Annotated in this window: 43 protein-coding genes and 3 tRNA genes; 20 read left to right on the top strand and 26 right to left on the bottom strand. The window is 64.0% G+C overall.

The window, feature by feature from the left end; all coding sequences use genetic code 11:
* A partial coding sequence (locus tag C2U70_RS09140; RefSeq protein ID WP_186294146.1) for a TonB-dependent receptor plug domain-containing protein occupies positions 1-713 on the bottom strand: 713 nt, incomplete at its 3' end.
* Positions 714-1,190: 477 nt separating this feature from the next.
* Between C2U70_RS09140 and C2U70_RS09135 the strand changes: the two genes are divergently transcribed.
* On the top strand, positions 1,191-1,394 hold the full coding sequence (locus C2U70_RS09135) for a hypothetical protein (protein WP_140977669.1): 204 nt from the start codon (positions 1,191-1,193) through the stop codon (positions 1,392-1,394).
* 94 nt (positions 1,395-1,488) lie between these two features.
* On the opposite strand, the gene C2U70_RS09130 is transcribed toward C2U70_RS09135, so the two are convergent.
* A complete protein-coding gene (locus C2U70_RS09130; RefSeq protein WP_140977668.1) occupies positions 1,489-3,714 on the bottom strand; it encodes a tetratricopeptide repeat protein in 2,226 nt (741 codons plus the stop codon).
* Positions 3,715-3,906: 192 nt separating this feature from the next.
* Here C2U70_RS09130 and C2U70_RS09125 point away from each other — a divergent pair.
* The 8 genes from C2U70_RS09125 (at position 3,907) to C2U70_RS09090 (ending at position 13,049) form a co-directional block, all read left to right on the top strand.
* Positions 3,907-3,983: transfer RNA gene (locus C2U70_RS09125), tRNA-Asp, on the top strand.
* A gap of 197 nt (positions 3,984-4,180) precedes the next feature.
* Positions 4,181-4,480 carry an HU family DNA-binding protein gene (locus C2U70_RS09120; RefSeq protein WP_140977667.1) on the top strand — a complete coding sequence of 100 codons (300 nt, stop codon included), beginning with the start codon at positions 4,181-4,183 and terminating at the stop codon, positions 4,478-4,480.
* 102 nt (positions 4,481-4,582) lie between these two features.
* Positions 4,583-5,833, top strand: coding sequence for a peptidase T (pepT, locus tag C2U70_RS09115; protein ID WP_140977666.1), 1,251 nt, complete (start codon positions 4,583-4,585; stop codon positions 5,831-5,833).
* 345 nt (positions 5,834-6,178) lie between these two features.
* On the top strand, positions 6,179-6,541 hold the full coding sequence (locus C2U70_RS09110; RefSeq protein WP_246666710.1) for a hypothetical protein: 363 nt from the start codon (positions 6,179-6,181) through the stop codon (positions 6,539-6,541).
* Positions 6,542-6,612: 71 nt separating this feature from the next.
* Positions 6,613-7,887, top strand: coding sequence for a divalent metal ion exporter subunit IhpA (ihpA, locus tag C2U70_RS09105; protein ID WP_140977665.1), 1,275 nt, complete (start codon positions 6,613-6,615; stop codon positions 7,885-7,887).
* Positions 7,884-8,861: a divalent metal ion exporter adaptor subunit IhpB gene (ihpB, locus tag C2U70_RS09100; protein ID WP_140977664.1), complete on the top strand. Its 978-nt coding sequence runs from the start codon at positions 7,884-7,886 to the stop codon at positions 8,859-8,861. Before ihpA ends, ihpB begins: the two co-directional genes overlap by 4 nt.
* The gene (locus C2U70_RS09095; protein ID WP_140977663.1) at positions 8,854-12,045 is read left to right on the top strand and encodes an efflux RND transporter permease subunit; all 3,192 of its coding nucleotides are present in this window, start codon (positions 8,854-8,856) and stop codon (positions 12,043-12,045) included. Before ihpB ends, C2U70_RS09095 begins: the two co-directional genes overlap by 8 nt.
* Positions 12,046-12,071: 26 nt before the next feature.
* Complete coding sequence (locus C2U70_RS09090) at positions 12,072-13,049, top strand: cation diffusion facilitator family transporter (RefSeq protein ID WP_186294145.1); 978 nt, start codon at positions 12,072-12,074, stop codon at positions 13,047-13,049.
* 214 nt (positions 13,050-13,263) lie between these two features.
* Here C2U70_RS09090 and C2U70_RS09085 read toward each other — a convergent pair whose 3' ends face one another.
* Positions 13,264-14,124, bottom strand: a complete 861-nt coding sequence (locus C2U70_RS09085) for a class I SAM-dependent methyltransferase (RefSeq protein ID WP_140977662.1) — start codon at positions 14,122-14,124, stop codon at positions 13,264-13,266.
* A gap of 158 nt (positions 14,125-14,282) precedes the next feature.
* Between C2U70_RS09085 and C2U70_RS09080 the strand changes: the two genes are divergently transcribed.
* A tRNA-Val gene (locus tag C2U70_RS09080) sits at positions 14,283-14,359 on the top strand.
* Between the two features lie 94 nt (positions 14,360-14,453).
* On the opposite strand, the gene C2U70_RS09075 is transcribed toward C2U70_RS09080, so the two are convergent.
* The 6 genes from C2U70_RS09075 to C2U70_RS09050 form a co-directional block, all read right to left on the bottom strand.
* A complete protein-coding gene (locus C2U70_RS09075) occupies positions 14,454-14,858 on the bottom strand; it encodes a GFA family protein (protein WP_140977661.1) in 405 nt (134 codons plus the stop codon).
* Between the two features lie 62 nt (positions 14,859-14,920).
* Positions 14,921-17,344, bottom strand: a complete 2,424-nt coding sequence (gene lon / locus C2U70_RS09070; protein ID WP_140977660.1) for an endopeptidase La — start codon at positions 17,342-17,344, stop codon at positions 14,921-14,923.
* Positions 17,345-17,667: 323 nt separating this feature from the next.
* Complete coding sequence (gene clpX, locus C2U70_RS09065) at positions 17,668-18,939, bottom strand: ATP-dependent Clp protease ATP-binding subunit ClpX (RefSeq protein ID WP_140977659.1); 1,272 nt, start codon at positions 18,937-18,939, stop codon at positions 17,668-17,670.
* Positions 18,940-19,388: 449 nt separating this feature from the next.
* Complete coding sequence (locus C2U70_RS09060) at positions 19,389-20,024, bottom strand: ATP-dependent Clp protease proteolytic subunit (protein ID WP_140977658.1); 636 nt, start codon at positions 20,022-20,024, stop codon at positions 19,389-19,391.
* Positions 20,025-20,308: 284 nt separating this feature from the next.
* Positions 20,309-21,670 (bottom strand): trigger factor, encoded by a 1,362-nt coding sequence (tig, locus tag C2U70_RS09055; protein ID WP_140977657.1) that lies wholly within the window; start codon positions 21,668-21,670, stop codon positions 20,309-20,311.
* A gap of 187 nt (positions 21,671-21,857) precedes the next feature.
* Positions 21,858-21,942 (bottom strand) — tRNA-Leu (locus C2U70_RS09050).
* A 155-nt stretch (positions 21,943-22,097) separates the two neighbouring features.
* On the opposite strand from C2U70_RS09050, the gene C2U70_RS09045 reads away from it, so the two are divergent.
* Positions 22,098-23,405, top strand: coding sequence for a multicopper oxidase family protein (locus tag C2U70_RS09045; protein WP_246666709.1), 1,308 nt, complete (start codon positions 22,098-22,100; stop codon positions 23,403-23,405).
* Between the two features lie 4 nt (positions 23,406-23,409).
* On the opposite strand, the gene C2U70_RS09040 is transcribed toward C2U70_RS09045, so the two are convergent.
* A complete protein-coding gene (locus tag C2U70_RS09040) occupies positions 23,410-24,909 on the bottom strand; it encodes an NAD(P)H-hydrate dehydratase (RefSeq protein ID WP_140977655.1) in 1,500 nt (499 codons plus the stop codon).
* A gap of 378 nt (positions 24,910-25,287) precedes the next feature.
* Between C2U70_RS09040 and C2U70_RS09035 the strand changes: the two genes are divergently transcribed.
* Together C2U70_RS09035 and glnA are read left to right on the top strand one after the other, a co-directional pair.
* Entirely contained in the window at positions 25,288-25,626 is a 339-nt protein-coding gene (locus C2U70_RS09035) for a P-II family nitrogen regulator (protein ID WP_007603495.1), read from the top strand.
* A 152-nt stretch (positions 25,627-25,778) separates the two neighbouring features.
* Positions 25,779-27,188, top strand: coding sequence for a type I glutamate--ammonia ligase (gene glnA, locus C2U70_RS09030; RefSeq protein WP_140977654.1), 1,410 nt, complete (start codon positions 25,779-25,781; stop codon positions 27,186-27,188).
* A 65-nt stretch (positions 27,189-27,253) separates the two neighbouring features.
* On the opposite strand, the gene C2U70_RS09025 is transcribed toward glnA, so the two are convergent.
* Genes C2U70_RS09025 through C2U70_RS33790 form a run of 4 tightly spaced genes read right to left on the bottom strand, consistent with a single transcriptional unit; the run spans position 27,254 to position 28,604 of the window.
* Entirely contained in the window at positions 27,254-27,685 is a 432-nt protein-coding gene (locus C2U70_RS09025) for a hypothetical protein (protein ID WP_140977653.1), read from the bottom strand.
* A 28-nt stretch (positions 27,686-27,713) separates the two neighbouring features.
* Complete coding sequence (locus C2U70_RS09020; RefSeq protein WP_140977652.1) at positions 27,714-28,091, bottom strand: helix-turn-helix domain-containing protein; 378 nt, start codon at positions 28,089-28,091, stop codon at positions 27,714-27,716.
* A gap of 10 nt (positions 28,092-28,101) precedes the next feature.
* Positions 28,102-28,404, bottom strand: a complete 303-nt coding sequence (locus C2U70_RS09015; RefSeq protein ID WP_140977651.1) for a type II toxin-antitoxin system HigB family toxin — start codon at positions 28,402-28,404, stop codon at positions 28,102-28,104.
* A gap of 59 nt (positions 28,405-28,463) precedes the next feature.
* Positions 28,464-28,604, bottom strand: a complete 141-nt coding sequence (locus C2U70_RS33790) for a hypothetical protein (protein WP_186294144.1) — start codon at positions 28,602-28,604, stop codon at positions 28,464-28,466.
* A 166-nt stretch (positions 28,605-28,770) separates the two neighbouring features.
* Between C2U70_RS33790 and C2U70_RS09010 the strand changes: the two genes are divergently transcribed.
* Positions 28,771-29,442, top strand: a complete 672-nt coding sequence (locus C2U70_RS09010; RefSeq protein WP_140977650.1) for a transposase — start codon at positions 28,771-28,773, stop codon at positions 29,440-29,442.
* 71 nt (positions 29,443-29,513) lie between these two features.
* Here the strand turns inward: C2U70_RS09010 and C2U70_RS09005 are convergent, their stop codons facing one another.
* Both C2U70_RS09005 and C2U70_RS32905 read right to left on the bottom strand, forming a co-directional pair.
* Positions 29,514-30,296, bottom strand: a complete 783-nt coding sequence (locus tag C2U70_RS09005; protein ID WP_140977671.1) for a sensor histidine kinase — start codon at positions 30,294-30,296, stop codon at positions 29,514-29,516.
* Positions 30,297-30,422: 126 nt separating this feature from the next.
* On the bottom strand, positions 30,423-30,704 hold the full coding sequence (locus C2U70_RS32905) for a hypothetical protein (protein ID WP_186294148.1): 282 nt from the start codon (positions 30,702-30,704) through the stop codon (positions 30,423-30,425).
* Between the two features lie 398 nt (positions 30,705-31,102).
* Here C2U70_RS32905 and C2U70_RS09000 point away from each other — a divergent pair, with 398 nt between their 5' ends.
* A complete protein-coding gene (locus C2U70_RS09000) occupies positions 31,103-31,363 on the top strand; it encodes a DUF1488 domain-containing protein (protein ID WP_140977649.1) in 261 nt (86 codons plus the stop codon).
* Between the two features lie 120 nt (positions 31,364-31,483).
* Here C2U70_RS09000 and C2U70_RS08995 read toward each other — a convergent pair whose 3' ends face one another.
* The 3 genes from C2U70_RS08995 to C2U70_RS08985 form a co-directional block, all read right to left on the bottom strand.
* A complete protein-coding gene (locus C2U70_RS08995) occupies positions 31,484-31,804 on the bottom strand; it encodes a hypothetical protein (protein ID WP_140977648.1) in 321 nt (106 codons plus the stop codon).
* 167 nt (positions 31,805-31,971) lie between these two features.
* Positions 31,972-32,745, bottom strand: coding sequence for a gamma-glutamyl-gamma-aminobutyrate hydrolase family protein (locus tag C2U70_RS08990; protein ID WP_140977647.1), 774 nt, complete (start codon positions 32,743-32,745; stop codon positions 31,972-31,974).
* A gap of 89 nt (positions 32,746-32,834) precedes the next feature.
* A complete protein-coding gene (locus C2U70_RS08985; RefSeq protein WP_140977646.1) occupies positions 32,835-33,536 on the bottom strand; it encodes a hypothetical protein in 702 nt (233 codons plus the stop codon).
* Between the two features lie 134 nt (positions 33,537-33,670).
* On the opposite strand from C2U70_RS08985, the gene C2U70_RS08980 reads away from it, so the two are divergent.
* Entirely contained in the window at positions 33,671-34,783 is a 1,113-nt protein-coding gene (locus C2U70_RS08980) for an AI-2E family transporter (RefSeq protein ID WP_140977645.1), read from the top strand.
* Between the two features lie 4 nt (positions 34,784-34,787).
* On the opposite strand, the gene C2U70_RS08975 is transcribed toward C2U70_RS08980, so the two are convergent.
* From C2U70_RS08975 to C2U70_RS08950, 6 genes are all read right to left on the bottom strand, one after another.
* Positions 34,788-35,084 carry an antibiotic biosynthesis monooxygenase family protein gene (locus C2U70_RS08975; protein ID WP_140977644.1) on the bottom strand — a complete coding sequence of 99 codons (297 nt, stop codon included), beginning with the start codon at positions 35,082-35,084 and terminating at the stop codon, positions 34,788-34,790.
* A gap of 102 nt (positions 35,085-35,186) precedes the next feature.
* Positions 35,187-35,423, bottom strand: a complete 237-nt coding sequence (locus tag C2U70_RS08970; RefSeq protein ID WP_140977643.1) for a hypothetical protein — start codon at positions 35,421-35,423, stop codon at positions 35,187-35,189.
* 108 nt (positions 35,424-35,531) lie between these two features.
* Positions 35,532-36,749 (bottom strand): GGDEF domain-containing protein, encoded by a 1,218-nt coding sequence (locus tag C2U70_RS08965; protein ID WP_140977642.1) that lies wholly within the window; start codon positions 36,747-36,749, stop codon positions 35,532-35,534.
* A gap of 229 nt (positions 36,750-36,978) precedes the next feature.
* Positions 36,979-37,461 carry a 30S ribosomal protein S9 gene (gene rpsI, locus C2U70_RS08960; RefSeq protein WP_140977641.1) on the bottom strand — a complete coding sequence of 161 codons (483 nt, stop codon included), beginning with the start codon at positions 37,459-37,461 and terminating at the stop codon, positions 36,979-36,981.
* Between the two features lies 1 nt (position 37,462).
* On the bottom strand, positions 37,463-37,927 hold the full coding sequence (rplM, locus tag C2U70_RS08955; RefSeq protein WP_140977640.1) for a 50S ribosomal protein L13: 465 nt from the start codon (positions 37,925-37,927) through the stop codon (positions 37,463-37,465).
* A gap of 157 nt (positions 37,928-38,084) precedes the next feature.
* A complete protein-coding gene (locus C2U70_RS08950; protein ID WP_140977639.1) occupies positions 38,085-38,513 on the bottom strand; it encodes a PaaI family thioesterase in 429 nt (142 codons plus the stop codon).
* Positions 38,514-38,598: 85 nt separating this feature from the next.
* Here C2U70_RS08950 and C2U70_RS08945 point away from each other — a divergent pair, with 85 nt between their 5' ends.
* From C2U70_RS08945 to C2U70_RS08930, 4 genes are all read left to right on the top strand, one after another.
* On the top strand, positions 38,599-39,423 hold the full coding sequence (locus C2U70_RS08945; RefSeq protein WP_186294143.1) for an enoyl-CoA hydratase: 825 nt from the start codon (positions 38,599-38,601) through the stop codon (positions 39,421-39,423).
* A gap of 50 nt (positions 39,424-39,473) precedes the next feature.
* On the top strand, positions 39,474-40,073 hold the full coding sequence (locus C2U70_RS08940) for a CoA-binding protein (protein ID WP_140977637.1): 600 nt from the start codon (positions 39,474-39,476) through the stop codon (positions 40,071-40,073).
* A gap of 153 nt (positions 40,074-40,226) precedes the next feature.
* Positions 40,227-41,507: an O-acetylhomoserine aminocarboxypropyltransferase gene (locus C2U70_RS08935; protein ID WP_140977636.1), complete on the top strand. Its 1,281-nt coding sequence runs from the start codon at positions 40,227-40,229 to the stop codon at positions 41,505-41,507.
* A gap of 73 nt (positions 41,508-41,580) precedes the next feature.
* The gene (locus tag C2U70_RS08930; protein ID WP_140977635.1) at positions 41,581-41,931 is read left to right on the top strand and encodes a hypothetical protein; all 351 of its coding nucleotides are present in this window, start codon (positions 41,581-41,583) and stop codon (positions 41,929-41,931) included.
* On the opposite strand, the gene C2U70_RS08925 is transcribed toward C2U70_RS08930, so the two are convergent.
* Positions 41,896-42,962: COX15/CtaA family protein (locus C2U70_RS08925; RefSeq protein WP_246666708.1), on the bottom strand; the 1,067-nt coding region annotated here is incomplete at its 5' end. The genes C2U70_RS08930 and C2U70_RS08925 overlap by 36 nt on opposite strands.

The following is a 42,962-nucleotide window of genomic DNA, read 5'->3' as shown; positions in this document are numbered from 1 at the left end:
CCGCCGACATCGAAACCGACATAGGCGTTGCCAAAGTTGTTCACGCCGGTCTCGAGATAGTGGACCGGCTCGGTCGGAGGCATCTTGCTGATGACGTTGACGATGCCGCTGGGGCTCGAACCGCCATACAGCACCGCAGACGGTCCACGGAGGATCTCGACGCGCTCCATATTGAAGGGCGGCAGCTTCCAGCTCGCATATGACGTGTAGAACAGCTGCATGCCATCGAGGAACAGGCCCACGTCATCCGATTTGAAGCCGCGGATCAGCCACCAGTCGTTGCGGGTGTCGGCGCCAAAGGTTCCGGCGCGGACGCCGGCGGAGTAGCGCAGGACCTCGTCGAGCTTCCCCGGCTTCTGGTCGCGGATTTGCTCGGCGCCCACGACGGAGAGCGATTGCGGCGTCTCCATGATCGGCGTGTTGGTCTTGGTGCCGGAGCCGCTACGCCTTGCAACGTAACCCTGGATCGGACCGCGCGGCGTCTCGACAAATCGCACGTCGCGCTGAGGCTCCGGCTTCCGGCCGCTCGTGGTGAGGACCGGGCGCGCGACACGACGCGGCGCGCTGCTCGCAACAGGGCGCCGTGTCTCGGGCGACGCGACTGACACTGGCGGCAAATTCTGCGCGCCGCCGGGCGACGACGACTGTGCGAACGAAGCCTGCGGCAACAATGCCAATGCGGACGTGGTCGCCAACACGGCCGACCGCAACATTCCCAGAGAATTCAACGCGCCACCCCAAACTGCTTGCTCGTTCCGTCATGCCGGCAGTCCCGTGACGACATGCGATGCAGTGACGCTTATGCGAGTGGATGCGCGAGGCCTAATTGAATGCCTCTTAGAGCGCATCCAAGAATGATTCAAAACAGAGCCGAAGCGCGGCGCGATGCAGGAGGCGAGAGCCGCTCAGGCCGCACTTTCCGGCCTCGCAACAGAACTTGATCTTCGGCCTAAGATGATCGCGGCGCCCGCAGCTTCCAGTGATCGTTGCGGTAACTACAACGCGCCACCACCCGGGGCGGCCACCTGAGCCGGGAACCGGCCCCGGCTGGCCCGTTTCGGGCGGCCGAGGACGAAACCAGGGAATCCGCCGGATGAAACCATTTTGCGGAACCCGCGAAACGATCCGGAAACAGATGGACCTTAGAAAACGAGCCAACAGACGGCGCAAAAGCCCGTCCGGAGGCTCAAATGAACCACTCAATTCACTCTGCTGATCGTGCGACGCACCTGAAAATCGTGGTGGTGGCGCTGGTTGCCGGTACCTTGGTGGCGGGTTTCGGGATCGCGGCGCGGACCAATGTCGATTACAGCCAGACCGCCCAGACCGCCCATGTGATCAAGGCCGGCAAGCCGGTGGTTGTGACGAGCTCGGCGACCTCGGAAATCCGCTAACGTCGAAAAGACCCATTTTGAGACCGAACGGCCGCCCTTGGGCGGCCTTTTGATTTTGTGGCTTAATCTGAGGTCTGGCGCCTAAACTATTGAATCACTTCGCTTGTGACGCACCATAGTCGCGCCAGAACTGGCGATAGCCAGCTTCCACCGCCTGGGTGTAAAGCGCGCCATTTCCAGCCGCGGAAGCCTCAATCCGGGCCGGCAGCTCGCGTCGCAGCGCCGCCAGGCTGTCCGGCGCCCGGGCAAACCGCTCGGCAATCGCGACATAACCCTCGGCATCGTCGGAAACCCAGTCGTCCAGACCAATGCCCTTCAGGATGGCGGCCGCAGCGCGCGACGAGGTGGTGGTTCCGAGCTTGGCGACGACAGGCACGCCCATGTGGAGCGATTCCCAGGTGCTGGCCCCGCCGTTCTGCGGGAACGGGTCGAGCGAGATGTCGATATCCCCGTAGGCGCGCAGATGATCGTCTCGGGCCGTCGAGCCCAGGCAGACGATGCGATCCGCGGCGATGCCCCGCTCGACGAAGCGGCCGATCAGGGCGTCGCGCAGCCCGGAATCGTCGAGCGCACCATGCTTGATCATGATCTTCGATCCGGCCACGGCGTCCAGCAGCTTGACCCAGACCACAAGCACCTCGTCGGAGATCTTGTCGATCCGGTTGAACACGCCGAAGGTGACGTAGCCGTTGCGCAGCATTGGCAGCTCGGGCCGGTGCAGGCCCGGCATCGGCTCCGCCGTCAGCATGCACGGCAGGTCGTAGATCTTCTCGGCGAACAGATGCCGCGCCGATTGCGGAATCGAGATCGGATCGGCCAGCACGTAGTCGATGGTCGGGAGTCCCGTACCGGTCGGATTGCCCCAGGCCGAGACCTGAATGGGCGCAGGCTTGCGCGCAAACACGCGCAGCCGGTTGCCCGCCGAATGACCGGAGAGGTCGACGAGGATATCGACCTTGTCGGCCACGATACGGTCGGCCAGTGCTTCGTCCGTCAGCACCGTCGCGTCCACCCAGCCATCGGCGAGCTTGCGAAACTCGGCCGTCACCTCGTCCTCCCGATTCGAGCACGAATAGCAGATGACCTCGAAGGCGGCGCGATCGTGGTGGCGCAGCACCGGAAGGAAGGTGAAGCCCGCCGAATGCTTCCTGAAGTCTGCGGAGACGTAGCCGACGACGAGCCGCCGCTGCGGATCGAGGTCTCGCGGCGGCAACTCCCGCTGCGCGATCGTCGTTCCGATCGCATCCCACCAATAACGCCGCGCCGCCTGAAGCACGGCGAAATCGGCCGTGGGCAGAAAATCGAGCGTGAAGATCTTGTGCGTAATCGCATCCTCGAAATCCGGCTTGATCTCGATCGCGCGATCGAAGTGCTCGAGAGCCGAGTCGATTTCGCTGAGGCTTGCCAGGCACGCGCCCAAGAGCACGAGCCCGACTTCGGAGCGTGGATTTTCCTCGAGCAGCGTCTTGCACGTCGCCATCGCCGAAGTTGTGTGCTTCAGGTGAAGGCTGACGAGGGCCTTGTTCCGCAGCGCCAGTTCGAGCCTCGGCGACAGTGCGAGCGCCGCATCCAGATCGGCATTGGCCTCGGGCAGCCGATGAAACACGAGGTGCAGCCGTGCGCGCTGCGCAAGCACCCTGGGGGAGTTCGGCCTGAGCGCGAGCGCCTGGTTGAACGCGGCCTCCGCGACCTCGAAGTTGCAGAGTTCGAGGTTTGCGATGCCCCGGCCAGCGATCGCCTCCAGATGTCGGGGCTGTAGCGACAGCGCGCGTTCAAAACTCTGTGCGGCTTTCTCGTGTTGCGCGAGCCGCAGCTCGGCCATCCCGCGATTGCAGTAGGCGTCGGCATAGTCGGGCTTTAGGCGGATGGCGCGGTCATGGAGCTCGATGGCGTCCTTCGCGAGCCCGAGATGCATCACCGTATTGCCGAGATTGGTGAGGGCCATCGGGAATTTTGGATCGAGCGCGACGGCCCTCTCCTGGCAGACCCTCGCGTCCTCGTAGCGCTTGAGCTCGAACAGCACGGTGCCGAGGTCGCAATGGACGTTGGCCGAGCGCGGGTTGACGGTCAGCGCGGCGCGGAGCAACTGCTCGGCCTCATCCAGCCTCTTCGCGTCGCTCAGGCAGACCCCAAGCAGATGCAGCGCGTCGAAATGATCGGGAAGGACCTGCAGGATCCGGCGACAGTTCGCCTCGACCTCGGCCCGGCGGCCATTGCCGAAAGCGGCGTAGGCCGCCGCCAGCAGGGCCTCCGCCTCCTTCTTGAATTTCTTCTGAAGCCTTGCGTTCTGGAACGCACGCGAGCCGATATTGCTTTGCAAGCCGCTTCTCATCCCGTGGATTACCCGGCGGCACGTCTAGCACGATTGCTTGATTCGGAGCCGGCAGGCACCTCGTCGGCGCGCCGATCGGGCGCCTCGGCACGGACCATCTACCCCGTCACGTAACGTCCTTGACTTCACCCTACCGCGCCTTTAAGTCCCCCCTCGTTCCGCGCGGACATATCGCGTCACGCGGGAGTAGCTCAGTTGGTTAGAGCGCCGGCCTGTCACGCCGGAGGTCGCGGGTTCGAGCCCCGTCTCTCGCGCCATTTTTGGCAATCCCCTCATAAACTTAGCCTGAAGAGCGAGCTGCCGCGCCATCTGCGCGGGGCGCAAGGTTCCTTCCCGGCCGATGGGCCGCATAGGCACGCTCGCCTCGAATCGTCTAGGTCTGCCCGATACTTGGCAGATTCTTGGCCCGAATTCTGGGAGTTCCCGGGCCATTTTCGCGATGAGGAGGCCCGACATGGCGAAGAAGGCAGCGGCTCCGGCCACCGTTACGCTCAGGCACCTCGCCGCCGACGTCGCGGAGACCCAGGACCTGTCCAAGAAGCAGGCCGAGGCCATCCTCACCGAGACGATCGACCTGATCGCCAAGCACTTGAAGAAGGGCGACCGCGTCCGGATCGTCGGCCTCGGCATCCTCCAGGTGCGCAAGCGCGCCGCCCGCATGGGCCGGATCCCCTCGACCGGCGAGGCCATCCACATCAAGGCTAAGAAGAAGGTCACCTTCCGCCCGGCCAAGGAACTCGCCGAAGCGATCTGACGGGACGCGCCCGAACGCCGCCGCGGTCCTGTTACGGTCCCCGGAATGGCGCTTTCCTGTTATACCGACAAAGCTCACCTGATCCGGCGGTTTGAAACTGAAATGTCCTCCCTCACCTTCACGCATACCGTGACCGAACGCTTCCTGCGCTACGTCACCATCGACACACAATCTGATCCCGAGTCGCCATCTTCGCCTTCGACCGAGAAGCAAAAGGATCTCGGCCGCGTGCTCGTCACCGAGTTGAAGGCGATCGGCGTCACCGATGCCCATCTCGACGACTACGGCTACGTCTACGCAACGATCCCGGCCAACACCGACAAGAAAGTGCCGGTGATCTGTTTCTGCTCGCACATGGACACCTCGCCCGACGTCACCGGCAAGGATGTCAAGCCGCAGATCGTGAAGAACTATCGCGGCGGCGACATCACCCTGACGGCCGATCCGACCCAGGTGATCCGCTTTGCCGAGCATCCCGCGCTGAAGCACCAGATCGGCAACGACATCATCACCACGGACGGCACGACGTTGCTCGGCGCCGACAACAAGGCCGGCGTCGCCGAGATCATGGATGCCGCAAACTTCTTCATCAACAATCCCCAGGTGAAGCACGGCACCATCAAGATCCTGTTCACGCCGGATGAAGAGATCGGCCGCGGCGTCGACAATGTCGACATCAAGAAACTCGGCGCCGATTTCGGCTATACCATGGACGGCGAGAGCGCCGGCTGCGTCGAGGACGAGACCTTTTCCGCCGACGGCGCCACCATCACCATCCACGGCGTCAGCGCCCATCCCGGCTATGCCAAGGGCAAGATGGAGCACGCGATCAAGATCGCAGCCGCCATCGTCGACCGCCTGCCGAAGGAAGGCTGCTCACCGGAGACGACCTCCGGCAAGCAGGGCTTTTTGCATCCGATCGGCATCTCCGGCGCGCTGGAGCAGGCGACGCTGTCCTTCATCGTGCGCGACTTCACCGAAGAGGGCCTGAAGGAGAAGGAGGCCCTGCTCGAGGGCATCGTCAAGGACGTGATGAAGAACTATCCGCGCTCGACCTACAAGTTCGAGGTCAGGGAGCAGTACCGCAACATGAAGCAGGTGATCGATCGTCACCCGCACGTCCTCGAATACGCCATCGAGGCGATCCGCCGCGCCGGCCTGCGCCCGATGCGCACCGCGATCCGCGGCGGCACCGACGGCTCGCGCCTCTCCTTCATGGGCCTGCCCTGCCCCAACATCTTTGCCGGCGAACATGCGTTTCACTCGCGGCTGGAATGGGTGAGCCGCCAGGACATGGAGAAGGCCGTGCAGACCATCGTGCATCTCGCGATGATCTGGGAGGAGCGGGCTTAGGTTCCGTCCTGGAGGGGCCCCCAAATAAGAACCGAAAACAACCCCATGCACAGTAGCCGGGGGCGGTCAACCGATGACTTCGCTTTTTACGAAATTTGCTTTACGCGTCGGGCAAATCAGGTGTATGTTGGCATCATCGGCCAGACGCGGACCTGGCGCCGGGTTTGGTCAGAAGCCAGGCAATTTCTGCAAAAACGCGCTCGCCGGGGCGGTCTCTTGCAGTTTGACCGCAGTTTCGCGCACCGGCTGCCCGCGACAACGAGTTCCCCACACGTACACGATTGCACGTCGACACTCTTCCTGCCGCCGTGCTAGGCCGACCGACAACGCAACGAGAGTGACGACGTGTTCGCCATCCGCCGGCCCAAAGGATTTATCCACCTGCGCAATTGGCGCGGGCTTTTGGCTGCGTTCGTTGCGACCCTGTATCTGCTGACGGGCACGCTGCACGGCGTCTACGAATTCGATGCGACGGCCTCATCGAACAGGTCAGAGATGGTCACCCTGCTCGGCGCCGCCTCCGGGCACGCCGATCACAAGGCCATCGCCGGCGATCACTGCCATGGCTGCTTCTCGGTTGCCATCGCCCAAGCCGTATTGCCGGTCACAAGGGCTGAACGCGTGAGCCTTCCGGCCTCGCCGCGTCTGCCGACACTTGCGGGCATCGTCCCCGACACGGACTCCCCGCCCCCCAAATCTCTGACCTGAACGGATCAGCCGGGCGCCGCGTGCGCCCATGACTCTTCCTCGATAAGGCTTAGTCCTTCACAGGTCGTTCCATGTTTTGCAGGCGAACTGCCGCGCGCCTGGCGTGCGCGACGGCGTTTCTCATCGGCGGGCTCCAGAGCGAATCCGCGCACGCCCAGACCCTGACCATGCGCACGGCGCTGACGCGCGCGCTCAACGCGAGCCCGCGCCTCACCGCGGCAGAGCGCGACGTCGGCATCGCCACGGGCCAGCGCATCCAGGCCGGCGCGTTGCTCAATCCGGAACTCTCCTATGAGCAGGACAATTCCTTCGGCTCCGGCAAGTACCGCGGCACGCGCTCGGCCGAGACCACGCTGCAGATCAGCCAGGGGTTTGAGCTGTTCGGCAAGCGCGAGGCGCGGATCGCCGCGGGCGAAGCCGGCATCGACGTCGCCACCATCCAGCGCAAGGCGATCAGGCTAGAGGTGCTGTCGGAGACCGCGATTGCGTTTCTCAGCGTGCTCGGCGCTCAGCGCCGCATCCAGATCCTAGATGAGCAGGTCACCGCGATCGATCGCCTGACGCCGCTATTGCGTCGGCGCGTCGAGGCCGGTGCCTCCTCGCCGGCCGAGACCGGCCGCGCCGAGGTCGCCTCCGCGCTGGTCAAAGCCGATCGCGAGCGCTTCAAGGCGGCCCTGGCGAGCGCCCGGCGCGAGCTCGCGGTGCTGATGGGCGACGCCAATGCGAAATACGGCGAGGTGTCCGGACGGCTCGAGACCATCGGCCGGCCGCCCTCGTTCCAATCGGTCGTCGCGGCCATCGACGCCAATCCTCAACTGGTGCGCTGGACCGCCGTTTTCGCGCAGCGCAATGCCGAACTGCTGCTGGCACGCCTGAAACCCTATCCGGACGTGCGGATCGCTGCAGGCTGGCGCCACTTCAATGAAACCAATGACGACGCCGTGCGGCTCACGCTGTCGGTACCGATCCCCGTATTCGACCAGAACCAGGGCAACATCCTCTCCGCGCAGGAGAGCCTCGCCAAGACCAGGGCCGAGCGCGAAGCCAACCGCAACACGCTGATCGTGATCGCCGGCCGCGCCTACGACTCGCTCCAAGGCTCGTTGCGCGAGCTTGCCGTGCTGCGCGAGGTCGCCATCCCTAAGGCGCAGGAAGCAGCCGAGGCGATCTCGCAGGGCTACGGCCAGGGCCGCTTCACCCTGCTGGAGGTGCTGGACGCACAGGCCAGCGTCACCCAGGCACGGCTGCGCGAACAGGAAGCCCTGCAAAATTTCCACGCCGCCATCGCCACCATCGAAGGCCTGGTCGGCAATCCCTTTACGCTGGCGCGGGAGAGCGCGCGATGAAGACCTCCTCCACCATCATCGCCGCGCTGGTCGCGGCCGGGCTCGGCGCCTATGGCTACGCGATGCTCGCACCGGCGAGGGTCGAGAGCACCGTGCAAGCAGAGAAGAAGCCGGAGAAGCCCGCAAAGGAGCATGTCGAGCAGGATGAGCACGGCGCCGACCGCATCCGGATCAGCGACGTCAAGCTCGCAGCAGCCGGCGTCACGCTCGCGGAGGCCGCGGGCGCCACGCTGACCGATACGCTGTCCTTCAACGGCATGCTGCGCGCCAACCAGGAAGCCGTGGTGCAGGTGACGCCGCGCTTCCCCGGCATCGCAAAATCGATCCTGAAGCGGATCGGCGACAAGGTCGCCAAGGACGATCTGCTCGCCTCGATCGAGAGCAATCAGAGCCTGACGGTCTACGATCTCAAGGCGCCGATCGGCGGCACCATCATCGAGCGCCAGATCTCGCTCGGCGAGTACGCCTCCGAGCAGAAGCCGGCCTTCGTGGTCGCCGATCTCTCCAGCATCTGGGTCGACCTGTCGATCTACCGGCAGGATTTGCGGCGCGTGCGATTGGGTGACGAGGTGCTGATCGATCCCGACGACTTCAGCGGCGAGATCAAGGGCACGATCTCCTATCTCGCGCCGGTCGGCAGTAGCGAGACCCAGACCGCGCTGGCGCGTGTCGTGCTGACCAACACGAACGGGCGGCTGCGCCCCGGCCTGTTCGTCACGGCGCGGCTGATCCTTGCGGCGCGCAACGTGGCAGTGGCCGTCCGCAAGAGCGCGATCCAGACGCTGGAAGGCAAGACCATCGTCTTCGTCCGCGAGGAGGGCGACAAGATCGAGGCGCGTCCCGTCGAGCTTGGCGAGTCCGATCCCCGTTACGTCGAGATCAGGGCCGGTCTGTCCGCCGGCGAGCGCTACGTTGCCGAGAACAGCTTTGTGGTGAAGGCGGAGATGGGCAAGGGAGACGGCGACCATGATTGATGCCCTCCTCGCCTTCTCGATCCGCCAGCGCTGGCTGGTCATCATCGTCACGCTTGGGACGGCCGCGTACGGCGCCTGGAATTTCACGCGGCTTCCGATCGACGCCGTGCCCGACATCACCAACGTTCAGGTCCAGATCAACACGCGGGCGCCCGGCCTGTCGCCGCTCGAAGCCGAGCAGCGCATCACCTTCCCGATCGAGACCGCGATGGGTGGCCTGCCAAAACTCGAATATACGCGCTCGATCTCGCGCTACGGTCTCAGCCAGGTCACCGTCGTATTCCAGGACGGCACCGACATCTATTTCGCTCGCCAGCTCGTCAACGAACGCATCCAGCAGGCCCGCGAGCAATTGCCAGGGGGCGTCGAGGTCGCGATGGGGCCGATCTCGACCGGGCTCGGCGAAATCTATGTCTACTCCGTGGAAGCAAAGCCGGGCGCGAAATCACCGACCGGCAACGATTTTACGCCGACTGAGCTGCGAACCATCCAGGACTGGATCATCAAGCCGCAGCTCCGCACCGTCCCCGGCGTCATCGAGGTCAATTCGATCGGCGGCTATGAGCGTCAGTTCCACGTGCTGCCGATCCCCGGCCGCCTGATGGCCTACCGGCTCGGCTTCCGCGATATCATGACCGCGCTCGCGGCCAACAACATCAATGTCGGCGCGGGCTATATCGAGCGCAACGGCGAGCAATATCTGGTCCGTGCGCCCGGTCAGGTCGCCGATATCGGAGAGATCAGGGACATCGTCATCGGCTCGCGCGGCGGCGTGCCGGTGCGCGTGCGCGACGTCGCCGACGTCCGCGAGGGCCAGGACCTGCGCACCGGCGCGGCCTCGGCCGACGGCAAGGAAACCGTGCTCGGCACCGCCATGCTCCTGATCGGCGAGAACAGCCGCTCGGTGGCGCAGCGCGTGGCGGCCCGACTCAGGGACGTCGCCAAATCGCTGCCCGAGGGCGTGGTGGCGAAGGCTGTCTACGACCGGACCCATCTCGTCGAAGCCACGATCGAAACCGTGGAGAAGAATCTGCTCGAAGGTGCGGCGCTGGTGATCGCGGTGCTGTTCCTCATCCTCGGCAATATCCGCGCCGCCCTGATCACCGCCTGCGTCATCCCGCTCTCGATGCTGCTGACGATATCAGGCATGGTCGGCAGCAAGGTCAGCGCCAACCTGATGAGTCTTGGCGCGATCGACTTCGGCATCATCGTCGATGGCGCCGTCATCATCGTGGAGAACTGCCTGCGGCTGTTGGCCGAACAGCAGCACAGGCGCGGACGCCTGCTCTCGCTGGAGGAGCGAATGCAGACCGTGCACGCCGGCGCCCGCGAGGTCATCCAGCCCAGCCTGTTCGGCACGCTCATCATCGCCGTGGTCTACCTGCCCGTCCTGACCCTGACCGGCACCGAGGGCAAGATGTTCACACCGATGGCGCTGACCGTGGTGATGGCCCTGACCGGCGCGGCCCTGCTCTCCGTCACCTTCGTGCCGGCCGCGATCGCGATCCTCGTCAGCGGCAAGGTGTCCGAGCAGGAAAACATCTTCATGCGCATGGCGAAGCGGCTCTACGTGCCGCTGCTCGATCGTGCCGTCCGTCACCGCGGCGCCGTCGTGCTCGGCGCCGTGCTGATCGTCGCGGGCAGCGTGGTCGCGGCCGCGCGCATGGGCGGCGAGTTCATCCCGAGCCTCGACGAGGGCGATATCACCATCGAGGCCATCCGGATTCCCGGAACCAGCCTGACGCAAAGTGTCGACCTGCAGATCCGGCTGGAGAACGCGGTCAAGCAGGTGCCGGAAGTGGCGACCATCTTCTCCAAGGTCGGCACGGCTGAGATCGCCAACGACCCGATGCCGCCCAACGCCGCCGACACCTACGTCACGCTGAGGCCACGCGACCAATGGCCGGATCCCGACAAGCCCAAGGACGAGGTCGTCGCAGACATCGAACGGATGGCCAACACCCTGCCCGGCACCGCCTACGGCATGACCCAGCCGATCCAGATGCGCTTCAACGAGCTGATCGCGGGCATCCGCAGCGATGTCGGCGTCAAGATCTTTGGCGACGACCTCGACGTGCTTGCGGGTGTCGCGCAGCAGGTCAACGGCGTCATGCGCGGCATCGCGGGTGCCGCCGACGTCAAGACCGAGCAGATCGCGGGCCTGCCGATCCTGACCGTGAAGCTCGACCGCCAGGCGCTGTCGCGTTACGGGCTCAGCCTCAGCGAGGTGCAAAACCTCGTCGAGATCGCCATTGGCGGCAAGCCGGTGGGAAAGCTGTTCGAAGGCGATCGCCGCTTCGACATCGTGGTGCGCCTGCCGGAAAACCTGCGCGCCGACCCCGATGCGATCAAATCATTGCCGATCCCGCTGCCGCCCGGCGAGGAGCCTGCCGCCGTGACCAAGACGGCGTTCCCGGGTTCGCCGGGCGCGGCGCTACGCTATGTGCCGCTGTCCTCCGTCGCGACCGTCGAGGTCGCGCCCGGTCCCAATCAGATCAGCCGCGAGAACGGCAAGCGCCGCGTCGTCGTGACGGCAAATGTCCGCGGCCGCGACCTGCGCTCCTTTGTCACCGAGGCCCAGGACGCCGTCGCGCAAAAGGTCAAGCTGCCGCCGGGTTACTGGATCGGCTGGGGCGGACAGTTCGAGCAACTCGTCTCCGCCACCAAGCGGCTGACCATCGTGGTGCCGGTCGCGTTGCTGCTGGTGTTCCTGCTGCTCTTCATGAGCATGGGATCGGCGGCCGATGCGGCACTGGTGTTCTCCGGCGTGCCGCTTGCGCTGACCGGCGGCGTCGCGGCGCTGTTGTTGCGCGGGATTCCGCTGTCGATCAGCGCCGGGGTCGGATTCATCGCGCTGTCAGGCGTCGCCGTTCTCAACGGCCTCGTCATCATCGCCTTCATCGAGCGCCTGCGCAGCGAGGGGCGCCCGGTCATCGACGCCGTCCGCGAGGGCGCGCTGACGCGGCTCCGCCCGGTGCTGATGACGGCGCTGGTTGCCTCCCTCGGATTCGTGCCGATGGCAATCGCCACCGGGGCCGGTGCCGAGGTGCAGCGACCGCTGGCAACCGTCGTCATCGGCGGCATTATCTCCTCGACCATGCTGACACTGCTGGTGCTTCCGGCGCTCTACGTGCTGTTCCGGAAAGATAAGGCCGTGACGGCGGCGGCAGAGCGCCTACAATGACGCGGTGATTTGCAGGAGCGGTCGACGTGGGCAGCCACGACCATCACGGACATCACCATCATCATGACCATGCCGGTCACGATCATGACCATGGTCACGACCACAGCCACGGCCCCGGGCATGTGCACGCGCCCGCAAATTTTGGCAAGGCGTTCGCGATCGGCATCACGCTCAACACCGCGCTCGTGATCGCGCAAGCGATCTACGGCTATCTCAGCAACTCGACTGCACTCCTTGCCGATGCCGGCCATAACCTCAGCGACGTGCTCGGCCTGGTCCTGGCCTGGGGCGCCTCGGTCGCTTCAAAGCGCGCGCCGAGCGGCCGCTTCACCTACGGTTTCCGTGCCTCGACGATCCTGGCCGCGCTCGCCAATGCCGTGTTCCTGCTGGTCGCGATCGGCGCGATCGGCTGGGAGGCGATTCTGCGCCTGCGCGAGCCGGAGCCGGTGGCCGGCGTCACCGTGATGGTGGTCGCCGGCGTCGGCATCCTCATCAACGGCTTCACCGCGCTACTGTTCGCGCGCGGACGCAAGGACGACATCAACATCGAAGGCGCCTATCTGCACATGGCCGCGGATGCCGTGGTCTCGCTCGGCGTCGTGGTCTCGGCGGCGCTGATCATCTGGACCGGCTGGCTCTGGCTCGACCCGGTCACGAGCCTCGTCATCTGCGCCACCATCCTCTGGAGCACGACCCGTCTCCTACGCAGCTCCGTCGACATGTCGATGGCCGCGGCACCCAAGGGCACCGACCTCGCCGCCATCAAGAATTTTCTGATGGAGCGGCCCGGCGTCTCCGCAATTCACGACCTCCATGTCTGGCCAATCAGCACGACCGAGACGGCGCTGACCTGTCACCTCGTCATGCCCGCAGGCGCCGGCGACGATTTTCTGATGGAGACCGCGGACAGGCTGAAGGCAAGTTTTCGCATCGGTCACACCACGTTGCAGGTGGAGACGCATCCCGACAATGGTTGCGCGCTTGCGCCTGACGATGTGGTGTGATTGGGAGTTGCGCGGTCGCCCAAACTTCCGACGTCGTCCCGGACAAGCGCGCCCCAAGCGCGCGCCGATCCGGGACCCATAGCCACAGGGAGGAGTTTGGCGAAGACTCGTGGTAACCAGCGTCGCACCACAACCACTCCCTGTGGTTATGGGTCCCGGATCTGCGCGCCGCTCCGCGCGCTTGTCCGGGACGACACTGAATGTGTGGCGGCGCCTACGACGCCCTCGCCGTCACCACCCACACCGCGCCCGGCAGCGGCACCGACTGCCCCTTCACATAAGGCGTCAGCATCTCGCGGATCGAGGCCTTGGCGGCCTCGCGCACCTCGGGCGGATGTCCCTCCAGCGCGCGGGTGGCGGGGCCGATCTGCAACGCGCCGTCGACGGCCGCATCGAGCCCGCCTCCGATCGCGATGTCCATCGCCAGATTGTGCGGCTGCATCGCGACATCGGTGAAGCCGGCGCCCTTCAGGATGCGGGTCACCCTCTCCTCGGAAGCGAAGGCGAACGGGCCGGGATCATCAGGTCCGACCGGCGGCATTTTTGGCACGTGCTTGTAGACCGCCATCAGCGGCGCCATCATCCAGGGGTTTTCCTTCGGCTCACGCCAACAGATGAAGGCAAGCCGCCCCGACGGTTTCAGCGCGCGGCGCAGATTGCTAAAGGACGCGATCGGATCGGCAAAGAACATCACCCCGAAGCGCGAGACCAGGAGATCGTAGCTTGCGGGATCGAACGGATAGACCGTCGCATCCGCCAGCACGAAATCGAGCGGCAGACCCTTTGGCGCAATTTTCCGCGCCTGCTCCAGCATCGGGCCGGAGACGTCGAGGCCGAGCGCAAAGCCGTCAGGCGCGACAGCCTTCGCAAACGCGATCGTCGAGCCGCCGGAGCCGCAACCGACATCCAAGACGCGCTCGCCCGGTTTCGGCTTCGCATGCGCGATCAGGAGATCGGCGATAGGTCCGAGCAAGATCTCCTGCGCCGCCTGGCGATCGGCCCAACGCTGGCCACCGGGCCCGTTCCAATAAGCGATCTGGTCGGCGTTCTCTGCGTGTCCGCTTGGCAATTCCATTGGGCCCTCTGTCGTTGGGTCGGCGCGATTGCTGGAGCCGTTGTTGGCGGGCCAGCGATACCACGCCGAAATGGCCGATCCACTCACAAATTCGGGCCCGGTTGCGGCGTCTTCGGCCCTTGCCCATTCACCTGTGGCGGGGCTAAAGAGGCGGCGTGGGGCGGTTAGCTCAGCTGGTTAGAGCATCTCGTTTACACCGAGAGGGTCCGCGGTTCGAATCCGTGACCGCCCACCAGCCTGCGCTCGCGCAGCGACGGCAGGCTGCCGCGCTGAAGCCCAATGGGCGAAGGCGGGCTTTTTGGCCGCGAGCTTCGGCTCGGCGAGCCGACCTAATCCCTCGGCCTGCCCGGCAGCCCCGGAACGGCGTCGATCCAGAGCGCGGCGGACTGGCACCAGATCTGCCGGACCGGCCTGAGCTTGTCGCGCTGGCGGATCGAGCCCCAGCGGATGCCCCAATCGTCGGCCTGATCGCCCTCGCCGCTGGTGAACAGCGGGGAACCGCAATCGCCGCAAAAATGCTGGAAACGCGTTTGGCCGTTGTCACCCTGCTTGCCGTAGACCTTTGGCGCCGCGCCGCTCATCCTGATCGACTGCCCGGAGCAAAGCACGGTCACCCGGAACGGCGAGCCCGTCAGCGCCTGGCAATCCGTGCAATGGCAGACCGACACGGCCTCGGGGTCGATCTCCGCCTCATAGGTCACGCGGCCGCAATGGCATTGCCCGTCGATCTGCACGCGTCATCTCCCAAAACAAAAACGGCGCCCGAAGGCGCCGTTTTATCATCTTTCATTCGAGATCAGTGGGCGGTCAGGCCGCCGGCGGCTTCGTCGCCGTCCGGCTTCACCGTCACCTTGGTGTCCTCTTCCCAGACGATCGGCACCGGCTTCTTCACCAGCGCGCGGGCGACGACGTCGTCCAGACGCGAGACCGGAATGATCTCCATGCCGCCCTTGATCGCATCGGAAATCTCCGTGAGATCCTTGGCGTTGTCCTCAGGGATCAGCACCGTCTTGATGCCGCCGCGGGCAGCAGCGAGCAGCTTCTCCTTGAGACCGCCGATCGGCAGCACCCGGCCGCGCAGCGTGATTTCGCCGGTCATCGCGACATCGTGGCGGACCGGAATGCCGGTCATGACCGAGATGATCGCGGTGGCCATCGCGACGCCTGCAGACGGACCGTCCTTCGGCGTCGCGCCCTCCGGCACGTGCACGTGGATGTCGCGCTTGTCGAACATCGGCGGCTCGATGCCGTAGACGATCGCGCGCGAGCGGACGTAGGACGCCGCCGCCGAGATCGACTCCTTCATCACGTCACGCAGATTGCCCGTGACCGTCATCTTGCCCTTACCGGGCATCATGACGCCTTCGATCGTCAGCAGTTCGCCGCCGACATCGGTCCAGGCCAGGCCCGTGACGATACCAACCTGCGGCTCGCTCTCGATCTCGCCGAAGCGGTACTTCGGCACGCCCAGAAACTCTTCCAGAGTCTTCTCGGTGACCTTGACCGACTTCTTCTTGGAGATCATCAGCTCCTTCACCGCCTTGCGGGCGAGTGTCGAAAGCTCACGCTCCAGATTACGCACGCCCGCTTCGCGGGTGTAGCGGCGGATCATCAGCAGGAGCGCGTCGTCGTCGATCGACCATTCCTTGGAATCGAGGCCGTGCTTGGCGACCGCGTTCGGGATCAGGTGCTTGCGCGCGATCTCGACCTTCTCGTTCTCGGTGTAGCCGGCGATCCGGATGATCTCCATGCGGTCCATCAGCGGGCCCGGAATATTGAGCGTATTCGCGGTCGTGATGAACATGACGTTGGAGAGATCGTAGTCGACCTCGAGGTAGTGATCGTTGAAGGTCGAGTTCTGCTCGGGGTCGAGGACCTCGAGCAGCGCCGAAGACGGATCGCCGCGGAAATCGGCGCCCATCTTGTCGATCTCGTCCAGCAGGAACAGCGGATTGGACGACTTCGCCTTCCGCATCGACTGGATGATCTTGCCGGGCATAGAGCCGATATAGGTGCGGCGGTGACCACGGATCTCGGCCTCGTCACGCACGCCGCCGAGCGACACGCGCACGAACTCGCGACCCGTCGCCTTCGCGATCGACTTGCCGAGCGAGGTCTTGCCGACGCCGGGAGGCCCGACGAGGCACAGGATCGGTCCGGTCAGCTTGTTGGCGCGGGACTGGACGGCGAGATACTCGACGATGCGGTCCTTGACCTTCTCCAGCCCGTAGTGATCCGCATCCAGAACCGCCTGGGCGGCTTCCAGATCCTTCTTCACCTTGGACTTCTTGTTCCACGGGATCGACAGCAGCCAATCCAGATAGTTGCGCACGACGGTCGCTTCCGCGGACATCGGCGACATCTGGCGCAGCTTCTTCAGCTCGTGCTGCGCCTTCTCGCGCGCTTCCTTGGAGAGCTTGGTCTTGGCGATCTTCTCTTCGAGATCGGCGAGCTCGTCGCGACCATCGTCGTCGCCGAGTTCCTTCTGGATCGCCTTCATCTGCTCGTTGAGATAGTACTCGCGCTGGGTCTTCTCCATCTGGCGCTTGACGCGCGAGCGGATGCGCTTCTCGACCTGCAGCACCGAGATCTCGCTCTCCATCAGCCCAAGCACCTTCTCCAGGCGCTGGGTGACCGACAGCGTCTCCAGGATGCCCTGGCGATCGGCGATCTTGACGGCGAGATGCGAGGCAACGGTGTCGGCGAGCTTGGCGAAATCGGTGATCGCCTGTACGACGCCGACCACCTCGGCCGAGATCTTCTTGTTGAGCTTCACATAGCTCTCGAAGTCGGACACGACCGAGCGCGCCAGCGCTTCCGCCTCGACCGACTTCGCATCGGTGTCGGCAAGCGCAATCGCAGTCGCTTCATAGTACTCCGAACGGTCGGTGTATTTCTCGACGCGCGCGCGCTCGAGCCCTTCGACCAGCACCTTCACGGTGCCGTCGGGAAGCTTCAGGAGCTGCAGCACGCTGGCGAGCGTACCCGTCTCGTAAATCGCGTCGGGCGCCGGATCATCGTCGGACGCATTCTTCTGCGTCGCGAGCATGATCAGCGCGTCGTTCTTCATCACCTCTTCGAGCGCGCGGATCGACTTCTCGCGGCCGACGAAGAGCGGCACGATCATATGCGGGAAGACGACGATGTCGCGCAGCGGCAGCACCGGATAGGCGTGGGTTTCGCCGTGAACGATGGTTGGCCGGGGCTTTGGAGTTGTCATGGCCTGTTCCTTTTGTTTTGCCCCCTTGCACGCAGCCCGCTGAACCCAGCGCAACCGCCACAAGGTGCCGAAATGACCCGGTTTCTTCGTCCGGTCCGAAGCTTCGGACCAGCTCTGCCGGATCGAAAAAGAGGCGAATCTTGAAGGGAATTCTCGCTCGCCGTTGACATTAGGTGGCTATCGACCCGGGGGGTGTCAAGTCACTGAAAAACGCACGCCATTCAGCGCTTTACGCGAACTGAACAGCCACGCAACACCGGCTGCGGAACCACTCTCCGCAAGCCGCCTTGTCAGACGAAACGAAAGTGCTGCACCAGCGCGTTTTACGCGCTGGCGTTCTCGACCGCACGGTCGGAGCGATCCGCGTAGATGTACAGCGGACGTGCCGTGCCTTCCACGACTTCGCGGGAGATCACGACCTCTTCCACACCTTCCAGGCCCGGCAGGTCGAACATGGTCTCGAGCAGGATCGCCTCGAGGATCGACCGCAGGCCGCGCGCGCCGGTCTTGCGCTCGATCGCCTTGCGGGCGACCGCGCCAAGCGCCTCGTCGGCGAAGGTGAGCTCGATGTTCTCCATCTCGAACAGGCGCTGGTACTGTTTCACCAGCGCGTTCTTCGGCTCGACCAGGATCTTCTTCAGCGAGGTCTCGTCGAGGTCCTCGAGCGTCGCCACGACCGGCAGACGGCCGACGAATTCGGGGATGAGGCCGTACTTCAGGAGATCCTCAGGCTCGACGTGACGGAAGATCTCACCGGTACGGCGATCTTCCGGCGCGAGCACGGATGCGGCGAAGCCGATCGAGGTCGAACGTCCGCGGGCGGAGATGATCTTCTCGAGGCCGGAGAAGGCGCCGCCGCAGATGAACAGGATGTTGGTGGTATCCACCTGCAGGAACTCCTGCTGCGGATGCTTGCGGCCGCCCTGCGGCGGAACGGAAGCCACCGTGCCTTCCATGATCTTCAGCAGCGCCTGCTGCACGCCCTCGCCCGACACGTCGCGGGTGATCGAGGGATTGTCGGATTTGCGACTGATCTTGTCGATTTCGTCGATATAGACGATGCCGCGCTGGGCGCGCTCGACATTGTAGTCGGCGGCCTGCAGCAGCTTCAGGATGATGTTCTCGACGTCCTCACCGACATAGCCGGCTTCGGTCAGCGTCGTCGCGTCGGCCATCGTGAAGGGCACGTCCAGGATGCGGGCGAGCGTCTGCGCGAGCAGCGTCTTGCCCGAGCCGGTCGGACCGATCAGCAGGATGTTCGACTTCGCGAGCTCGACGTCGTTGTGCTTGGTCTGGTGGTTGAGGCGCTTGTAGTGATTGTGGACCGCGACCGACAGGACCTTCTTGGCGTGGCTCTGGCCGATCACGTAATCGTCCAGCACCTTGCAGATTTCCTTCGGCGTCGGGATGCCGTCGCGCGACTTCACCAGCGAGGACTTGTTCTCCTCACGGATGATGTCCATGCAGAGTTCGACGCATTCGTCGCAGATGAAGACGGTGGGACCCGCGATCAGTTTGCGGACTTCGTGCTGGCTCTTGCCGCAGAACGAGCAATACAGCGTGTTCTTGGAGTCGCTCGTGCCGACCTTACTCATTCCTGTCTCCGTCCGCGGTTCGATCCGTCCGCCCGATCGCTCCATTCTGGCATTTCGGCCGTCATGAAGCTGAAATAGAGCAAATTCCGTACCAAAAAAAAGACCCTACGCGTTACATCCCGTGCGAATCACGGTCACTCGATTCTCCCGCGATCATAGCCGATCAGTCGTAGCCAACCATGCTGTCACCCGACTATCAAGAATTCGCTAATCGGGGGCTTCCGGCTACCCGTGACAATACCGTGATTTCACGTCTTGGCACGGGAGAAGTGACCGAAATCACCCCGGCGTTGCTGGATTGCCACGAAAAACAAGCACGAAAGCGGAACTTTCTGCCTGTCGCGGGGCGCAGACCACGTTTTTCGCGCCGCAGGGAACGCGCCATTAACGTGAACGTCGCCTTGGCGGTCCCGGGTCGCTCGCGCGATCCCGGGGGCGCCTTGTTGCCCTTACGAAGTTTTCGCCGGCGCCGGCTCCTCGGCGCGCTTGTCGATCACCTTGTCGACGAGGCCAAACTCCTTGGCGTCGGTGGCGGTGAGGAACTTGTCGCGCTCCAGCGCGTCCTCGATCGCCTTGTAGGTCTGGCCGGTGTGCTTGACGTAGATCTCGTTGAGCCGCTTCTTCAGGTTCAGGATTTCCTGGGCGTGCAGCATGATGTCGGTGGCCTGGCCCTGGAAGCCGCCGGAGGGCTGGTGGACCATGATGCGCGAGTTCGGCAGCGTGAAGCGCATGTCCTTCTCGCCGGCGCAGAGCAGCAGCGAGCCCATCGATGCGGCCTGCCCCGTGCACAGCGTCGAGACCGGCGGGCGGATGAACTGCATGGTGTCGTAGATCGCGAGGCCCGACGTCACCACGCCGCCCGGCGAGTTGATGTACATCGAGATTTCCTTCTTCGGATTTTCCGCCTCGAGGAACAGGAGCTGCGCGACGATCAGCGTCGACATGCCGTCCTCGACCGGTCCGGTCACGAAGATGATGCGCTCTTTCAACAGGCGCGAGAAAATGTCGTAGGCGCGCTCGCCACGGTTGGTCTGCTCGACCACCATGGGTACGAGGTTCATGTAGGTTTCGACCGGATCGCGCATGAGTCACCTAAAGTTGGCGGAGCGGACATCGCTTTCGGCAAGGCAGTTCTTAGCTGGGATTGCCGGACGTGATGCACGTCCCGTGATGCAGGACTTGAAAGACGGTTTCACAGATATATGCCAATTCACCGGAGACAAGACCGGAACGAATTAAGGCTTAATCCCAGAAGCAGTTGAAGCTGATTCGCGCAAACAGGCCCAGCCAGCCACCTGGCTAGCTGGGCCCTTGCGCGGATCATCCTTAATAGATGGCTGCGACGCCTTCATGAGGCGACGGACTCGCATCAGGCGGCGGGCTTGTCCGCCTCGTCATCCTTGTAGAGCTCCTCGCGCGCAACCTTCTTCTCGGTCACGTTGGCGAGCTCCAGGATGAAGTCGACCACCTTGTCTTCATAGATCGGTGCACGAAGCTGGGCCAGCGCGTTGGCATTGTTGCGATAAAAGTCCCAGACTTCCTTCTCGCGGCCCGGCATCGAGCGCGCACGCTCGATCACCGCGCGACCCACCTCGTCGTCGGTCACGGTGATCTTGTTCTTCTCGCCGATCTCGGAGAGCACGAGGCCGAGCCTCACGCGGCGGTCGGCGATCTTGCGATACTCGTCGCGCGCCTTGTCCTCGGTGGTGTCCTCGTCGGCAAAGGTCTTGCCGGCCGAATCCATCTCGGCCTTCACCGAGTTCCACATCAGATTGAACTCTTCGTCGACGAGCGACTGCGGCGCGTCGAAGCGATGGGCTTCGTCGAGACGATCGAGCAGCGCGCGCTTGACGCGCTGGCGCGTCGCACCGGAAAACTCGGCAACCAGACGCTCGCGCGCGGCTTCCTTGAGCTTGTCCAGCGACTCCAGGCCGAGCGTCTTGGCGAACTCGTCGTCAACAGCAACGTCCTGCGGCGCTTCGACCAGCGTCGCCGTGGTCTCGAACTCGGCGTCCTTACCGGCGAGCTGGGCGTTTGCATAGTTCTTCGGGAAGCCGGCCTTCACGGTGCGGGTGTCACCAGCAGCGATGCCGATGAGCTGGTCCTCGAAGCCGGGGATGAAGGTGTTGGAGCCGATCACGACCTGGATGCCCTCGCCGGTGCCGCCGTCGAACGCGACGCCGTCGATGGTGCCCTTGAAGTTGACGGTGACGCGGTCGCCGGATTCGGCCTTCGCACCCTCGCCCTTGGCGGTGTAGGCGCGGTTGGCGTCGGCAATGCGCTTGATCGCATCATCAACGTCGGCGTCGCTGACGTCGGCGACGGGCTTCTCGACCTGGAAGCTCTTGAAGTCGGCGAGCTGGATCGGCGGCACCACTTCGAACGCGACCGTGTAGGTCAGGTCGGACTTGCCGGACAGCAGTTCCTCGACCTCTTTCTGCTCGGTCGGCATCGTGATCTTCGGCTCGTTCGCGAGACGGAAGCCGCGCTCGGTGAAGAGCTGCGTGTTGGTGTCGCGGATGGTCTGGTCGATGGTCTCGGCCATCACCGAGCGGCCGTAGATCTTCTTGATGTGGGCGACCGGCACTTTGCCGGGACGGAAGCCGTTGAGCTTCACCTTGTCCTTGAGGTCGACGAGCTTGGCGTCGGCCTTGGCATCGAGATCAGCCGCGGAGACGCTGATCTTGAATTCGTGCTTCAAACCTTCCGAGAGGGTCTCTGTGACCTGCATGGCGTCCAATCTTCTTCTCGTTCGGTCGCGGCACTTTTGCGCCGCGACGCTTGTCATCAATCGATCTGGCGCAAGAGGCGTGTTGCCTTGCGCCGGTGGTTTCTCAGACCCGGCTCCTCGAGGGGCGCATCGCCCATGAGGAACAGGTCCTTCGGTAATCCTCGTGCAAACGCTTGAGTTGAGCGCTTGGTGCGGGCGGAGGGACTCGAACCCCCACAACTTTCGTCACTGGAACCTAAATCCAGCGCGTCTACCAGTTCCGCCACGCCCGCGTAAATTTGCATCCAGACCGGCCGCGATGCCGCGGGCGGCGGGCTTATAGCATGTGCCTGCCTGTTCGCAGCAAAAAAATGGCCTTATCCGGGCAGGTCTTGCCGCCCCATAGGCGGCTGGACTTCTGCCTTCAGAAATGGTGCGCATTGGCCTGATGACAAGCGACGAATCCCGCCCAAACCGACGCGCGCTGCTGGCGGGAATTGCCGCCGCCGCCATTGCTCCGTCACTGCCGGCGAGACCGGTCTGGGCCTCGCAGATCCACCTCCTCGTGGCCGGGCCCAGCACCCTCTCGCTTCGCCCGAACGGGCCGGCAACGCCGGTTTGGTCATTTGCCGGGCCTGACCTGAGGCTGAGGCGCGGCCAAAGCCAGGAGATCAGCTTCGAGAATCGCCTACCGTTCCCGGCCGCCATCACATGGCGCGGGCTCGACGCCGCCGCCGCTTCCGAGCCCCTGCTGGGCCGGCGGCCAGTCGCCGCCAAAGCCAAGGAAAACTCAACGATTTCAGTGCCTCACGCCGGGACCCTGATGGTCGATCTTCGCCTGCTCGAAGACGGTGTGAGGCAGCCTGCACGACCACTGCCCATGATCGTGCAGGAAACGGAGCCAGTTGCGGTTGATCGTGACGAGCGTTTTCTGATCGAGGACTGGCGCGTCGCCCCGGACGGCACGGCGGTGATGCCCGGCGCCGCCGGTGGCGATATCGCGCCGATCTACACCGTCAACGGCAAGGTTGCACCCGACTTCACCCTCCGCGTGAACGAGCGGCTGAGGCTCCGCCTGATCAATGGCTGCCAACGGGCTGTCGTGGCGATGAAAATCGAGGGCGTCGAGGTGATGGTGATGGCGCTCGATGGCCAGCCGGCCGAGCCGTTCCTCGCCCGCAATGGCGCAGTGGTGCTGGCACCGGGCGGACGGGCGGACGTCTTCCTGGATGGGACCGGTGCGCCCGGTTCCGCCGCCCCGATCCTGCTGCATGACGGCAAGGAGGCCCACCCCCTCGCCCGCCTCGTAACCTCGGCCGAGTCACCACTGCGATCGAGCCGGCTCCAGGCACCGCCGCCACTGCCATCCAATGGGCTGCCGGTGGAGCTTGGGCTCAAGAACGCCCTGCGGTTCGATGTCGCGCTCGGTGCGCCTGACAGCGGTTGGATGCGGCCCCAAAACTTCGCCGCCTCGGCGGCCCCGATCTTCCGCGCCAAGGCCGGCCGCACCGTCGTGCTGGCGCTGAAGAACAGCGGCCCCATTGCCAACGTCTTCCATCTCCACGGCCACCATTTCCGCCTGCTCGACCGGCTCGACGACGGCTGGAAGCCCTATTGGCTGGACACGCTTGCGGTCGAACCCGGCCAGACCCAGCGCATCGCGTTCGCGGCGACCTATCCGGGCCGCTACCTCATCCAGTCGTTCGCAGCCGACTGGGCCGCGCCACGGCTGGTGCGCTGGTACGCGGTGGAGTGAGAGTTCAATACTCCACCCCAAGCGCATCATAGATCCGGCGATGCACGGCCGGCAGCGTCTCGGTCAGGTCTTCCGCAATCAACCCGGGGCCTGCCTCTCGCGCGGCTTCGCCGTGCATCCAGACGCCGATGCTGGCCGCTTCGAACGCCGGCACGCCCTGTGCCAGAAGCCCCGCAATGATGCCGGCGAGCACGTCACCGGCGCCTGCGGTGGCAAGCCAACGCGGCGCATTTGCCGCGATCGTCGCGCGGCCATCGGGTGCGGCGATCGTGGTGTCCGGCCCTTTCAACAGCACCACGGCGCCGGAGCGCTCGGCGGCGGCGCGCACGCGCTCGAGCTTCGAGCGGCCGGGATGCTTGTTGCTGAGATCGGAAAAGAGCCGCGGGAACTCGCCCTCATGCGGGGTCAGCACCACTTCGGTGTCATGCGACGTCTTGATCGACTCAAACAGCCGCTCGGGATTCGCCGCAAAGCTTGTCAGCGCATCCGCATCGAGCACGAGATGGCGCCTTGCCGTCAGCGCCGTGTGGACGAAATCGCAGGTGCGCTCGCCCGTGCCGGTGCCGGGACCAATGATGCAGGTGTTGTATCTGATGTCCTCGAGCAGCGCGCCGAACTCGATCGCGGTATCGACGGGCCGTACCATCACGGCGGTCAGCGCGCCGGCATTGATCGCAAGTGCATCGCGCGGCGTCGCCAGCGTGACGAGGCCCGCACCGGCGCGCAACGCCCCGCGTGCGGCAAGACGCGCCGCACCTGTTGCTGCCGCATCGCCGGACACCGCGAGCACATGGCCGCGCGCGTATTTGTGGCCCTCAATCTTCGGCACCGGGAACGCGTGCCCCCAAAAGTCCGGATCGTTCTCGAAAACTCGCGGCGCGATCGCGTCCAGCACCTGGTCTTCGATGCCGATGTCGGCGACGCGCACGCGCCCGCAGTGAAGGCGCCCCGGCAACAGCAGATGCGCCGGCTTCTTGCGGAAGAAGGTGACGGTCTCGGTGGCGTTGACGGCGAGCCCCATCACCGCCGCGCTGGTGCCGTTGATACCGCTCGGCAGGTCGACGGCGAGCACCGGCGCACCATTGGCGTTGATCGCCTCGATCATCGCGCGCGCCTCGCCTTCGAGCGGGCGGCTGAGACCGGCGCCGAACAGCGCATCGATGATCAGCGCGGGGTGGCCGATCGCCTGCGGATTGAACGGCAGCACCGGATGCTTCCAGCCGCGCGCGGCGGAGGCCGCATCGCCCTGGAGCTGATCGCGCTCGCACATCAGGATGACCGAGACCTCGCGGCCCTGCGCCGCAAGCTCGGCGGCGGCGACAAACCCGTCGCCGCCATTGTTGCCGGGACCGGCGATCACCAGGATCGGCCCCTCCTCCACCAGCGCATGCGCGGCTTCGGCGACCGCCTGGCCCGCGCTCAGCATCAGCTCGAAGCCGGGCGTGCCGCCCGCGATGGTGAGCTGGTCGGCCCGCTGCATCTCAGCGTTGGTCAGAACTTCCATGCCACTTCCCTGGTACAAACGCCTTTTCAACAGGCATTTTCTGTGCCGACCCGAAACACAAGAGGGCCATTTGCACAGAGATTGAACTGTTTGCCTATTTCGTAGTCTTCGCTATTTTGAGACTGTTGGTCCCACCTTCTCGGGATGCCGTTAAAAGGCTGATAACGCTCCAAAAATCAGGGCAAATACAACTTGGCATAGACCCTGCTTTCGAGGAAGCCGCTTCGGTTCGTCGTGCTCACTGGCATTCATCAGGGTGTGACCGGCCGCCGCCCGGGCTGGTCAGGCAGTTCGGGACAGCGAAGACAAATCCGCGCATAAGACAAGCGCACCCTGACGAAGACGTTGCTATTTGATTGCAAGGCCTGGAGGCGCTCAGTGAAGAAAATCGAAGCCATCATCAAGCCGTTCAAGCTCGACGAGGTGAAGGAAGCGCTCCAGGAGGTGGGACTTCAGGGCATCACCGTCACCGAAGCCAAGGGCTTTGGGCGCCAGAAGGGCCATGCCGAACTGTACCGCGGTGCCGAATACATCGTGGACTTCCTGCCCAAGGTGAAGATCGAGATCGTGATTGGCGACGACCTGGTCGAGCGCGCGATCGACGCCATCCGCCGCGCTGCGCAAACCGGTCGCATTGGCGATGGCAAGATCTTCGTCTCCAACATCGAGGAAGCGATCCGCATCCGAACCGGCGAATCCGGGCTGGACGCTATCTGAGCCGGGTGCTATCCCGAATTTTGCGACACTCGACCTAGGAAAGAAGGCTGCTTCGGCGGCCTGATTTCGTTTGTGCACTCGCGCGCCTCACGAAGCGAGAACAACGTCGCTCGTAGCCTGGAAACCGACCCGCAGAGCCAAAAGGGGTATGCATGAAGACCGCCAAAGACGTCCTGAAAGCGATCAAGGATAACGACGTCAAATACGTCGACCTCCGTTTCACCGATCCGCGCGGCAAGTGGCAGCACGTGACCTTCGATGTCGGCATGATCGACGAAGACATCTTCGCCGAAGGCACGATGTTCGACGGCTCCTCGATCGCCGGCTGGAAGGCGATCAACGAATCCGACATGTGCCTGATGCCCGATCCCGTGACCGCGACGATCGATCCGTTCTTCGCCGAGACCACCATGGTCATCACCTGCGACGTGCTCGAGCCAACCACCGGCGAGCCGTACAACCGCGACCCCCGCGGCATCGCCAAGAAGGCGGAAGCCATGGTGAAGTCGATGGGCGTGGGCGATGCCGTGTTTGTCGGCCCCGAAGCCGAGTTCTTCGTGTTCGACGACGTGCGCTTCTCCTCCGGCCCCTACAACACCGGCTTCCGGCTCGACTCCTCGGAGCTGCCGACCAACACCGACACCGAATATGAGGGCGGCAATCTCGGCCACCGCATCCGCACCAAGGGCGGCTACTTCCCGGTGCCGCCGCAGGACTCGGTGCAGGACATGCGCTCGGAGATGCTCGGCGCCATGGCCAAGATGGGCGTCAAGGTCGAGAAGCATCACCACGAGGTCGCCTCCGCCCAGCACGAGCTCGGCATGAAGTTCGACACGCTGACGCTGATGGCCGACCATCTGCAGATCTACAAATACTGCATCCACCAGGTCGCGCACATCTACGGCAAGACCGCCACCTTCATGCCGAAGCCGGTCTATGGCGACAACGGCTCGGGCATGCACGTGCACCAGTCGATCTGGAAGGACGGCAAGCCGGTGTTCGCCGGCAACAAATACGCCGACCTGTCGGAGACCTGCCTCCACTATATCGGCGGCATCATCAAGCACGCCAAGGCGATCAACGCCTTCACCAACCCGTCGACCAACTCCTACAAGCGTCTGGTCCCGGGCTATGAAGCCCCGGTGCTGCTCGCCTACTCCGCGCGCAACCGTTCGGCCTCCTGCCGCATCCCCTACACCGCTTCGCCGAAGGCCAAGCGCGTCGAGGTGCGCTTCCCCGATCCGCTCGCCAACCCCTATCTCGGCTTCGCCGCGATGCTGATGGCGGGGCTGGACGGCATCAAGAACAAGATGGATCCGGGTCCGGCGATGGACAAGGACCTCTACGACCTGCCGAAGGAAGAGCTGAAGCAGATCCCGACCGTCTGCGGCTCGCTTCGCGAGGCGCTGGAAAACCTCGACAAGGACCGCGGCTTCCTGAAAGCCGGCGGCGTGTTCGACGACGACTTCATCGACGCCTATATCGAGCTGAAGATGACCGAAGTCGCCCGCTTCGAGATGACCCCGCACCCGGTCGAGTTCGACATGTACTATTCGGGCTGATCGGGCCTGCGATAGGACACACGAAAGGCGCTCCGCGAGGGGCGCCTTTTTTGTTGTCCGTTATGTTACGGCTCGCTTCTCTTGATGATGGCCAACTCACCGCCTCCGGTCGCGACAACGGAGAGCCCCGGAATGCCAATGTTCCATCCCTCATAGCCGGACGACATATTGAGGACTTCCAAGACCGAATCGTTCGAAAAGAAGATCGAAATGTCTCCCGTATCCGATCGGATCGAAACTCGCTCGATGGTCTTCGCGCCGAGAAGGTCCAGCGCTACTTCCCCGCCATTCAGAGGAGTCGCTAGCCCAAACTTGTGACCATCATCGCTGCTGGAAAATGCAATTCTATTTGCGTCGATAATCCGCCAAGGACATTCGACGCTCAAACCCGAGACCGCATCATCCCCAAAACTGAAATTCCAATCGAATTCGCGGCGCCTAACCTGGGCGAGTTGACGACCGACAAGATGCGTGGTCAGAGCCTTACCGACATCCATACTCTCAGCTCTCCGCAACGTCACCCGATCAGGCCGCCTTCAACCGATAAGGTCGGATCAACAATTCCGCCGGCACTTTCCAGGCTTCGCTGATCCTGAAGATCATATCCACGGTCAATGCCCGTCTCCGATTCAAAATCTCGGACGCGCGCGAGCGGGAGCCGAGCAGTTCGGCAAGCTCGACCTGGGTGTGTCCGCCCTCATCGATCAGATAGTTCAGCATATCGATCGGATCGACGCGGGAGGTGTCGATCGGCCAACGTTCGTTCTCGTACCGCTCGACAAGCGTGGCGAGAATGTCGAGCTTGTCGCCGTCGTCGGTCCCAGGCTCCGCTCCCCAGAGACGTTCGATCTCGGCGATAGCGGCATCGTAATCGGCCTCGGTACGGATGGGACGAATTTCCATTTGTGGCTCCTCAGTACCTGGCAACCGTCAGCGCGTCGATCTTGTCGTATTCTGCGTGAGTGCCGATGAATTTGATGAACACGATTTGATGCTTGAACGAGAACGAAGCGATCAGTCGAAAGTTGCCGCCTGCGATTTCGAACCTTGCACGCTCGGCGTTCAGGACAACCGCACCGGGAACGGTCGTCTGGACCTCGTTCATCGAGGTCCACCGCGCGGTCCTGGCGAGCTTGATCCAACGGGTCAATGCCGGCCTCGCCTTGGGATTGGCTGCGCCGAACTTGACCAGTGTGGATTGTTTGATGATCCTCACGTCCTATATTCCCATATTGGGAACATACGGTCAAGCCTACACGTTCCGGACCTCCACTCTCACTTGTCCGGAAAATTCACCCCGATCTCCGTGACCACCGGCCCCCACTTCACGAGCGCTGCATTGCCGGAGGCGACCTTCACACCGTCTCCCGTTAACGCCCTCGGCGCACTGGTGTCCTTGCCAAAGCGCATCGTCACCCTGCAACCGCCCGGCTGCGGCTTGGCAAACGTCCCGCCCTTCCAGTCCGCGACATAGCCGCCATAGTCCCAGTCGAAGCCGTGGATGGCGAATACCTTGTGTTACGGTGTTACGGTGACAGTGCACTTAACTTGACAGACCCCGCTTTCGCTTGCAGCATGCACTATGGCTCGCCTCGCCCGTGTCGTCATCCCCGGTCACCCGCACCACGTCACGCAACGCGGCAACGGCCGCGCGCGCACGTTCTTCGGAGACGACGACTATGCGTTTTATCGCGACCTGCTCGCGGCGAATTGTCGGGCGGCCGGGGTCGAGGTGTGGGCCTGGTGCCTGATGCCGAACCACGTGCACCTCATCCTGGTGCCATCCGACCCCGACGGGCTGCGCCGTGCGCTCGCGCGCGTGCATCGTGTCTATGCCGGCACCATCCAGGCGCGGCGCAAGCGCACGGGCCATTTTTGGCAGGGGCGGTTTGGCGCCGTCGCCATGGATGAGGAACATCTCGCAGCGGCGCTACGCTACGTGTCGCTCAACCCGGTGCGGGCGCGCTTGGTGGAACGGGCGCAGGATTGGCGCTGGTCGAGCACGCGCGCCCATCTGCGCGGCAAGGACGATGGGGTCACCGCCCTGGCACCGATTCGGGAGCGATTTCCCCGCTTCGCTGACCTTCTCGACGACGCGCCGGACGCGGGGATGTTTGCCCGGTTGCGCGCCGCGGAAAGCATTGGCCGGCCGATCGGCGACGACCGCTTCCTTGCCCGTCTCGAAAAGCTGACCAAGCGCTCCCTCAAACCAGGCAAGCGCGGACCTAAGCCGGCTGAGCCGGAGAGCCCTTAGCATGGCGGAGAGTTTAGTGCACTGTCACCGTAATCTTGTCGTAGCGTGCGTCGACCGGCCGGGAGACCCTCTCAGGGAACGGAAGGGCTCAACGAAGCCATTGGAACGTCGAGCTTGTACAGCAAGCCGGTGGGCGCGTAGGTCAACTGCACGTCTCCCCTGAGCTGGCGGCCGAGCGTCTCGATCAATTTGGTTCCGAAGCTGCGCTTTTGCGGCGGCTGGACCACGGGGCCGTTTGTCTCGGTCCAGCTCAGGCGCAAGCGCTGCGCCTGCTGATCGACGGTCCAGACGATGTCGACGCGCCCCTGCGGGACCGACAAGGCGCCATACTTTGTCGTGTTCGTACAGAGTTCGTTGAGCGTCATCGCGATGGCGATGACGACACCCGACGTCACCCGAAGCGCGGGGCCGCCGACAGAAAATCGCGACACGTCGGAATCGTCGAAGGCTTCAATGGCGCTGCGTATGACCGCGCCGAGATCGGCACTGGACCACTTTGCTTGCAAAAGGAGATCGTGCGCCCGGCCGAGCGCCGATAGCCGGCCCTCGATGGCCTGCTGCGCCTGCCCGGCCCCCTGCACGTCGCGCAGGCTCTGGGAGACGATTGCGGCGACGGTCGCGAGCGTATTCTTGATGCGATGGTGCAGCTCTTCGAGGATCAGTTTCTGCAGCTTGTCGGACGCTGCACGCTCTCTGGCCTCGATACCGGCGTTGGCAAGCAGACTCTTGGCATTGATCTCCGCCTGCGCGAGCAGAAGCCGGAGGCTGACATTTTCTGCCGCCAGAAAGTCCTCGTGCGATTCCTCGCCGCCGCCGCCAGGACGCACGTCTGTGCGGAGATCGATTTCGAGCATTTGCAACTGTACCACCATGGACCGTTTACCGCACTGATTTTCGGCCGAGCGGTTGGATCGACGAATTTTGGCGATATCCGGCGGCGTGCGCCAACGCTTCAGGCGTGGGCGCTCATCCGGCGCGAACTATTTGCCGGGCTTGGTGCGGCTTGCCGAAGATTCAGAAGCCGGAGCAAGCCCGCGTGCGTCCTCGCCGCCGAGATGGCCGAACATTTCGGCGGCGTTTTCGAGAATCGTTACTTCCTGCATCGCCTCCGTGCGCTCGTCGCCCGGCGGCATCCGGCGAGCCCTGGCCAGCGCCCTTTCCGCCCTGACGCTCAATGTTTGGCGAACTACCATTGCATAAGCATCGTGGCTGTGATCAGCAGCACGAAAAAGATCGGCAGCAACAGCGGTGGCACAAGCCACTCACGTACATCGAATTTGGAGACGTTTGACATATCGACCGCCTTTTGATCGCGGCGGGAGCAAACTGCTCTCAGTCACCGATGACAGCCGAGGAGCGCGCGGTGATGTCCAGCATATGGGGGCTCATCCGCTGAATAGCCAGCGCGCGAAACTATTTGCGGTGACGGCATCCATTCGCCTTGTAATCTGCTTTGCGCCTATCCACTTGAAGCTTGACGCGGCAGGACCGCTCCCTTTGCGTCGGGTCTTGGCTCCCGCACATTCTGCAGCCTGCCGACCGACTGATGCGCGTTTCGCCGTGGTCGGGACCGGCTGCGGCCATCTAGCATAAATTGATGCACGTCGCGTGTAGACCGGCACGGACTTTCGTGCATCGACAACCCGATCGGCCTCATCACATGATTGAGTTTCCAAACCTTAGCCGTTCATATGACCGCACGCGGCGTGCCGTGCGCTTCTGGGGATACGACAGCGCCATTGAGGCATCGTTCTTCATCGATGAAGGTGCCTTGAAGCGGATTCAACCGGATGCCGGTTCCAGCGAGTCGGGCTTTCTGACCGCGTTCGATTCAAATCGCGACCGGATATGTGCCGCCGCAGCCCGGATGTATGTCCGCGGCAGCCGGGGCTCCTACGATCTGGTCGCCGCAAATTTCTGAAACGATATCGCCCGTGCGAGCAGGCGCCGACTGCACGGTTCGATCGTGGTGCTCGATCCAACAAGAAAGGCCGCGGACTGCTCCGCGGCCTCTCTGCAATCGATCTCTGCGTCAAATCGCTCAGTATCGGCCTGTTCCGATGCCGACGCTCACGCCCGGCGCGCTGAAGCCGACTCCACTGCGCTCGCCATAACCATAGCCGCGCCGCTCGATGTAGCGCTCGCGGGGAGCGTAGCCGTAGGAATTGTATCCCTCGCGGACGATGACGCGGCGTTCGCCGCGCTCGCGCCAGCAACGACCGTTTTCATTGCAGACCATGCGAACGTTCTGGATGTCGTTGGCCGGAGCAACCGCGACGCCGGCGGAAAGCGGGGCAGCAGAAGCAGCGGTGACGAGAATGGTACTTGCTGCGGCTGCAAGCGTGATTGCGAAAACTTTCATGGCAATTCTCCAAAGTAACAGTGTGTCAGTGAGCCAATGGGCTCGCGACACAATGGTTCCAGGAGCGGAGCCAAGTATTCTCGTATAGCGCAAACCCGTCTGCCAAGACGCGTGGCGTCGCTAGAGTGGAGCCCGCCAATCCCTCGAATCTCGCTTGCGAAGACAGGCTAGGCAGCCGCCCGCCGCCGCGCCACCAGCGCGTCGCCAAACGCTTCGAACAGCGCGCGGTTGATCGGGTTCTTTTGCGGGTCGTACTCTGCGTGCCATTGCACGCCGAGCGCAAAGGCCGGCGCCTCCGCGATACGAATCGCTTCGATCGTGCCGTCTTCGGCCACGCCCTCGACGACCACGCGCTGGCCGGGCTGCAGAATGCCCTGACCGTGCAGCGAATTAACCTTGATCCTGTCGCAGCCGAGGATTTTTGCGAACGCGCCGCCGGGGATGAGCTCGACGTCGTGACGGTCGGCGAACACGACGGTGGGATCGGGATGGATCTCGCCGTTCTCCAGCCGCGGCATGCGATGGTTCATGCGGCCGGGGATTTCGCGGATCTCGGGATGCAGCGAGCCGCCGAAGGCGACGTTCATTTCCTGCAGTCCGCGGCAGATGCCGAACAGCGGGATGCCGCGGGCCACACAGGCGACCGACAGCGCCAGCGCGACCTCGTCGCGGTGGATGTCGTAGGGCTCGTGCTTCTCGCAGGGGTCGACGTTGAAGCGAGTCGGATGAACGTTGGCGCGGGCGCCGGTCAGCACGATGCCGTCGACCACGTCGAGCAGCGCGCTGATGTCGGTGATGTCGGGCGAGCCCGCAAACATCAGCGGCACGGCACCGGAGACTTCGGCAACGGCGCGCAGGTTGCGCTCACCAACCATCTGAACCTGGAATCGATTTTCGACGCGATGGCTGTTCCCAATCACGCCGACGACCGGCTTTTTCATCTGCCTCGCCAGAGCTCCCCGCCAAAGGATTCTCCAAAGATGCCCATGGGGGAGAAAATATCAACTAGCGGGCTCGCGGGACGGCCCTGCTATTTTCGCGCAAAGGCCTCTTTGGGCTCGATTGGGGCGCTGGCGACCAGGCCCGCCGCCTTCAGCGCGGCCGCGGCGGGCTCGCCCGTCCCGGCCAGCCATGGCAGTTTCGCGGTCAATCCGCGCGTGACCGGCTCGCCCAAAAACCCGCCGAAATCGATCGGCCAAAGCCCGTTGGGGACGATTTCAGCGGTCAAGCCGTGCAGCTTGTAGCCGACACCAAGCACCGCCTCGGCCTGATCCGGGGCCACGATACGGGCGGTGGCGGGGTCATTGGGATCGCCGAAGGTGACGAGCACGGGGATCAGCGGCCCCTGCACCGGCACCACACCGCTCATCCTGTTCAGCTCGTTGAACGAGACCCGGCTGCCGCGCGCGGCGCCATAGGCGCGCAGCGCGACGTAATTGACGTCGTCGAGATCGAGCGCCTTGTCGAGATGGGCGAGCAGCGCCACCAGGTTCTTGCCTTGACCGAGATCGACGAACACGGCCTCGCCATGGGTCACGGTCTTGCCGCCGCGGCTGTAGCCGCGGTCCGGCACCACGGCCAGCACGCCAGCGGCGCTCTTGATCCCCGCGGGCGTCTCGACCTCGACGGTGAGCCGGTATTTGTGGCCGGGCCGGTGAATGCGGATCTGGTCGCCGGCGACCAGCACCGCCAGCAGCCCGAGCACGCCAATCCATTTGCCGATGAAACTCAAGCCTCGCCCACTCCGTTTCTTGTCTGACCGCTTTGCACCACGGCCGCCGCAGCGTCAAACCTGTGCGCGAAGGCCGCTTGATCCCGACAGCGTTTGACGAAAGAGTGATTCTTCGAATTTTAAAAGGACATCGCGTGACATCTTCCACCGACAAACGGTCCCTCACCCGCAGCGATCTGGCCTGGGCGATCTGCGTCGGCGGCATCGGCGTGGTGCTGTTTGCGATCCTGGTGCTCTTCACCTGGTATTTTGCCGCGACGCTCCTTCTGATCTTCACGGGCATGCTGCTCGGCGTCGCCTTGAATGCGCTGACCAACACGCTCGGCCGCCTCATCAGCCTGCCGCACCCGGTCCGGCTCGGCATCGTCTGCGTCGTGCTCGCCCTCCTCCTTGCGCTCGTCGTCTATCTCGGCGGCGCGACCATCGCCGACCAGGCGTCCGCGCTGAGCAAGACCATCAAGTCGCAGCTCGCAGGCGTCAAAGCCTTCCTCGACAGTCGCGGCATCGACACCAGCTTCTTCGATCTCGGCAACGCGACCGCACCGGCCGCGTCCGACGCGCCGAACGCGACGCCGCCGCATCCTTCGCTGCCGAACGCCGGCACGCTGGCGTCCAGCGGTGGTGCCATCGTCAGCCAGACCTTCAAGCTGCTGCTCGGCACGATCAGCGCCGTCGGGAATTTCTTCATCGTGCTGTTCCTGGGGCTGGCCTTCGCGGCCCAGCCCAGCCTCTATCACGACGGGCTGCTGTTCCTGGTGCCGGCCCGGATGCGCGAACGCGCCGCCACCATCATCGACGGCATCAGCGAGACGCTGGAGCGCTGGCTGATCGCACAGATCATCGTGATGCTCGCGGTCGGCGCCGTGACCTGGATCGGGCTTGCCATCATCGGCATCCCCGGCTCGTTCATCCTGGGCATTCAGGCCGGGTTGCTCGCCTTCATTCCGACCGTGGGCGCGATCATCGCCGGTGTCGTCGTCGTGCTGGCGAGCCTCGCCTCGGGCTGGATCCCGGCGCTATCCGCCTTCATTCTGTTTCTCGGCGTGCACGCGATGGAAAGCTATGTGCTGACGCCCATCCTGCAGCGGCAGGCGCTCGACATTCCGCCTGCCACGCTGTTCGCGTTCCAGATCCTGCTTGGAGTCGTGTTCGGCATCTGGGGCCTCGCGCTGGCGCTCCCGTTGATCGCCATCGCCAAGGTCATGATCGACCACTTCAAGACCTACGAGGCGCCGCAGGTCGCCTGAGCCCTCAGGTCGTCAGGACGGTCTGGGTGTGCTCGACCTCGGGCGGCGAGGCAAAATACTGGCCGACCAGGCCGCGCCATTCGGTAAAATTCTCGGAGCCGCGAAAATCGACGGTGTGGTTTTCCAGCGTCTCCCACTTCACCATCAGCCGGTAGCGCTGCGGCTTCTCGATCGACTTGTGCAGCTCGAAACCATGAAAGCCCTTGGAGCGGCCGAAGGCGGCCTTGGCCTTGGTGACGGCGGCCTCAAAATCCTTCTCGGAGCCCGGCTTGACGTCGATTTGCGCGATCTCGGTAATCATCGGCTTCCACCCTTTTTGTTTTGATGGGTGTATCTAGCGCAGGCGCCGACAAAGAAAAAGGCGCCGCAACGGCGCCCTGATGCGTGAAATGGACGTGGCCGGTCAGCCGAACAACAGTACGGTCCCGACGACGGCGACCGCACAGGCCACAAACAGCGCGAGCGGCCAGCGATCCTGGCCCCTGTCGTAATGCCCCTGGGCGCGGCGCTCGGTGATCAGCGCCGTCTCAAACTCGTCCGATGTCGAGAACAGGCAGGCAAAGCCGCCGCGCGTCGACACTTCCGCCGCCTCCAGCGAGATCAAAGCGGCTTGCGGGTGCTGCTGACGGACCTGCTCCATGACCGGGATGGTAGGGAGCGAATGGTAAACAGCAGGTTATCGCAAGGCACCGGAGCCGCTTCCGGTCCGATGAAGATCGCGACGGACGCGGCTCCGGTTCTGTTGTCCTCAGGCCGTGACCGTCTGCGGTCGCGGCGCGCCGATCTTGGCCGCGCTCTGGCGCCGCCAGTTTTCCAGCGACAGCGGCAGCTCCTCGGCGGCCTCGACGCGGTTACGGCCGCCGCGCTTGGCCTGGTAGAGCGCGGTGTCGGCCGATGCCAGCAACACTTCGAGCTCGGTGCCGGCGGGACCGCCCGCGACGCCGATGCTGACGGTGGTATCGACCGGTGCTTCATCGACGACGACGCCGGACATCTCAAAAGCTTCGCGCACGCGCTCGGCAACCAAGACCCCCTCCTCCAGCGAGCACGGCAACAGCGCGGCAAACTCCTCGCCGCCGATGCGGCCCGACAGGTCGGAGATGCGCAAATTGGTCACCACGACCGTCGAGAACAGTTTCAGCATCTCGTCGCCGGCGGGATGGCCGAAGCGATCGTTGATCGACTTGAAATGGTCGATGTCGAAGATCATGACGGTTACCGGGCGGCCCGCCTTGGCTTCACGATCGATCACGCGCGAGCAGGCTTCCGAGAAGCCGCGGCGGTTCAGCATGCCGGTCAGCGGATCGGTCGATGCCGCCGTCCGGTGCGCGGTCACCGTGCGCTCCGACACCAGCATGAAGATCACGAACACGGTGCCGACGGCATAGAGCACGAGCTCGACCGCGAACACCGTCACCCAGATGCTGGTAGCGAAGGAAGGATCGTTCGGTTTCAGGAAGCTGCCGATCAGGATCGGCAGCATCAGCACGCAGCCGTGCATGACGGGCACGACGAAGGCCGGCCAGCGCCGTTGCAGGCTCTTGCGCCGCTCGACCCAAAGCTCGCTCGCGGTCAGCGCTGCATAGACGGATACGATGCCGGCGCCGATCATCATGCGCAGCGTGGATGCGGCCGGATCAAGCATCGTCACGGCCGCCGCCCAGGCGAGCGCACCGATCACGAGGCCCGGCCAGTTCGGTTTGCGGCCGTGGAAGACGCGCGCGGCGTTCCACACCATGCCGCAGGCAACGAAGCCGACCGCATTCATCGCGAGATAGAGATGCGGGCCGAGCTTGTCGCCGGCCGCGGTCCACACTGCGACGGAGGTTGCCCCGAGCAGATAGGCGCAGCCCCACCATTTCAGTGCGGGACTGTTCTCCTGCTTGCCGAAGAACACCAGCATGGCGCCGAGAAGTGCGGCGATCATGGTGGCAACCAAGTAGAGCGTGATGCTATCGAGCGACATCTGTCAGCCCCCTTTGAAAGCAGTCTCGACGCGCTCAGCCCATTGAAACGCGCCCATTCCGATTTGCGACGCTATGTCTCACGGGTTCCATTCAGGTTTTCATCGGTGCGCAAGTTTTCGGGAAAGACAGGATCAATTTGTTTGCAAACGACCAACAAAAAGGGCGCCGAAATCGGCGCCCTTTTGCATCTCATTGAAGCCGCTTTCGCGGCGAATTTTACCGAAGCGATTAGCGCTTGGAGAACTGGAAGGAGCGGCGGGCCTTGGCCTTGCCGTACTTCTTGCGCTCGACGACGCGGCTGTCGCGGGTCAGGAAGCCACCCTTCTTGAGCACGGTCCGCAGCTCCGGCTCGAAATAGGTCAGCGCCTTGGAGATGCCGTGACGAACGGCACCGGCCTGGCCCGACAGACCGCCGCCGGCGACGGTGCAGATCACGTCGTACTGGCCGGCGCGGGCGGCTGCGACCAGCGGCTGCTGGATCATCATGCGCAGCACGGGACGGGCGAAGTAGACTTCGACCTCACGCGAATTGACCGTGACCTTGCCGGCGCCCGGCTTGATCCAGACGCGGGCGACCGCGTCCTTGCGCTTGCCGGTGGCGTAGGCGCGGTTGAACTTGTCGACCTTCTTCTCGTGCTTGGGCGCATCGGGCGCCGCCACCGCGGTCTTGAGCTGGGAGAGCTGGTCGAGCGACTGAATGGATTCGGCCATATTATGCGGCCCTCGTGTTCTTGCGGTTCAACTTGGCGATGTCGATCTTCTCTGGCGACTGCGCCTCATGCGGATGATCGGCACCGCCGTAAACACGGAGATTGCCCATCTGGACACGGCCGAGCGGGCCGCGCGGGATCATGCGCTCGATGGCCTTCTCGACGACGCGCTCGGGATACTTGCCCTCGAGGATCTGCTTCGCCGTGCGCTCTTTCACATGGCCGACATAGCCGGTGTGCTTGTAGTAGGTCTTCTGCTCGCGCTTGCGACCGGTCAGAACCGCATGCGCGGCATTGACGATGATGACGTTGTCACCGCAGTCGACGTGGGGCGTGTAGGTCGGGAGGTGCTTGCCGCGCAGCCGCATGGCAACGATGGTGGCGAGACGGCCGACGACCAGACCCTTGGCGTCGATCAGCACCCACTTCTTCGTCACCTCGGCTGGCTTTGCCGAAAAGGTTTTCATGTCAGAATTTCCGTGAAGGGAGATGGCGGCGCGGACGTCGCACCGAACTGCGCGGCTTTCTAGAGAACGGACGCGCGCGGGTCAATGCCCCTAGGCAGAAATTAAACAAGCAATATCAGATAGTTATAAATATGGTGTTATAATACCTCGGAAAAGCTCAAACATTTGGAATGGAATAGGTCGAGGTCACGTGGGCGATCGGATCGGGCGACGTGCCCGAGAGGAGGTTCACCTCGCCCACCGCCAGGCGCTTGCCGAGCTTCAACAGCCGCGCTTCCGCCAGCACGTCCTGCCCGGGCTGGCCCTTGCGCAGGAAATTGATGTTGAGATTGGTGGTGACGGCGAGCCCGACCGGCCCGATCGCGGACAGCAGCACGACGTACATGGCGAAATCGGCCAGCGCCATCAGCGTCGGCCCCGAGACGGTTCCACCCGGCCGCAGCATCCTTTCGCTGAAACGCTGGCGCAACAGGCAGGTCTGGCCGTCGGCGCTCTCGATGGTGATGTCGTCACCGCTGAAGGCCTGGGGAAACTCGTCGCGCAAGAACTGCTCGACCTCCGCCACGCTCATTTTCGCTGCTGCCATGCCGTCCCCCGCCTCGCTTCACTTCGCCTGTTACATTAAGTTATGTGCGTCATCCAACTGGAATCTCCGCAACTGGAATCCGCTGATGTCCGTCCAGGCCGCCCGAGCCCCCTCTCCCCATTCGCCGATCCTGCTGCGCGAGACGATCGGCAGCATCGCGATCATCACGCTCAACCGGCCGGCCGCACGCAACAGCCTGTCGGAGGCAATGATCGCAGGCCTGCATGCAGAGCTCAATGAGATCAGGGACGACAAGGAAATTCGCGGCGTGGTGATCGCAGCCAACGGCCCCGCCTTCTCGGCCGGCCACGACATGAAGGAATTGACTGCGCGCCGCACCGATCCCGATCGCGGCCGGGCCTATTTTGCGCATCTCATGAACGCCTGCAGCGCGATGATGCAGGCCGTGGTGCAACTGCCGAAGCCCGTGGTGGCGGCGGTCCAGGGCATGGCAACGGCGGCCGGCTGCCAGCTCGTTGCGAGCTGCGACCTTGCGGTCGCCTCTGAAGAGGCGCGCTTCGCCACGCCCGGCGTCGATATCGGCCTGTTCTGCTCGACGCCGATGGTGGCGCTGTCGCGCAACGTGCCGCGCAAGCAGGCGATGGAGATGCTGCTCACGGGTGAACCTGTCACCGCCGAGCGCGCCCGCGAGATCGGCCTCGTCAACCGCGTCGTTCCGGCCGGCACGGAACTGCCGGCTGCGTTGGAGCTTGCACAAAAGGTCGCGCTGAAATCCGCCTACACGGTCAAGCTCGGCAAGGAGGCCTTCTACCGCCAGATCGAGATGAGCCTTGAAGACGCCTATCGCTATGCGGCAGAGGTGATGACCGAGAACATGATGGCGCGCGACGCCGAGGAAGGCATCGGCGCCTTCATCGAGAAGCGCGAGCCGAAATGGGAAGATAAATAAGACCGTCATTGCTTCGCTTCGCTCGCAATGACAGCAAGAAAAGACCAGTGATGAACCACGACGCCTACCCCGATAATTACATCCGCGGCATCCTCAACAGCGTGAAGTCGATCGCGATGGTCGGCGCTTCGCCGGTGAACGTGCGTCCGAGCTATTTTGCGTTCAAATATCTGGCGCAGCGCGGCTACGACATGATCCCGGTCAATCCCGGCCATGTCGGCAAGGAGCTGCTCGGAAAGCCCTTCGTCGCCTCGCTCTCCGATCTCGGCCGTCCCGTCGACATGATCGACATCTTCCGCAACTCCAGCCACATCATGCCCGTCGTCGAGGAAGCGCTGACGCTCGATCCACTGCCGAAAGTGATCTGGATGCAGCTTGGCGCGCGCGACGACGCCGCCGCCGAAAAAGCCGAGGCCGCCGGCATCAAAGTTGTCATGAACCGCTGCCCGAAGATCGAATATGGCCGGCTGTCGTCGGAAATATCCTGGATGGGCGTCAATTCGCGCACGCTCTCCTCAAAACGTCCGCCGGCGCCGACGCAGGGCATGCGACTGTCTCTCAATCGCATGAGCGTGGGCGGCGGCGAGACCGCCGCATCCGACCGCGCCGCCAAGATTACGGCCGACAAGAACAGAACCGAAGAGAGCTGACGCAATCGCGAAATAATCGTTTCGCGAACGCGACATAGGGAAGCACGACCGTTTCGAACGAAGTCCAGCCCGCCGCGATGCCTTGACGGCGGACGCGCGCGCGATCAGCATGCCGCGCGATTTTCGAAAAACACAAGAACAGGACGCAAGATTATGAGCGATCGCCTTCCGGGATTTTCCACCCTCGCCGTGCATGCCGGTGCACAGCCCGATCCCACCACCGGTGCGCGCGCGACCCCGATTTATCAAACGACCTCTTTCGTATTCAACGACGCCGACCATGCGGCCTCGCTGTTCGGCTTACAGGCCTTTGGCAACATCTACACCCGCATCGGCAATCCCACCAATGCGGTGCTGGAAGAGCGCGTCGCAGCGCTCGAGGGCGGCACCGCGGCGCTCGCGGTCGCCTCTGGCCATGCCGCACAGGTCGTGGTGATGCAGCAGCTCTTGCAGCCCGGCGACGAATTCATCGCGGCGCGCAAGCTCTATGGCGGCTCGATCAACCAGTTCACGCATTCCTTCAAAAGCTTTGGCTGGAACGTGGTGTGGGCCGATCCCGACGACATCGCGAGCTTCGAGCGCGCGATCACCCCGCGCACCAAGGCGATCTTCATCGAGTCCATCGCCAATCCCGGCGGCAGCATCACCGACATCGAGGCGATCTCCACGATCGCCCGCAAGGCCGGCGTTCCCCTGATCGTCGACAATACGCTGGCCTCGCCCTATCTGATCCGCCCGATCGACCACGGTGCCGACATCGTCGTGCATTCGCTGACGAAGTTTCTGGGCGGCCACGGCAACTCGATCGGCGGCATCATCGTCGATGCCGGCACCTTCGACTGGTCGAAGGCCGGCAAATATCCGATGCTGTCGGAGCCGCGCCCCGAATATCACGGCATCAAGCTGCACGAGACCTTCGGCAATTTCGCCTTCGCGATCGCCTGCCGCGTGCTTGGCCTGCGCGATCTCGGACCGGCGCTGTCACCGTTCAACGCGTTCCTCATCCTCACCGGCATCGAGACGCTGCCCTTGCGCATGCAGAAGCACTGCGACAACGCCAAGACGATTGCGGAATACCTCGCCGGCCATCCGGCGGTTTCTTCGGTGAGCTATGCGGGCCTTGCGAGCGACAAGTACAACGCCCTCGCGCGCAAATACTCGCCGAAGGGCGCGGGTGCCGTCTTCACCTTCAGCCTGAAGGGCGGCTATGACGCCGGCGTCAGCCTGGTGTCGAACCTGAAGCTGTTCTCGCACCTCGCCAATGTCGGCGACACCCGTTCGCTGGTGATCCACCCGGCCTCGACCACGCACAGCCAGCTCGACGACGCCGCCAAGGTGAAGTCCGGCGCCGGCCCCGACGTGGTCCGGCTCTCGATCGGCATCGAGGACAAGGAAGACCTGATCGCAGATCTCGAGCAGGCGCTGACCGCTTGAGGGAGTCAGTTAACAGTCGTTAACCAACACCGTCCTAGATTGGCTCCGGATCATCCTTGATTCGGAGCCGAAAATGCTGCGCATGCTGCTGCCTGCCTTTGCCATGATGCTGACGGTGTCGAGCGCGCTTGCCGCCGATATGTCGGCGATGCCGCGGAAGTCGAAGGCGGTCGTTGTGGCCCCGGTCCCGAAGAAGGAGATCGTGACGGAGGTCGAGGCGGATTCGCTGATCTCGCCGGCCTATGGCGTCGGCAGCTACATCCGCAATCTGCCGGGCACGCCGCTGCTGCCGGGCTCCGCGGCCCTGCCGGGCTACTATGGCCGCGCCTGGAGCTACGACTATCAGGGCGCCTATTACGGCGGCCCGCAGGTCGACTATTTCTGGCGGCTACCTTACGCCTGCGGCGTCTACGGCTACTGCTGAGGTCACGGCGTCCTCAGAAGGCTTGCGCGAGACCATCCGCTCGACCTGAATCACCGCAAGCATCAGCACCACGATCGCGACCGCCTGGTGCGCGAGCGCAATGTCGATCGGCACCTGGTTGAGCAGCGTGAGAATGCCGAGCACTGCCTGCAGGCTCACCGCGGCCAGCAGCCATAGCGCTCCGGACGCAGCACGGCCGGCACGCGCGCCGATCGCATCGAACGCGTGGAACGCCACCAGCGCCAGCAGCAGATAGGCCGTCATGCGGTGCTCGAACTGCACCGTCAGCACATTGTCGAACATGTTGCGCCACCACGGCGTATCGAACCACAGCCGCTTCGCCGAGGGGATGAACGCGCCGTCGATGTCGGGCCAGGTGTTGTAAACCCGCCCTGCCCGCAAGCCCGCGACCAGCGCGCCAAAGTAAAGCTGCACGAACGTCACGGCGAGTATGATCACGCTCGTCGCCTTGAGCCGCATCGATGCAACGGCTAGCGACGGCGCGCCAAGGCGCCGCACCGTCCAGACGATGCCGGCAAAGATCACGAGCGCGAGCGACAGATGCGTCGCCAGCCGATATTGCGACACTTCCACGCGCTCGGTGAGGCCTGAGGCCACCATCCACCAGCCGACCGCACCCTGGAGCGCGCCGAGCCCGAACAGCAACCACAGCCGCCGCTTCAGATCAGCCGCGAGGCCGCCGCGCCACAGGAAGAACAGGAACGGCAGCAGATAGGCGACGCCGATGAAGCGGCCGAGCAGCCGATGGCTCCACTCCCACCAGAAGATCGTCTTGAACTCGTGCAGGTTCATGCCCGCATTGAGTTCGCGATATTGCGGGATTTTCTTGTAGGCCTCGAAGGCCTCGTTCCACTGCGCTTCGCTTAAGGGAGGCACGCTGCCGGTGACCGGCTTCCATTCCACGATCGACAGGCCGGACTCGGTCAGCCGCGTCGCGCCGCCGACCAGCACCATCAGGGCGATCAGCGCGGCCACCGACACCAGCCACCAGCGCACCGCGCGGTGCGGGT

This window comes from Bradyrhizobium guangdongense, assembly GCF_006483445.1.
GTDB lineage: Bacteria > Pseudomonadota > Alphaproteobacteria > Rhizobiales > Xanthobacteraceae > Bradyrhizobium > Bradyrhizobium guangdongense_A.
Note: the sequence above shows the minus strand (reverse complement) of the source record. Positions and strands in the feature narration are given on the sequence as shown.

Excerpts from the sequence above, each read along its gene's own strand:
- C2U70_RS09135 (WP_140977669.1), top strand. The coding sequence starts at position 1,191 with ATGAACCACTCAATTCACTCTGCTGATCGTGCGACGCACCTGAAAATC.
- C2U70_RS09120 (WP_140977667.1), top strand. The coding sequence starts at position 4,181 with ATGGCGAAGAAGGCAGCGGCTCCGGCCACCGTTACGCTCAGGCACCTC.
- pepT (WP_140977666.1), top strand. The coding sequence starts at position 4,583 with ATGTCCTCCCTCACCTTCACGCATACCGTGACCGAACGCTTCCTGCGC.
- ihpA (WP_140977665.1), top strand. The coding sequence starts at position 6,613 with ATGTTTTGCAGGCGAACTGCCGCGCGCCTGGCGTGCGCGACGGCGTTT.
- ihpB (WP_140977664.1), top strand. The coding sequence starts at position 7,884 with ATGAAGACCTCCTCCACCATCATCGCCGCGCTGGTCGCGGCCGGGCTC.
- C2U70_RS09095 (WP_140977663.1), top strand. The coding sequence starts at position 8,854 with ATGATTGATGCCCTCCTCGCCTTCTCGATCCGCCAGCGCTGGCTGGTC.
- C2U70_RS09085 (WP_140977662.1), bottom strand. The coding sequence starts at position 14,124 with ATGGAATTGCCAAGCGGACACGCAGAGAACGCCGACCAGATCGCTTAT.
- lon (WP_140977660.1), bottom strand. The coding sequence starts at position 17,344 with ATGACAACTCCAAAGCCCCGGCCAACCATCGTTCACGGCGAAACCCAC.
- clpX (WP_140977659.1), bottom strand. The coding sequence starts at position 18,939 with ATGAGTAAGGTCGGCACGAGCGACTCCAAGAACACGCTGTATTGCTCG.
- C2U70_RS09060 (WP_140977658.1), bottom strand. The coding sequence starts at position 20,024 with ATGCGCGATCCGGTCGAAACCTACATGAACCTCGTACCCATGGTGGTC.
- tig (WP_140977657.1), bottom strand. The coding sequence starts at position 21,670 with ATGCAGGTCACAGAGACCCTCTCGGAAGGTTTGAAGCACGAATTCAAG.
- C2U70_RS09045 (WP_246666709.1), top strand. The coding sequence starts at position 22,098 with ATGACAAGCGACGAATCCCGCCCAAACCGACGCGCGCTGCTGGCGGGA.
- C2U70_RS09040 (WP_140977655.1), bottom strand. The coding sequence starts at position 24,909 with ATGGAAGTTCTGACCAACGCTGAGATGCAGCGGGCCGACCAGCTCACC.
- glnA (WP_140977654.1), top strand. The coding sequence starts at position 25,779 with ATGAAGACCGCCAAAGACGTCCTGAAAGCGATCAAGGATAACGACGTC.
- C2U70_RS09025 (WP_140977653.1), bottom strand. The coding sequence starts at position 27,685 with ATGGATGTCGGTAAGGCTCTGACCACGCATCTTGTCGGTCGTCAACTC.
- C2U70_RS09020 (WP_140977652.1), bottom strand. The coding sequence starts at position 28,091 with ATGGAAATTCGTCCCATCCGTACCGAGGCCGATTACGATGCCGCTATC.
- C2U70_RS09010 (WP_140977650.1), top strand. The coding sequence starts at position 28,771 with ATGGCTCGCCTCGCCCGTGTCGTCATCCCCGGTCACCCGCACCACGTC.
- C2U70_RS09005 (WP_140977671.1), bottom strand. The coding sequence starts at position 30,296 with ATGCTCGAAATCGATCTCCGCACAGACGTGCGTCCTGGCGGCGGCGGC.
- C2U70_RS09000 (WP_140977649.1), top strand. The coding sequence starts at position 31,103 with ATGATTGAGTTTCCAAACCTTAGCCGTTCATATGACCGCACGCGGCGT.
- C2U70_RS08995 (WP_140977648.1), bottom strand. The coding sequence starts at position 31,804 with ATGAAAGTTTTCGCAATCACGCTTGCAGCCGCAGCAAGTACCATTCTC.
- C2U70_RS08990 (WP_140977647.1), bottom strand. The coding sequence starts at position 32,745 with ATGAAAAAGCCGGTCGTCGGCGTGATTGGGAACAGCCATCGCGTCGAA.
- C2U70_RS08975 (WP_140977644.1), bottom strand. The coding sequence starts at position 35,084 with ATGATTACCGAGATCGCGCAAATCGACGTCAAGCCGGGCTCCGAGAAG.
- C2U70_RS08970 (WP_140977643.1), bottom strand. The coding sequence starts at position 35,423 with ATGGAGCAGGTCCGTCAGCAGCACCCGCAAGCCGCTTTGATCTCGCTG.
- C2U70_RS08965 (WP_140977642.1), bottom strand. The coding sequence starts at position 36,749 with ATGTCGCTCGATAGCATCACGCTCTACTTGGTTGCCACCATGATCGCC.
- rpsI (WP_140977641.1), bottom strand. The coding sequence starts at position 37,461 with ATGGCCGAATCCATTCAGTCGCTCGACCAGCTCTCCCAGCTCAAGACC.
- rplM (WP_140977640.1), bottom strand. The coding sequence starts at position 37,927 with ATGAAAACCTTTTCGGCAAAGCCAGCCGAGGTGACGAAGAAGTGGGTG.
- C2U70_RS08950 (WP_140977639.1), bottom strand. The coding sequence starts at position 38,513 with ATGGCAGCAGCGAAAATGAGCGTGGCGGAGGTCGAGCAGTTCTTGCGC.
- C2U70_RS08945 (WP_186294143.1), top strand. The coding sequence starts at position 38,599 with ATGTCCGTCCAGGCCGCCCGAGCCCCCTCTCCCCATTCGCCGATCCTG.
- C2U70_RS08940 (WP_140977637.1), top strand. The coding sequence starts at position 39,474 with ATGAACCACGACGCCTACCCCGATAATTACATCCGCGGCATCCTCAAC.
- C2U70_RS08935 (WP_140977636.1), top strand. The coding sequence starts at position 40,227 with ATGAGCGATCGCCTTCCGGGATTTTCCACCCTCGCCGTGCATGCCGGT.
- C2U70_RS08930 (WP_140977635.1), top strand. The coding sequence starts at position 41,581 with ATGCTGCGCATGCTGCTGCCTGCCTTTGCCATGATGCTGACGGTGTCG.